45 protein-coding genes and 2 pseudogenes (2 of these 47 running past the window's edge) are annotated in these 57671 nt (G+C 72.9%); 29 read left to right on the top strand and 18 right to left on the bottom strand.

What is annotated here, in order from left to right; translation table 11 throughout:
- From ACH5A8_RS06735 to ACH5A8_RS06710, 6 genes are all read left to right on the top strand, one after another.
- A protein-coding gene (locus ACH5A8_RS06735) for a gamma-glutamyltransferase family protein (RefSeq protein ID WP_398999763.1) crosses the window boundary here: on the top strand, positions 1-812 show its 3' portion. 1015 nt of this gene lie to the left of the window's left edge; 812 of the gene's 1827 nt are visible here — the last part of the coding sequence; its start codon lies off the left edge, out of view; the stop codon is at positions 810-812.
- 122 nt (positions 813-934) lie between these two features.
- Positions 935-1807, top strand: a complete 873-nt coding sequence (locus ACH5A8_RS06730) for an inositol monophosphatase family protein (RefSeq protein WP_398998716.1) — start codon at positions 935-937, stop codon at positions 1805-1807.
- Between the two features lie 130 nt (positions 1808-1937).
- The gene (locus ACH5A8_RS06725) at positions 1938-3347 is read left to right on the top strand and encodes a phytoene desaturase family protein (RefSeq protein WP_398998715.1); all 1410 of its coding nucleotides are present in this window, start codon (positions 1938-1940) and stop codon (positions 3345-3347) included.
- The gene (locus ACH5A8_RS06720; protein ID WP_398998713.1) at positions 3344-3856 is read left to right on the top strand and encodes an O-acetyl-ADP-ribose deacetylase; all 513 of its coding nucleotides are present in this window, start codon (positions 3344-3346) and stop codon (positions 3854-3856) included. Before ACH5A8_RS06725 ends, ACH5A8_RS06720 begins: the two co-directional genes overlap by 4 nt.
- A gap of 214 nt (positions 3857-4070) precedes the next feature.
- A complete protein-coding gene (locus ACH5A8_RS06715) occupies positions 4071-5594 on the top strand; it encodes an AlkA N-terminal domain-containing protein (protein WP_398998711.1) in 1524 nt (507 codons plus the stop codon).
- 11 nt (positions 5595-5605) lie between these two features.
- Positions 5606-6091, top strand: coding sequence for a methylated-DNA--[protein]-cysteine S-methyltransferase (locus ACH5A8_RS06710; protein ID WP_398998709.1), 486 nt, complete (start codon positions 5606-5608; stop codon positions 6089-6091).
- A gap of 67 nt (positions 6092-6158) precedes the next feature.
- On the opposite strand, the gene ACH5A8_RS06705 is transcribed toward ACH5A8_RS06710, so the two are convergent.
- Positions 6159-6590, bottom strand: a complete 432-nt coding sequence (locus ACH5A8_RS06705) for a hypothetical protein (RefSeq protein WP_398998707.1) — start codon at positions 6588-6590, stop codon at positions 6159-6161.
- A 180-nt stretch (positions 6591-6770) separates the two neighbouring features.
- Between ACH5A8_RS06705 and ACH5A8_RS06700 the strand changes: the two genes are divergently transcribed.
- Positions 6771-6971: a DUF2191 domain-containing protein gene (locus tag ACH5A8_RS06700; RefSeq protein WP_398998705.1), complete on the top strand. Its 201-nt coding sequence runs from the start codon at positions 6771-6773 to the stop codon at positions 6969-6971.
- 15 nt (positions 6972-6986) lie between these two features.
- Here ACH5A8_RS06700 and ACH5A8_RS06695 read toward each other — a convergent pair whose 3' ends face one another.
- On the bottom strand, positions 6987-7487 hold the full coding sequence (locus ACH5A8_RS06695) for an NUDIX domain-containing protein (protein ID WP_398998703.1): 501 nt from the start codon (positions 7485-7487) through the stop codon (positions 6987-6989).
- Between the two features lie 187 nt (positions 7488-7674).
- Between ACH5A8_RS06695 and ACH5A8_RS06690 the strand changes: the two genes are divergently transcribed.
- Complete coding sequence (locus ACH5A8_RS06690; RefSeq protein ID WP_398999761.1) at positions 7675-8811, top strand: glycerate kinase; 1137 nt, start codon at positions 7675-7677, stop codon at positions 8809-8811.
- 267 nt (positions 8812-9078) lie between these two features.
- Here ACH5A8_RS06690 and pssA read toward each other — a convergent pair whose 3' ends face one another.
- The 9 genes from pssA to ACH5A8_RS06645 form a co-directional block, all read right to left on the bottom strand.
- Positions 9079-9897 (bottom strand): CDP-diacylglycerol--serine O-phosphatidyltransferase, encoded by an 819-nt coding sequence (gene pssA / locus ACH5A8_RS06685; RefSeq protein WP_398999759.1) that lies wholly within the window; start codon positions 9895-9897, stop codon positions 9079-9081.
- 22 nt (positions 9898-9919) lie between these two features.
- Positions 9920-10576, bottom strand: coding sequence for a phosphatidylserine decarboxylase (locus ACH5A8_RS06680; RefSeq protein WP_398998701.1), 657 nt, complete (start codon positions 10574-10576; stop codon positions 9920-9922).
- 170 nt (positions 10577-10746) lie between these two features.
- Positions 10747-11952 (bottom strand): acyl-CoA dehydrogenase family protein, encoded by a 1206-nt coding sequence (locus ACH5A8_RS06675; protein WP_398998699.1) that lies wholly within the window; start codon positions 11950-11952, stop codon positions 10747-10749.
- A complete protein-coding gene (locus ACH5A8_RS06670) occupies positions 11953-12465 on the bottom strand; it encodes a MaoC family dehydratase (protein WP_398998697.1) in 513 nt (170 codons plus the stop codon).
- A gap of 5 nt (positions 12466-12470) precedes the next feature.
- Complete coding sequence (locus tag ACH5A8_RS06665) at positions 12471-13436, bottom strand: HpcH/HpaI aldolase/citrate lyase family protein (RefSeq protein ID WP_398998695.1); 966 nt, start codon at positions 13434-13436, stop codon at positions 12471-12473.
- Positions 13433-15481: a protein meaA gene (locus tag ACH5A8_RS06660; protein WP_398998693.1), complete on the bottom strand. Its 2049-nt coding sequence runs from the start codon at positions 15479-15481 to the stop codon at positions 13433-13435. Before ACH5A8_RS06660 ends, ACH5A8_RS06665 begins: the two co-directional genes overlap by 4 nt.
- A gap of 16 nt (positions 15482-15497) precedes the next feature.
- Positions 15498-16835, bottom strand: coding sequence for a crotonyl-CoA carboxylase/reductase (ccrA, locus tag ACH5A8_RS06655; protein WP_398999756.1), 1338 nt, complete (start codon positions 16833-16835; stop codon positions 15498-15500).
- Between the two features lie 537 nt (positions 16836-17372).
- On the bottom strand, positions 17373-18191 hold the full coding sequence (locus tag ACH5A8_RS06650; protein ID WP_398998691.1) for a TetR family transcriptional regulator: 819 nt from the start codon (positions 18189-18191) through the stop codon (positions 17373-17375).
- A gap of 136 nt (positions 18192-18327) precedes the next feature.
- The gene (locus ACH5A8_RS06645; protein ID WP_398998689.1) at positions 18328-20133 is read right to left on the bottom strand and encodes a 3-hydroxyacyl-CoA dehydrogenase family protein; all 1806 of its coding nucleotides are present in this window, start codon (positions 20131-20133) and stop codon (positions 18328-18330) included.
- A gap of 406 nt (positions 20134-20539) precedes the next feature.
- Here ACH5A8_RS06645 and ACH5A8_RS06640 point away from each other — a divergent pair, with 406 nt between their 5' ends.
- Both ACH5A8_RS06640 and ACH5A8_RS06635 read left to right on the top strand, forming a co-directional pair.
- A complete protein-coding gene (locus ACH5A8_RS06640) occupies positions 20540-21115 on the top strand; it encodes an adenylosuccinate lyase (protein WP_398998688.1) in 576 nt (191 codons plus the stop codon).
- A 395-nt stretch (positions 21116-21510) separates the two neighbouring features.
- Positions 21511-22914, top strand: coding sequence for a DUF4157 domain-containing protein (locus ACH5A8_RS06635; RefSeq protein WP_398998687.1), 1404 nt, complete (start codon positions 21511-21513; stop codon positions 22912-22914).
- Between the two features lie 226 nt (positions 22915-23140).
- Here the strand turns inward: ACH5A8_RS06635 and ACH5A8_RS06630 are convergent, their stop codons facing one another.
- The 3 genes from ACH5A8_RS06630 to ACH5A8_RS06620 form a co-directional block, all read right to left on the bottom strand.
- Positions 23141-24757 (bottom strand): alpha/beta hydrolase, encoded by a 1617-nt coding sequence (locus ACH5A8_RS06630; protein WP_398998685.1) that lies wholly within the window; start codon positions 24755-24757, stop codon positions 23141-23143.
- 197 nt (positions 24758-24954) lie between these two features.
- Positions 24955-25470 (bottom strand): DUF3761 domain-containing protein, encoded by a 516-nt coding sequence (locus tag ACH5A8_RS06625; RefSeq protein ID WP_398998682.1) that lies wholly within the window; start codon positions 25468-25470, stop codon positions 24955-24957.
- Between the two features lie 224 nt (positions 25471-25694).
- Positions 25695-26849, bottom strand: coding sequence for an Rv2578c family radical SAM protein (locus tag ACH5A8_RS06620; RefSeq protein ID WP_398998680.1), 1155 nt, complete (start codon positions 26847-26849; stop codon positions 25695-25697).
- Positions 26850-27040: 191 nt separating this feature from the next.
- On the opposite strand from ACH5A8_RS06620, the gene ACH5A8_RS06615 reads away from it, so the two are divergent.
- The 8 genes from ACH5A8_RS06615 to ACH5A8_RS06580 all read left to right on the top strand — a co-directional run bounded on the left by ACH5A8_RS06615 (position 27041) and on the right by ACH5A8_RS06580 (position 40845).
- On the top strand, positions 27041-27484 hold the full coding sequence (locus ACH5A8_RS06615) for an SRPBCC family protein (protein ID WP_398998678.1): 444 nt from the start codon (positions 27041-27043) through the stop codon (positions 27482-27484).
- 162 nt (positions 27485-27646) lie between these two features.
- Positions 27647-30100, top strand: coding sequence for an MFS transporter (locus tag ACH5A8_RS06610; protein WP_398998676.1), 2454 nt, complete (start codon positions 27647-27649; stop codon positions 30098-30100).
- A gap of 367 nt (positions 30101-30467) precedes the next feature.
- Complete coding sequence (locus ACH5A8_RS06605) at positions 30468-33032, top strand: SpoIIE family protein phosphatase (RefSeq protein WP_398998674.1); 2565 nt, start codon at positions 30468-30470, stop codon at positions 33030-33032.
- A 459-nt stretch (positions 33033-33491) separates the two neighbouring features.
- Positions 33492-34217 carry a class I SAM-dependent methyltransferase gene (locus ACH5A8_RS06600; RefSeq protein ID WP_398998672.1) on the top strand — a complete coding sequence of 242 codons (726 nt, stop codon included), beginning with the start codon at positions 33492-33494 and terminating at the stop codon, positions 34215-34217.
- A gap of 158 nt (positions 34218-34375) precedes the next feature.
- Positions 34376-37249 (top strand): CDP-glycerol glycerophosphotransferase family protein, encoded by a 2874-nt coding sequence (locus ACH5A8_RS06595; RefSeq protein WP_398998670.1) that lies wholly within the window; start codon positions 34376-34378, stop codon positions 37247-37249.
- Entirely contained in the window at positions 37246-38379 is a 1134-nt protein-coding gene (locus ACH5A8_RS06590) for a glycosyltransferase (RefSeq protein WP_398998668.1), read from the top strand. Before ACH5A8_RS06595 ends, ACH5A8_RS06590 begins: the two co-directional genes overlap by 4 nt.
- A 150-nt stretch (positions 38380-38529) precedes the next feature.
- Entirely contained in the window at positions 38530-39960 is a 1431-nt protein-coding gene (locus ACH5A8_RS06585) for a glutamate decarboxylase (RefSeq protein WP_398998666.1), read from the top strand.
- Positions 39961-39975: 15 nt separating this feature from the next.
- The gene (locus ACH5A8_RS06580) at positions 39976-40845 is read left to right on the top strand and encodes a class II glutamine amidotransferase (protein WP_398998664.1); all 870 of its coding nucleotides are present in this window, start codon (positions 39976-39978) and stop codon (positions 40843-40845) included.
- Positions 40846-41062: 217 nt separating this feature from the next.
- Here ACH5A8_RS06580 and ACH5A8_RS06575 read toward each other — a convergent pair whose 3' ends face one another.
- Entirely contained in the window at positions 41063-42124 is a 1062-nt protein-coding gene (locus ACH5A8_RS06575; RefSeq protein ID WP_398998662.1) for an NlpC/P60 family protein, read from the bottom strand.
- A 246-nt stretch (positions 42125-42370) separates the two neighbouring features.
- Here ACH5A8_RS06575 and ACH5A8_RS06570 point away from each other — a divergent pair, with 246 nt between their 5' ends.
- The 5 genes from ACH5A8_RS06570 (at position 42371) to ACH5A8_RS06550 (ending at position 48281) form a co-directional block, all read left to right on the top strand.
- Entirely contained in the window at positions 42371-43204 is an 834-nt protein-coding gene (locus tag ACH5A8_RS06570; RefSeq protein WP_398998659.1) for a M55 family metallopeptidase, read from the top strand.
- The gene (locus ACH5A8_RS06565; protein WP_398998657.1) at positions 43197-44501 is read left to right on the top strand and encodes a M20/M25/M40 family metallo-hydrolase; all 1305 of its coding nucleotides are present in this window, start codon (positions 43197-43199) and stop codon (positions 44499-44501) included. The genes ACH5A8_RS06570 and ACH5A8_RS06565 overlap by 8 nt, the downstream gene beginning before the upstream one ends.
- A gap of 16 nt (positions 44502-44517) precedes the next feature.
- Positions 44518-46470: an LpqB family beta-propeller domain-containing protein gene (locus tag ACH5A8_RS06560; protein ID WP_398998655.1), complete on the top strand. Its 1953-nt coding sequence runs from the start codon at positions 44518-44520 to the stop codon at positions 46468-46470.
- Positions 46467-47390 carry an LD-carboxypeptidase gene (locus ACH5A8_RS06555; RefSeq protein ID WP_398998653.1) on the top strand — a complete coding sequence of 308 codons (924 nt, stop codon included), beginning with the start codon at positions 46467-46469 and terminating at the stop codon, positions 47388-47390. The genes ACH5A8_RS06560 and ACH5A8_RS06555 overlap by 4 nt, the downstream gene beginning before the upstream one ends.
- A gap of 339 nt (positions 47391-47729) precedes the next feature.
- Positions 47730-48281 carry a GNAT family N-acetyltransferase gene (locus ACH5A8_RS06550; protein WP_398998651.1) on the top strand — a complete coding sequence of 184 codons (552 nt, stop codon included), beginning with the start codon at positions 47730-47732 and terminating at the stop codon, positions 48279-48281.
- Here ACH5A8_RS06550 and ACH5A8_RS06545 read toward each other — a convergent pair.
- Positions 48253-48600 carry a DUF6204 family protein gene (locus ACH5A8_RS06545; protein ID WP_398998649.1) on the bottom strand — a complete coding sequence of 116 codons (348 nt, stop codon included), beginning with the start codon at positions 48598-48600 and terminating at the stop codon, positions 48253-48255. The genes ACH5A8_RS06550 and ACH5A8_RS06545 overlap by 29 nt on opposite strands.
- Before the next feature lie 171 nt (positions 48601-48771).
- Here ACH5A8_RS06545 and ACH5A8_RS06540 point away from each other — a divergent pair, with 171 nt between their 5' ends.
- Positions 48772-50736 carry a DUF5107 domain-containing protein gene (locus tag ACH5A8_RS06540; protein ID WP_398998647.1) on the top strand — a complete coding sequence of 655 codons (1965 nt, stop codon included), beginning with the start codon at positions 48772-48774 and terminating at the stop codon, positions 50734-50736.
- Between the two features lie 64 nt (positions 50737-50800).
- Here ACH5A8_RS06540 and ACH5A8_RS06535 read toward each other — a convergent pair.
- Positions 50801-50989 (bottom strand): annotated as a pseudogene (locus ACH5A8_RS06535) (VOC family protein); the annotation flags it as partial.
- Between the two features lie 83 nt (positions 50990-51072).
- Between ACH5A8_RS06535 and ACH5A8_RS06530 the strand changes: the two are divergent.
- The gene (locus ACH5A8_RS06530) at positions 51073-51531 is read left to right on the top strand and encodes a phage holin family protein (RefSeq protein WP_398998645.1); all 459 of its coding nucleotides are present in this window, start codon (positions 51073-51075) and stop codon (positions 51529-51531) included.
- A gap of 253 nt (positions 51532-51784) precedes the next feature.
- Here ACH5A8_RS06530 and ACH5A8_RS06525 read toward each other — a convergent pair whose 3' ends face one another.
- Positions 51785-52741 carry an LLM class F420-dependent oxidoreductase gene (locus ACH5A8_RS06525; protein WP_398998643.1) on the bottom strand — a complete coding sequence of 319 codons (957 nt, stop codon included), beginning with the start codon at positions 52739-52741 and terminating at the stop codon, positions 51785-51787.
- A 182-nt stretch (positions 52742-52923) separates the two neighbouring features.
- Here ACH5A8_RS06525 and ACH5A8_RS06520 point away from each other — a divergent pair.
- The 4 genes and pseudogenes from ACH5A8_RS06520 to ACH5A8_RS06505 all read left to right on the top strand — a co-directional run.
- Positions 52924-54735, top strand: a pseudogene (locus ACH5A8_RS06520) (FAD-dependent oxidoreductase); the annotation flags it as partial.
- A 428-nt stretch (positions 54736-55163) separates the two neighbouring features.
- On the top strand, positions 55164-57011 hold the full coding sequence (locus ACH5A8_RS06515; protein WP_398998641.1) for a transketolase: 1848 nt from the start codon (positions 55164-55166) through the stop codon (positions 57009-57011).
- Positions 57012-57163: 152 nt separating this feature from the next.
- Positions 57164-57550 (top strand): gas vesicle protein, encoded by a 387-nt coding sequence (locus tag ACH5A8_RS06510; protein WP_398998639.1) that lies wholly within the window; start codon positions 57164-57166, stop codon positions 57548-57550.
- A 64-nt stretch (positions 57551-57614) separates the two neighbouring features.
- A protein-coding gene (locus tag ACH5A8_RS06505) for a gas vesicle structural protein GvpA (protein WP_398998637.1) crosses the window boundary here: on the top strand, positions 57615-57671 show its 5' end (the start). It continues 369 nt past the right edge of the window; the window shows 57 of its 426 coding nt (coding positions 1-57); the start codon lies at positions 57615-57617; its stop codon lies off the right edge, out of view.

The following is a 57671-nucleotide window of genomic DNA, read 5'->3' as shown; positions in this document are numbered from 1 at the left end:
AGCGCCGTCGGCTCGTCGACGGCAAGGCCTCCCGCGAGCTGCGGCCCGGCAGCCCCGGCGGACGCGCCCCGCGGCTGAGCGCGCACGCCCGCCGGGCAGTCACCGAGGCGGCGCGGTACGGCGCCCCCGGCGCCGGCGAGCCCACGGTGGCCAAACCGCCGACCTCCCCGGTGCCCGGGGAACCGGCGGTCACCCAAGACGGCGGCACCCGGGGCGACACCTGCCACCTCGATGTCGTCGACCGCTGGGGCAACATGGTCTCCGCCACACCCAGCGGAGGTTGGCTCCAGTCCAACCCCGTCGTGCCCGAACTGGGCTTTCCGCTCGGCACCCGGCTGCAGATGACCTGGCTGGAGGAGGGACTGCCCAACTCGCTGACGCCCGGCCGCCGCCCGCGTACCACCCTCAGCCCGACGATCGCGCTGCGCGACGGCGTGCCCGTCCTGGCCTTCGGCACACCCGGAGGCGACCAGCAGGACCAGTGGCAGCTGCACTTCTTCCTGGCCGTCGCCCTGCGCGCCGCCGTCCGCGGCGGACTCGACCTCCAAGGCGCCGTCGACGCACCGAACTGGCACAACGACAGCTTCACCGGATCGTTCTTCCCGCGCGGCATGCGCCCGGGTTCCGTCACCGTCGAGAGCCGCACCGACCCCGCGACCCTCGCCGAACTGCGTCGCCGTGGCCACGACGTGACGGTCGGCGACCCGTGGTCGGAGGGCCGCCTCTGCGCGGTCGCCCGCGACCCCGCGACCGGCATCCTGTCGGCGGCGGCCAACCCGCGCGGCATGCAGGGGTACGCGGTCGGCCGCTGAGGCGTCCGGACGGGCCGGCGCCGTAGGCGCCCGCCTCCGGCGACGCCGGGAGTTCACGCCGATTCCATCCGGAATGCACCCAGGAGGCGGGCGTTGTCACAGGTCCGTGCTCTCATGGAGTCATGATCGAAGAGACGGAAACCATCGAAGAGTTTCTCGAGCACCGCTCGGCCGACGTGGAGGAGGCGGTCCGCAAGGCCGCCGCGGCCGAGATCATGCCCCGCTTCCGCCGGCTCGCGGCGCACGAGGTCGACCAGAAGTCCGGGCCGCACGACCTGGTGACGGACGCCGACCGACTGGCCGAGCGCTACCTCACCGACACGCTCGGCGCGCTGCTGCCCGGCTCGGTCGTGGTCGGCGAGGAGGCGGTGCACGCCGACCCGGCGGTCTACGACGCCCTGCGCGGCGACGCCCCGGTCTGGATCGTCGACCCCGTGGACGGCACCCGCCAGTTCGTGCACGGCGACCCGGGCTTCTGCACCCTGGTCTGCCTCGCCCGGCGCGGAGTCCTGCTGGCCTCTTGGACGTACGCTCCCGCCCTCGGCCGGATGGCCACCGCCGTACGGGGCCGGGGCGCCTTCCTCGACGGACGGCCGCTGCGCTGCGGCACTCCCGAACCGGGCCGCCCCTTGCGGGTGGCCCACTCGCACCCCGACTACACCACGGACGAGCAGAAGCGGACCCTGCTCGGCCTGCGGCGCGACGGGGTCGACCCGCGCGCCTGCGGCTCGGCCGGCCTCGAGTACCTCGCCCTCGCCCTCGGCGAGTCGGACGCCACCGCCTTCAGCTGGGAGGCGGCCTGGGACCACGCGGCGGGCCTGCTGCTGGTCGAGGAGGCGGGCGGGGCCCACGTGACCCTGAGCGGTGCGCCGTTCCGGATCACCGGGGGCAACTCCCTGCCGTTCACGGCGGCACGGGACGCGGCGACCGCGCGACGCGTGATCGGCTTCCTCGCGGAGCCGGCCGGAGAGGTTCAGGTCCCCGCCGCGGGATGAGCGCCGCGGCCTTCCGCAGCGGAGGCGGCCGGGGCCCTTCACCGGGGCCTGGGTGCCCCGCTGTCGGCCCGGCGGCATATCCTGAGCCCCAGTGGCCATCGGCTGACGAAGGGGTCCCATGGTGCCGTCGATGCTCGATGCGGTCGTGGTGGGTGCGGGGCCGAACGGACTGACCGCCGCCGTGGAACTGGCCCGGCGCGGCTTCTCCGTGGCCGTCTTCGAGGCCCGCGGCACCGTGGGCGGCGGTGCCCGCACCGAGGAACTCACCCTCCCCGGCTTCCGGCACGACCCCTGCTCCGCCGCCCACCCCCTCGGCGTCAACTCGCCCGCCTTCCGCGCCTTGCCGCTGGAGCGCCACGGCCTCGAGTGGCTCCAACCCGAGCTGCCCATGGCGCACCCCTTCCCGGACGGCACCGCGGCGGTCCTGGCCCGCTCCGTCACCGAGACGGCCGCCTCCTTCGGGCCGCGCGACGCGGGCGCGTACCGCAGACTGGTCGAGCCGTTCCTGCCCCGATGGGACACCCTGGTCCGCGACTTCATGTCGCTGCCGCTGACCGCGCTGCCGCGCGACCCGGTCACCCTCGCCCGCTTCGGCCTCGCCGGCCTGCCGCCCTCCACCTGGCTGATGCGCCGCTTCCGCGACGAACGGGCCAAGGCCCTGTTCGCCGGCCTGGTCGCCCACGTCATGGCCCCCCTGAACGGCTTCGCCACCGGCGCCGTCGGCCTGGTCTTCGCCCTGGCCGCGCACGCCCGCGGCTGGCCGCTGGCCCGCGGCGGCTCGCAGGCGATCTCCGACGCCCTCGCCGGGTACCTGAAGGAGCTCGGCGGCGCCGTGCACACCGATTACGAGGTCAAACGCCTGGACGACCTGCCGCCGGCGCGGGCGTACGTCTTCGACACCTCGCCCACCGCCCTCGCCCGCATCGCCGGTCTCGGCCGGTACTACGACGGCTTCCGGTACGGCCCCGGCGTCTTCAAGATCGACTACGCGCTGGACGGCCCCGTCCCGTGGACCGCCGAGGAACCCCGCACCGCCGGCACCGTGCAGATCGGCGCCGACAGCGCCGAGATCGGCGCCGCGCTGAACGCCGCCTCCCGCGAGGGCCGCGCACCCGAGAGACCCTTCCTCATCACGGTCCAGCCCAGCGTCGTCGACCCCACCCGCGCCCCGGCCGGCAAGCACGTCTTCTGGGCCTACGGCCATGTCCCCAACGGCTGGACCGGCGACCTCACCGACGCCGTCGAACGCCAGCTGGAGCGCTACGCCCCCGGATTCCGCGACCGGATCCTCGCCCGTGCCACCGCCGGCCCGCCCGAACTGGCCGCCCGCAACGCCAACTACGTCGGCGGCGACATCGCCACCGGCTCGGTCGCGGGACTCCGGATTCTGCTGCGGCCCAGACCGACCCTGTTCCCGTACCACACCCCGCACCCGGCCGTCTTCATCTGCTCCTCGGCCACCCCGCCCGGTCCCGGAGTGCACGGCATGTCGGGGCACAACGCGGCGAAGGCCGTCTGGCGAAGGCTGCGGCAGACATGAGCGCCGCGATCACCTTCGTCCAGGGCGACATCACCCGCGAGCGCGTCGACGCGATCGTCAACGCCGCCAACTCCTCGCTGCTCGGCGGGGGAGGGGTCGACGGCGCGATCCACCGCCGGGGCGGCCCCGCCGTCCTCGCCGAGTGCCGCGCCCTGCGCGCCTCCAGATACGGCAGGGGCCTGCCCACCGGCCGGGCCGTCGCGACCACGGCGGGCGAACTGGACGCCCGCTGGGTGATCCACACGGTCGGCCCGGTCTGGTCGGCGAGCGAGGACCGCTCGGAGCTGCTGGCCTCCTGCTACCGCGAGTCGCTGCGCGTCGCCGACGAACTGGGCGCCCGCACGGTCGCCTTCCCGGCGATCTCGACCGGCGTCTACCGCTGGCCGCTGGACGACGCGGCCCGTATCGCCCTGCGGGCCGTGCGGGAGACCGAGACGGCCGTCGAAGAGGCCCGCTTCGTCCTGTTCGACGCCCGCGCCTACACGGCCTTCAGCACCCAGCCCGCCTGACCCTCGCCCGGGCGTGCGCCCGCATCGGTCCGGGCGCCCGCACCGCCGCCAGCGGCTCGACCGCCCCGAGCATCCGCTCGTGTCGCGGCGAGCGTCCCGTCCCCCTGGCGCCGGGGGGGCCGGGCCCGCTGGGCGGGTCGACCCCCCAGGTCGGCCGACGTCCATGTCGGATTCCCGCCAGCCCCGGGGCCGGCCCGTGCCCGATGCTGGAGGCATGCAGAACGGGATGCACACCGACCGGGACCGCTGCGTGCGCGCCGTCCAGTCCAAGGACGCCCGCTTCGACGGCTGGTTCTTCACCGCCGTCCTGACCACCCGCATCTACTGCCGACCCAGCTGCCCCGTGGTGCCGCCCAAGCCCGAGAACATGGTCTTCCACCCCAGCGCCGCCGCCTGCCAGCAGGCCGGGTTCAGGGCCTGCAAACGCTGCCGGCCCGACACCAGCCCCGGCTCCCCGGAGTGGGACCGGCGCGCCGATGTCGTGGCCCGCGCCATGCGGCTGATCGCCGACGGCGTCGTGGACCGTGACGGCGTGCCCGGCCTCGCCGCCCGCCTCGGCTACAGCACCCGCCAGATCGAACGCCAGCTCCTCGCCGAACTCGGCGCCGGACCGCTCGCGCTCGCCCGCGCCCAGCGCGCCCAGACCGCCCGGTTGCTGATCGAGACCACCGCCCTGCCGATGGCGGAGATCGCCTTCGCCGCCGGCTTCTCCTCCATCCGCGCCTTCAACGACACCGTGCGCGAGGTCTTCGCGCTGTCGCCCGGCGAACTGCGCACCCGCGCCCCCAAGCAGCCCGTCCCCGCCGGCCCAGGGCGGCAGCCCACGGCATCCGGACCCCACCCCGGCGCCCCCGGCGCCATCTCCCTGCGCCTGCCCTTCCGCGCGCCCCTCAACCCGGACAACCTCTTCGGCCACCTCGCGGCCACCGCCGTCCCCGGCGTCGAGGAATGGCGTGACGGGGCGTACCGACGCACCCTGCGACTGCCCCACGGCCCCGGCATCGCCGCGCTGACCCCGAAGCCGGACCACGTGGCCTGCCGGCTCACCCTCGCCGACCTGCGCGACCTGCCCGTGGCCATCAGCCGCTGCCGCCGCCTGCTCGACCTGGACGCCGACCCGGTCGCCGTCGACGACCAGCTGCGCACCGACCCCGTCCTCGCACCCCTGGTCGACAAGGCCCCGGGCCGGCGCGTGCCGCGCACGGTGGACGAGGCCGAGTTCGCCGTACGGGCCGTACTCGGCCAGCAGGTCTCCACGGCCGCCGCCCGCACGCACGCGGCCCGCCTGGTCACCGCGTACGGCGAACCGGTCGACGATCCCGACGGCGGCCTCACCCACCTCTTCCCCACCCCCGAGGCGCTGGCCGCCGTCGACCCCGAGACCCTGGCGATGCCCCGCACCCGGCGCACCACCTTCACCACTCTGGTCCGCGAACTGGCCGATGGCGGCGTCCACTTGGGAGTGGAGAGCGACTGGCAGGAGGCGCGCTCCCGGCTGCTGTCCCTGCCCGGCTTCGGGCCCTGGACGGTCGACGTCATCGCCATGCGCGCCCTCGGCGACCCCGACGCCTTCCTCGCCACCGACCTAGGCATCAGACGCGCGGCGGCCGAACTGGGCCTGCCCGCCACTCCCGCGGCCCTCACCGCGCGTGCGGCGGCCTGGCGACCCTGGCGCGCCTACGCCGTGCAGTACCTGTGGGCCACCGACAGCCACCCGATCAACTTCCTGCCCGTCTGAGGACGTTCCCCATGAAGCAGCACACCGTCATCGACAGCCCCTACGGCCCGCTCACCCTCGTCGCCGACGAAGGCGTCCTGTGCGGCCTCTACATGAGCGGTCAGCGCCACCGGCCGCCCGAGGAGACGTTCGGCGAAGCCGCCCGCACGGCCGCCTTCGACGAGGCGGAGGAGCAGCTGGAGGCCTACTTCCGCGGCGGGTTGAAGGACTTCGCCGTCGAACTGCGCCTGAACGGCACCCCGTTCCAGCGCCGCGTGTGGGACCAGCTGCGCCGGATCCCCTACGGCGAGACCCGCTCGTACGGCGAACTGGCCGACGCCCTCGGTGCACCGGGCGCCTCCCGCGCCGTGGGCCTCGCCAACGGCCGCAACCCCGTCGGCATCATCGTCCCCTGCCACCGTGTGGTGGGCGCGAAGGGCGCCCTGACCGGCTACGGCGGCGGCCTGGACCGCAAGAAGCGCCTCCTGGACCTGGAGAGCGGAGCGGGCCTCTTCTGAGGTCTCGTCCGGAGCGGGCCGGGTCAGGGCAGGTCCCGCGAGCCCGGCCCGATCCAGAAGAGAGGTCCTAGCCCCGTACGTCCGCCGCGGGGTGGAACCTGCTCAGTGCCCACACGATGACGAGGTCGAGGGTCATCACGATGATCGACCACACCGGGTAGTACGGGACGAACATGAACTGGGTGATCAGGCTGATACCCGCCAGCACGATGCCGGCCGCCCGTCCCCAGCTCTTGCCGGCCAGGATGCCCGCGCCGGCGGCGACCAGCGCCACTCCGAGCACGAGGTGCAGCCAACCCCAGGCGGTCAGGTCGAACCGGTACACGTAGCCGGGCGGGGAGAACAGGGTGTCGTGCGCGATGCCGGTGATCCCCAGGAGGACGCTGAGCGGACCACTCAGCATCAGGATCGCCCCGGCGAACATGGACGCGCCGTCGATCCGTTCGGCGCCGCCGGGCCCCCGCTGCCCTGGCCGCACCTGGCCGGGTGTCGTTGCCATGGCCATGCCTTCCTGTCGGGCGAGGCCGCCGGGGCGCACGGACCGTGCGAGGCGCACCACGCTCCCTTGTCAGCCTGACCGCGATTCCCCGGCGCCGCGACCGGAGCCCGGCGGGGCGGGGACGCGGGCGGTGCGCGGATTCCAGGTCCGGGGCGGGCCCCCCGCTGCTACGGTCCCGCCATGGTCAAGGTCACAGTCTCGCTCGACGCCGAACTCGCCGTCGAGGTCATGGTGCTCGCGGGTGTGGGCAGCCCCCAGGACGCCGTCGAGCCGGCCGTCCGCGACCACATGGCGCGCGGCCACCGCACGGAGGCCAGGGCCGCCGCGCGTGACGACGCGCTGCGCGAGGTGGACGGCAAGCCCCGCGATGTCGAGGGCTGACGCCCGGTCCGCCGGTCAGCCGGCCCGGTGGCCGTTCTCCAGTTCCGCCGTGCCCGCGCCGTCGTCGAGCACGGCGAGGGCCGCCAGCACGCGGCGGCCGGAGGCGCCCGGCAGATGGGCGGCGAGCTCGTCGCGGCCGACCAGACGCCAGGACAGCAGCTCCTCCTCCTGGAGCCGGATCGCCTTCAGGTCCTCCTCGGCCAGGACGCCACCGTCGAAGAGGTACGCCACCAGCGGCGGCCGGCCGGCGCCCGGCACCCAGTCGACGGCGAGCAGCCGGCCCAGATCACGGTCGAGCCCGATCTCCTCCAGGGTCTCGCGACGCGCGCCCTCGCGCGGGCTCTCGCCCGTGTCGGACTCGATCGTGCCGCCCGGCAGCGTCCAGCCGTCCCGGTAGTTCGGCTCGACGAGCAGCACCCGCCCCCGCTCGTCGCGGAAGAGCGCGGCGGCGGCGGCGAGGACACGGGGCAGCCCCGCGATGTACGTGGCGTAGTCCGGGATGTCTGGAGTGCTCATCCTCGAAGGGTATCCAGCCACGCCCCCCGACCCACCTCTCCCGCCGGTCCGCGCGCTGCCCGCGCTTCTCAGGGGGCGGGCGGGGCATGACGGCGGGGGCGGTCGCCGGTTATGGTCGCAGCGGCGCGACTGGCCCCCGTGTGCGGGGCCCGGAGAGCAAGGGGAACGCAAGGTGGCGGACGCTGCAGTGCACGGCACCCGTGGGGTGCTGATTGCCGCGGACAAGTTCAAGGGCTCGCTGACGGCCGTGCAGGTCGCCGAGCGGGTGACGGCCGGGCTGCGCCGGGTCGTGCCGGACGTGGAGGTGGAGGCGCTGCCGGTCGCCGACGGCGGTGACGGCACCGTGGACGCGGCGGTCGCCGCGGGCTTCGAGCGCCGGGAGGTACGGGTCGCCGGTCCCCTCGGCGACGAGGTGACGGCCGCGTTCGCGCTGCGCGGCGACACGGCGGTCGTGGAGATGGCCGAGGCCAGCGGGTTGCAGCGGCTTCCGGAGGGTGTCTTCGCGCCGCTCACGGCGTCGACGTACGGCTCCGGCGAGCTGCTGCGGGCCGCGCTGGACGCGGGGGCGCGGACGATCGTGTTCGGCGTCGGCGGGAGCGCGTCCACCGACGGCGGCGCGGGCATGCTGGCCGCGCTGGGGGCCCGGTTCCGCACCGCGGCCGGGGAGCCGGTCACGCCCGGTGGCGGCGGGCTCGCGGAACTCGCGCACGCGGACCTGTCCGGACTGGACGCACGGCTCGCCTCGGTCGAGTTCGTGCTCGCCAGCGACGTCGACAATCCGCTGACCGGGCCGAAGGGCGCCCCGGCGGTCTACGGGCCGCAGAAGGGCGCCTCGCCGGACGACGTGGCGGCGCTGGACGCGGCGCTCGCGCACTACGCGAAGGTCCTGGAGGAGGCGATCGGGCCCCGGGCCGCGGAGTACGCGGCCTCGCCCGGGGCCGGCGCGGCGGGTGGCATCGGGTACGGGGCGCTGATCCTCGGGGCGCGGTTCCGGGCCGGGATCGAGGTCATGCTCGACGTGCTCGGATTCGCGCCGGCGCTGGAGCGGGCGTCGCTGGTGATCACGGGGGAGGGCTCGCTCGACGAGCAGACGCTGCACGGGAAGGCCCCGGCCGGGGTCGCGGCCGCCGCGCGGGCGGCGGGCAGGGAGGTCGTGGCGGTGTGCGGGCGGCTGGCGCTGCCGGCGGAGGAGCTGGGGCGGGCCGGGATCCGGCGGGCGTATCCGCTGACGTCCGTCGAGCCGGACGTCGCGCGGTGCATCGCGGACGCGGGCCCGATCCTGGAGCGGGTCGCGGAGCGGATCGCCCGCGACTTCCTGAGCTGAGCCGGGGCTGAGCGCCGGGGGTGTTCGCCCCCGCCGCTCCTTCCCTTCCCCGTCCCTGGAGGCTGCCGCCCCCCGACCCCCGCATCGGCCTCAATGACCTCGTCCTCAATCGCCGGACGGGCTGGTGGGGGCGCGGGTGGGGGAAGGGCGCTTTGCCCCCAGGGGACGGCCCCGGGGGCCCCGCACCGATCCCGTACGCCGCCCTCCGCGCCGTACATGCAGAAGGGCCCCGGACCGAACCGGTCCGGGGCCCCACTCGGCGGAGTGTCACGGCAGCTGGGCCGCGCGCGCCTCACGCCGGTTGTCGCGGAAGTTGTTCACCCGGCGGGCCGTGGCGAACAGCGGGATCACCGCGCCCATGACCAGCTGCAGCGCACAGCCGGTCTGCAGGAGCAGCTGGCCGCTGGGGGCGTCGAACGCCCACCCGGCCAGCAGCCCCATCGACAGCACGATCCAGGCGAGCATCGCGCCCGCGAGCCGGCCGCGCGGCTTGGGGTACTCCACGCGGCTCACCATCAGCCACGCCGTGCCCAGGATGGCCAGCAGCGTCGCCACGAAGGGCAGCTCCAGCAGCACGATGGACACCACGGTCAGCGCTCCGAAGGGCGAGGGCATGCCCTGGAACATGCCGTCCTTCAGCGTCACGCAGGAGAATCTCGCGAGCCGCAGCACCACCGCCAGCAGCACCACGATCGCGCCCAGCGCGGCCATCCTCTGGTGCGCGTCGTCGGCGACCATGCCGTAGACGAGCACGAAGTACGCCGGCGCCAGACCGAAGCTGATCAGGTCCGAGAGGTTGTCCAGCTCGGCGCCCATGGGGGAGGAGCGCAGCTTGCGGGCCACCAGACCGTCGAACAGGTCGAAGACCGCCGCGCACAGCATCAGGATGACCGCCGTGGCGGCGCTGTGCCGGGCCATGCCGTTCTCCTGGCTCCCGGTGAGGTGCGGGATCAGGATGCCGGTGGTGGTGAAGTACACGGCCATGAAGCCGCAGGTCGCGTTGCCCAGGGTGAGGGTGTCCGCTATCGACAGGCGGAGCGAGAGGGGCATCTCCTCCTCGTCGTCCAGCTCGTCGGCCTCGGGCACCCAGCCGGCCTGGGTGTCGGGATCAATCACGGTCAATGCGAGTCACCCCCGCCACGGTCTTCTGGCCGACCTCGACCGCGACCTCCACGCCCTCGGGCAGGTACAGGTCGACACGCGAGCCGAAGCGGATCAGACCGACCCGCTCGCCCTGCTCGACCTTGGTGCCCGACGGGATGTAGGGGACGATGCGGCGGGCGACGGCGCCGGCGATCTGGATCATCTCGATGTCACCGAGCTCGGTGTCGAAATGCCAGACGACCCGCTCGTTGTTCTCGCTCTCCTTGTTGAACGCCGGAACGAACCCACCGGGGATGTGCTCCACCGAGGTGACCGTGCCGGCGAGCGGGGCGCGGTTCACGTGCACGTTCAGCGGGCTCATGAAGATGGCGACGCGGGTCCGGCCGTCCTTCCACGGCATGATGCTCTGCACCACACCGTCGGCGGGCGAGATGACCCGGCCCTGGGTGATCTCGCGCTCGGGGTCGCGGAAGAACCACAGCATCCCCGCCGCGAGCGCGGTGGCGGGAACGGCTACGGCCTTGGCCACTCCCGAGCGGCGGGAGCGGACCAGGCTGACGGCTGCGGTGGCGACGGTCGGCAGAAGCCACGGCGATGCTCCGCGCGCGAGGCGTACGCCGGCGAGGCTGTCGCGAGGTGCAGAGGTTTGGCTGTGGGGCATGGATGACCTTCGTAGCGGATGATGCCGCGCTTTCGACGGGGGACGGCGGCTTTCCGCGATCGTAGCGGTTAAGGACCACAACTGGGTAAGCCGGGAAGCCGAGTCGGCAGCCGGGACCCGCTGACGGGGTGTGATCTTCTTCTCGGAGAAAACACCCCGTACGCGGACAATCAGCCCTGGAACCGATACTCTTCGAGCAGCCTGCGGCCGATGATCAATTTCTGGATCTCGGCGGTACCTTCACCGATGAGCAGCATCGGCGCCTCGCGGTAGAGACGCTCGATCTCGTACTCCTTGGAGAATCCGTAGCCGCCGTGGATACGGAAGGCGTCCTCGACGACCTCCTTGCAGTACTCCGAGGCCAGGTACTTCGCCATGCCCGCCTCGAGGTCGTTGCGCTGCCCGGAGTCCTTCTTGCGGGCCGCGTTCACCATCATCGCATGCGCGGCCTCGACCTTGGTGGCCATCTCCGCCAGTTTGAACTGGATGGCCTGGTGCTGGGCGATCGGCTTGCCGAAGGTGCTGCGCTGCTGGGCGTACCGCACACCCAGCTCGAAGGCGCGCTGCGCGACACCGCAGCCACGGGCCGCGACGTTCACCCGGCCGACCTCGACGCCGTCCATCATCTGGTAGAAACCGCGGCCGGTGACGCCGCCGAGCACCCGGTCGGCCGGGATCCGCAGGCCGTCCATGATCAGCTCGGTGGTGTCGACGCCCTTGTAGCCCATCTTGTCGATCTTGCCCGGGATGGTGAGACCGGGCCGGACCTCGCCGAAACCGGGTTCCTTCTCCACCAGGAAGGTCGTCATGGACCGGTGGGGCGCGGTGCCGTCGGGGTGACCCTCGTCACTGCGGACCAGGACCGCGACGAGCGAGGAGGTGCCGCCGTTGGTCAGCCACATCTTCTGGCCGGTCAGGACGTACTCGTCGCCGTCCTTCACCGCCTTGGAGGAGATGGCCGACACGTCCGAGCCGAGCGCCGGCTCCGACATCGAGAACGCCCCCCGGATGTCGCCGAGGGCCATCTTCGGCAGGTAGTGGTCCTTCTGCTCCTGCGTGCCGTGCTGCTTGAGCATGTACGCGACGATGAAGTGGGTGTTGATGATGCCGGACACCGACATCCAGCCCCGGGCGATCTCCTCCACGCACAGCGCGTACGTCAGCAGCGACTCGCCCAGGCCCCCGTACTCCTCGGGGATCATCAGACCGAACAGACCCAGCTCCTTGAGCCCGTCCACGATCTGCTGCGGGTACTCGTCGCGGTGCTCCAGCTCGGTGGCGACCGGGATGATCTCCTTGTCCACGAAGTCCCGGACGGTGGAGACGATCTCCCGCTGGACGTCCGTGAGACCGTGGGTCTGGGCGAGACGGCTCATCTACTTCCCCTGTTCCTTCAGCTCGGGCCGGCCGGGCTGCTCGCCGCCGCGCTCCTTGATGTACGTCTCGGTCGGCACCATCACCTTGCGGCGGAAGACGCACACGAGGGTGCCGTCCTGCTTGTAGCCCTTGGTCTCGACGTGGACGATGCCGCGGTCGTTCTTCGACTTCGACGGCCACTTGTCCAGCACGGTCGTCTCGCCGTAGATCGTGTCGCCGTGGAAGGTCGGCGCCACGTGCCTGAGCGACTCGATCTCCAGGTTGGCGATCGCCTTGCCGGAGACGTCCGGGACGGACATGCCGAGCAGCAGGGAGTAGACGTAGTTGCCCACGACGACGTTCTTGCCGAAGTCCGTCGTCGACTCCGCGTAGTTCGCGTCCATGTGGAGCGGGTGGTGGTTCATGGTGAGCAGACAGAAGAGGTGGTCGTCGTACTCCGTGACCGTCTTTCCGGGCCAGTGCCTGTAGACCGCGCCGACCTCGAACTCCTCGTAGGTGCGTCCGAACTGCATCGCGCTCAGGCCTCCGGGATCTCGAACTTCGACGTGCGCCGCATGCCGGCCGCGCGTCCCTTGCCCGCGATGACCAGGGCCATCTTGCGGCTGGCCTCGTCGATCATCTCGTCGCCGAGCATCGCCGAGCCCTTCTTGCCGCCCGCCTCGGACGTGCAGTACTCGTATGCGTCCAGGATCAGCTCGGCGTGGTCGTAGTCCTCCTGGGAGGGCGAGAAGACCTCGTTGGCGGCGTCGACCTGGCCGGGGTGCAGCACCCACTTGCCGTCGAAGCCGAGCGCGGCGGCGCGGCCGGCCACCTCGCGGAAGCCGTCGACGTTGCGGATCTGCAGGTAGGGGCCGTCGATCGCCTGGAGGTCGTTGGCGCGGGCGGCCATCAGGATCTTCATCAGGATGTAGTGGTAGGCGTCCGCCGGGTAGCCGGGCGGCTGCTCGCCCACGACCAGCGACTTCATGTTGATCGACGCCATGAAGTCGGCCGGGCCGAAGATGATCGTCTCGATGCGCGGGGAGGCCTGCGCGATCTCGTTGACGTTGTTGAGGCCCTGGGCGTTCTCGATCTGCGCCTCGATGCCGATGCGGCCGACCTCGAAGCCCATGGTCTTCTCGATCTGCGTCAGCAGCAGGTCGAGGGCGACCACCTGCTGGGCGCTCTGCACCTTCGGCAGCATGATGCAGTCGAGGTTCTGGCCGGCTCCCTCGACCACGGTCACGACGTCCCGGTACGTCCATTCGGTCGTCCAGTCGTTGACGCGCACGACCCTGGTCTTGCCCGTCCAGTCGCCCTCGTTGAGGAACTTGACGATGGTGTGCCGCGCCTCGGGCTTCGCCAGCGGCGCGCAGGCGTCCTCCAGGTCCAGGAAGACCTGGTCCGCCGGGAGGCCCTGCGCCTTCTCCAGGAACCGGGGGTTGGAACCCGGTACCGCCAGACACGAGCGTCGCGGGCGCAGACGGTTGACGGGCGTGGTCATGCGGGGACCTCCAGGGGGTCGAGCTTGTTCGCTTTCCGGATCTCGTCGACGATCGCGCCGATGATGCCGGTGATGTCGAAGTCCTTCGGGGTGAAGACCGCGGCCACGCCGGCGGCCCGCAGGTCTTCGGCGTCACCGTTCGGGATGATGCCACCGGCGATCACCGGAATATCTGTGGCACCGGCCACACGGAGCCGGTCCAGCACGTCCGGCACCAGCTGCGCGTGCGAGCCGGACAGGACGGACAGGCCCACCGCGTGCACGTCCTCGGCCAGGGCGGCGTCCACGATCTGCTCCGGGGTGAGCCGGATGCCCTGGTAGACCACCTCGAAGCCGGCGTCCCGGGCCCGCACGGCGATCTGCTCGGCGCCGTTGGAGTGACCGTCCAGGCCGGGCTTGCCGACCAGGAAGCGCAGCTTGCCCACACCCAGGTCCCGGGCCGTCAGCTCCACCTTGCGGCGCACCTCGGACATGGCCGAACCCGCCTCGGCGGTGACCGCCACCGGCGCGGACGACACGCCGGTCGGCGCCCGGAACTCGCCGAACACCTCGCGCAGGGCCCCGGCCCACTCGCCGGTCGTGACGCCCGCGCGGGCGCACTCCAGGGTGGCCTCCATCAGGTTGTCGGTGCCCTTGGCGGCCTCCTTCAGCCGCTCCAGCGCCTTGCAGGGGCGCGGGTGGTTGAACGGCGGCTGGTAGCGCGTGTCGCGCCAGTTCCGCAGCGAGTCGATCACACGTGCCTCGACCGCCGGGTCGACCGTCTGGATCGCGGTGTCCAGGTCGGCCGTGAGCGGGTTCGGCTCCGTGCCCTCGAAGACGTTGACTCCGACGATCTTCTCCTGGCCCGACTCGATCCGGGCCCGGCGCTCGGCGTGCGAGGCGACCAGCTGGGACTTCAGGTAGCCGGACTCCACGGCGGCCATCGCGCCGCCCAGCTGCTGGATGTGGTCGATCTCGGCGAGCACCTCCTCGACCAGGCCGGACACCTTCGCCTCGATCACCTTCGAGCCGTCGAAGATGTCGTCGTACTCCAGCAGGTCGCTCTCGTAGGCGAGCACCTGCTGGATGCGCAGGGACCACTGCTGGTCCCAGGGCCGGGGCAGGCCCAGGGCCTCGTTCCAGGCCGGCAGCTGCACGGCACGCGCGCGGGCGTCCTTGGAGAGGGTGACGGCCAGCATCTCCAGCACGATGCGCTGGACGTTGTTCTCCGGCTGCGCCTCGGTCAGGCCGAGGGAGTTCACCTGGACGCCGTAGCGGAAGCGGCGGTGCTTGGGGTTCTCGATGCCGTACCGCTCACGGGTGATCTTGTCCCAGATGCGGCCGAACGCCCGCATCTTGCACATCTCCTCGACGAAGCGGACGCCCGCGTTGACGAAGAAGGAGATGCGGCCCACGACGTCGCCCATGCGCTCCTGCGGCACCTGGCCGCTGTCGCGCACCGCGTCCAGGACGGCGATCGCGGTGGACATCGCGTACGCGATCTCCTGGACCGGCGTGGCCCCGGCCTCCTGCAGGTGGTAGCTGCAGATGTTGATCGGGTTCCACTTCGGGATGTGGGAGACCGTGTACGCGATCATGTCCGTCGTCAGCCGGAGCGAGGGTCCGGGCGGGAACACGTGTGTCCCGCGGGACAGGTACTCCTTGACGATGTCGTTCTGGGTCGTGCCCTGGAGCCGGGTGATGTCCGCGCCCTGCTCCTCGGCGACGACCTGGTAGAGCGCCAGCAGCCACATGGCGGTCGCGTTGATCGTCATCGAGGTGTTCATCTGCTCCAGGGGGATGTCCTGGAACAGCCGGCGCATGTCACCGAGGTGTGCGATCGGCACGCCGACCCGGCCGACCTCGCCGCGGGCGAGGATGTGGTCGGAGTCGTAGCCGGTCTGGGTCGGCAGGTCGAACGCCACCGACAGACCCGTCTGGCCCTTGGCGAGGTTGCGCCGGTACAGCTCGTTGGACGCCTCGGCCGTGGAGTGACCGGCATAGGTGCGCATGAGCCACGGCCGGTCCTTCTCCCGCACTGCCTCGGCAGGCTGACGCTCAGTCATCTATGACCTCGGGTGCTCAGATGTTCCGGAAGCGGTTGATGGCGTCGAGGTGCTTGGCGCGCATCTCCTCGTCGCGCACGCCCAGGCCCTCCTCGGGGGCCAGGCACAGCACGCCGACCTTGCCCTGGTGGACGTTGCGGTGCACGTCGTGGGCGGCCTGGCCGGTGTCCTCCAGGGAGTACACCTTGGACAGGGTCGGGTGGATCTTGCCCTTGGCGATGAGGCGGTTGGCCTCCCACGCCTCGCGGTAGTTGGCGAAGTGCGAGCCGATGATCCGCTTCAGCGACATCCACAGGTAGCGGTTGTCGTACTCGTGCATGTAGCCCGAGGTGGACGCGCAGGTGGTGATGGTGCCGCCCTTGCGGGTGACGAAGACGGAGGCGCCGAAGGTCTCGCGGCCGGGGTGCTCGAAGACGATGTCGATGTCCTCGCCGCCGGTCAGCTCGCGGATGCGCTTGCCGAAGCGCTTCCACTCCTTGGGGTCCTGGGTCTGCTCGTCCTTCCAGAACCTGTAGCCCTCGGCGTTGCGGTCGATGATCGCCTCGGCGCCCATGGACCGGCAGATCTCCGCCTTCTGCGGGCTGCTGACCACGCAGATCGGGTTGGCGCCGCCGGCCAGCGCGAACTGGGTGGCGTAGGAGCCGAGGCCGCCGCTCGCGCCCCAGATGAGCACGTTGTCGCCCTGCTTCATGCCGGCGCCGTTGCGGGAGACCAGCTGGCGGTAGGCGGTGGAGTTGACCAGGCCCGGGGCGGCGGCCTCCTCCCAGCTGAGGTGGTCCGGCTTGGGCATCAGCTGGTTGGACTTGACCAGGGCGATCTCGGCGAGGCCGCCGAAGTTGGTCTCGAAGCCCCAGATGCGCTGCTCGGGGTCGAGCATCGTGTCGTTGTGGCCGTCGCTGGACTCCATCTCGACGGACAGGCAGTGCGCCACGACCTCGTCGCCGGGCTTCCAGGCGTTGACGCCGGGGCCGGTGCGCAGGACGACGCCGGCGAGGTCGGAGCCGATGATGTGGTACGGCAGGTCGTGCCGCTTGGCCAGGTCGTTGGTGCGGCCGTAGCGCTCCAGGAACCCGAACGTGGACAGCGGCTCGAAGATCGAGGTCCACACGGAGTTGTAGTTGACCGAGGAGGCCATGACGGCCACCAGGGCCTCGCCCGGGCCGAGTTCGGGCAGCGGCACCTCGTCCAGGTGCAGCGACTTGCGCGGGTCCTTGTCGCGGGTCTCCAGGCCCGCGAACATCTCCGTCTCGTCCTTGTGCACGGTGATCGCGCGGTACGACTCGGGGAGCGGCATTGCGGCGAAGTCGGCGGACGTGGAGTCCGGCGACTGGATCGCGGCCAGGATGTCCTTCACGGTCACGGTGTTGCCTCCGGCGATGAGCGCCCTGAGGGAGGGGCGCTGAGGGGTACGTCGGTGCTGCTGAGGGTTTTTCGGGTGAGGGGTGCCGTCGGTTCGGCTCGGTGGTGCGTGGCAGCGCTTTGTGGCGCGGGAGGTTGCCTGTGACGCAGGCGTCCGGGCGGGCAGTCCATCGGGCTGCCGGGACAGCCGGGGTGCGTTCGGTTCGCCGCGCTCCAGCCGCTCGGACCTCTTCAACGTATGACACCGCGTGTCAGCTGGCAAGGCACTGAGTGCCAGGAATTCCGCTCAAGCGAAATCTTTACGTAACAAATGAGCGATGATCGATCGAACGGGCCCTCACGGCCCACCGAAAAGGGCCCCTGACATGCCAAAACGGCCACCCCGAAGGGTGGCCGTCATCACAACGCCATGGCGCGTGCGGAGGGGAGGGGGCGACGCCCTGGGCCCGCCTCGAGGGCTGCGGAACACCCGCGCCCGCCCATGGACCGAGACCCGCCGACCCCCCTGGGGCGGCTTGACGGGCAACGGCTCTCAGCGGCCCTTCAGGGCCTCCTCGATCGTGCGCATGACCTCGTCCAGCGGAGCGTCCGTACGGGCGACCGTGACCAGGACCTCGCCCTGGTGGGAGACCGTCGCGCCGGACGGCGCCGCGGCCGGCGGCGGGGTGCTGCGGCCGGCCCCGATCCCGGTGCCGAACGTCTTGCGGACGATCGCGAAGGCGTGGTCGAGCTGCGACTCCACGTCCCCCTGGCCGCCCGCCCGGAGCCAGCGCCGCAGCACGTGGTTGTGCGCGGTCACCACCGCCGAGGCGGCGACCTCGGCGAGCAGCGGGTCGTCGTTGGCGTCGTCGGCATGCGCGCGCTCGTCGAAGTGGCCCAGCAGATAGCGGGTGAACAGCCGCTCGTAGCGGGCCACCGAGGCGATCTCCGCCTCGCGCAGGGTCGGCACCTCGCGGGTCAGCTTGTAGCGGGCGACCGAGATCTCCGGCCGCGCCGCGTACATCTTCATGACCTCCTTGATCCCCCGGCACACCGTGTCGAGCGGGTGCTCGTGCGCGGGGGCCGCGTTGAGGACGGCCTCGGCGCGGACCAGCGTGTCGTCGTGGTCCGGGAAGATCGCCTCTTCCTTGGAACGGAAGTGGCGGAAGAAGGTGCGGCGGGCGACCCCGGCCGCCGCGGCGATCTCGTCGACCGTGGTCGCCTCGTACCCCTTCGTCGCGAACAGTTCCATCGCGGCGGCGGCCAGCTCCCGGCGCATCTTGAGCCGTTGGGCGGCCGCGCGGGAGCCCGCTGCGCTCTCCGGAGCGTCGGGCGTGGCGGGGGTGCGTGAGGACTTGGCGGGCTGGGGCATGACCCGAACGTACTGCATCCGCGCAGCCCGGCGCGCGGGTCCCCGGCCCGCTCCGTCGCCGGCGGCCGGGGGCGGGGCGGCCGGGTCCAGCAGACCGCCCCACTCCCTTCCGTCCCGGAACCGGTCGCCGGACCGGTCAGCGGCGGGCATATTCGCGGAAGCCGCGGCCCGTCTTGCGGCCGAGGCATCCCGCGGCGACCAGGTGCTCCAGGAGCGGCGCCGGGGCCAGGCCCGGGTCGCGGAACTCGCGGTGCAGGACCTTCTCGATGGCCAGCGAGACGTCCAGGCCGACGACGTCCAGCAGCTCGAAGGGCCCCATCGGGTAGCCGCCGCCGAGCTTCATCGCCGCGTCGATGTCGTCCAGCGTCGCGTAGTGCTCCTGGACCATCTTGATCGCGTTGTTGAGGTACGGGAACAGCAGCGCGTTCACGATGAAGCCGGCCCGGTCGCCGCAGTCGACCGCGTGCTTCTTGATCCGCCCGCAGACCTCGCGGACCGTGGCGTGCACGTCCTCGGCCGTCAGCACCGTGCGCACGACCTCGACCAGCTTCATGGCCGGCGCCGGGTTGAAGAAGTGCATGCCGATCACGTCCTGCGGACGCGAGGTGGCGCGGGCGCAGGCGACCACGGGGAGCGAGGAGGTGGTGGTGGCGAGCACCGCGCCCGGCTTGCAGACCTTGTCCAGCGTCGCGAACAGCTGCTGCTTGACGGCCAGGTCCTCGGCGACGGCCTCCACGGCCAGGTCCACGTCGGCGAAGTCGTCGTAGCTGCCCGTCGCCGTGATCAGGTCCAGGGTCCGCGCGGCGGCCTCGGCGGTCAGCCGCCCCTTGTCGACAGAGCGCGAAAGGGACGTGCCGATACGGGCCTTGGCGGCCTGCGCCTTCTCCGCGCTGCGCGCGGCGAGCACGACCTCGTATCCGGCCTTGGCGAAGACCTCGGCGATGCCGGAGGCCATGGTGCCCGAGCCGGCGACGCCGACGGAGCGGACCGGACGGCCGCCGGTGAGCGCGCCGCCCTTGGGCGGGGTCAGCGCGTCGGGCACGACGGTGGCGCTGCCCGCGGCCTCGTAGGTGTAGAAGCCGCGGCCCGCCTTGCGGCCGGTCAGACCCGCCTCGCTGAGCTGCTTGAGGATCGGCGCGGGGGCGTGCAACCGGTCGCGCGACTCGGCGTACATGGCCTCCAGGACCGTACGCGCGGTGTCCACGCCGATCAGGTCCAGCAGGGCGAGCGGGCCCATCGGCAGTCCGCAGCCCAGCCGCATCGCGGCGTCGATGTCCTCGCGGGAGGCGTACCTCGCCTCGTACATCGCGGCGGCCTGGTTGAGGTAGCCGAACAGCAGCCCGTCGGCGACGAACCCGGGACGGTCGCCGACCGCGACGGGCTCCTTGCCGAGCTCCAGGGCGAGGTCGGTGACGGCGGCGACGGCCTGCGGGGCGGTCAGCACCGAGGAGACCACCTCGATCAGCTTCATCGCCTGCGCCGGGTTGAAGAAGTGCAGGCCGAGCACGCGCTCGGGGTGGGCCGAGTCGGCGGCCAGGCGGGTCACGGACAGCGCGTTGGTGCCGGTGGCCAGGATCGCCGTCGGCCGCACGATGCCGTCCAGTTCGCGGAGGATCTGCTGCTTGATCTCGTAGGACTCCGGCACCACCTCGATGATCAGGTCGGCGTCGGCCGCGGCGGTCAGGTCGGTGGCGGTGCGCACCCGGGCCAGGACGTCCGCCCGCTCCTGCTCGGTCAGACGGTCGCGCGCCACGGCGCGGGCGGTGGAGGCCTCCAGGGCGGCGACGCACTGGGCGGCCGCGGCCTCGCTGATGTCGATGCCGACGACCTCGCGGCCGGCCCGGGCGAGGACTTCGGTGATGCCGGCGCCCATGGTGCCGAGACCGACCACGGCGATCGTCTTCAGCGGGGACAGAGGGCTGTCGGAGAGGGGAGTGGCCATCGCGGGACTCCAGAAATGAGGGGTGACGACTGGGAACGCGACCGGGTGCGCCGAGGAGCGCACCGGGTGCGTGAGGGAAAGGAGATGCGGGTGTCGCCGGGCTACGAGCGCACACGCCCGGTGCCGGTCGCCGCGGGCGCGCACACGCCCGGGCAGCGGCAGAAGAGCGACCGGCCCTGTCCCGGAGCCGGGTCCTACTGCGGTGCATGCGGTACGGGCCGAATCCAGCCCTGCCGGGCGCACCGAACCGACAACACTCGCGGCGGCTGCGTCACCAGGCCACTGCGAGTCGATGCGAGCGGGTAACTCGCTCGTCTGAGCTTAACCGGTGAGTAACGAGCGCGCCACCCCTTCGAGTTTGTGATCCGGGTCCCGCACCGCCCTCCCCGCCCCTACGCTGGCTGCCGTGGACGAAGAGTCGCGATCACTCACGGAACGCTTACGGCAGGAGTCCGGCGGGACGGCGGCGTACCGGCACCTGGAGGCCACCGAGGACCAGGACGAACTGGCCGAAGTCCTCACCGCCCCGGGACAGCCGCTGTGGGCGCGGGAACTGGCCGCGTTCCGGCTGGGCCTCGCGGGCGACCGGCGGGCCTTCGAGGCCCTCGTCCTGCTTCTGAACCACCGCGACCCGCAGCGCTGCGCCGCCGCCGCGTACGCCCTGGCCCGCCTCGGCGACCCGCGCACCGCCCGGGCGGCGGCGGCCCTGGCCACCAACGAACTCCGCGTCGCCTACGCCCTGCACCCCGTGCGCCTGCTCACACGGCTGCGGGCCCCCGAGGCCGTCCCCGCCCTGATCACCACCCTGCGGCGCCGCCTGACCCCGCACGACCCCTACCGCCGCGTGGCCCTCGCCTGTGTGGAGGGTCTGGGCGAACTCGCCGACGCCCGCGCCCGCCCCGTCCTCACCGAGGCCCTCGCCCACCCCACCCTCGCCGAGGCGGCGGTACGGGCGCTGGCCGGCATCCCGGAGCAGGGGTGACCCGGCCGTCGAAAGCGGCTTCGGGGGCGGCAAGGCGCCGGCGGAGATCCTCGACGACCTGACGGGCCCGAACTGCCGGATCGCGCTCCTGACGAGGCGTCGGCCCGCCGTGATCCGGCCGCTCGGCCGCGAGAGCCCGCCGGGACGTGCGGGGCCGCACGGCGTGGGGCCGGCCGCAGCGGCGGGGCCGCGGACCGCCTCGACGTGCCGGGCGAAGCCCCACGCGGGCCCACAGGACCTTAGGGGTAGGGAATGGTGTCCTTCCGTCTGCACGCGCTGCCCTTCCCGAAGCCGCCGGTGTTCCTATGTCGTGAGCGTGACCCCGTACGACTACAGGAAGACAGCCAGTGGTTCATGCGCATGAGTCGGAGCAGAGTCCCGACAAGAAGCCCGCGGTGTCCAGGGTCCCCGCCCCCGCTCAGCAGACCGGGATCCCGGCGCTGCAGCGCACCGCCGGCAACGCGGCGGTTCTGCGGATGCTCCAGCTGGCCGGTCATCCCCATGACCGGCACCAGCACGGCGCCGGCTGCGGCCATGGGACCACCGCTCCCGCGGTGACGCAGGTGCAGCGCTCGGCCGTCCACGACGTCCTCGCCACGTCCGGCAGGCCGCTCGCGGGCCCGGTGCGCGAGGAGATGGAAGCCCGTCTCGGGTCGGACTTCTCCGATGTCCGCATCCACGACGACGCGGCGGCGAAGGCGTCGGCGGCCGAGGTGGGCGCGCGTGCCTACACCTCCGGCCACCATGTCGTCCTCGGTGACCGCGGCGACGACAAGCACACCCTGGCCCACGAACTGACCCACGTCATCCAGCAGCGCCAGGGGCCTGTGGCCGGTACCGACCACGGCGACGGCGTCAGGGTGTCGGACCCTTCGGACCGGTTCGAGCGGGCGGCCGAGGCCAACGCGCACAGGGTGTTGGCGGCTCCGCTCCCGGCCCGGCCGGAAGTGCAGCGGTCCACGGACTCCCGTCGGACGCCGACGGACCGGGCCGTCCCTCACGGGGCCCGCTCCGGGGCTGTCGCGGGCGGCGCCGCGACGGCGCCGGCGGTGCAACGGGTGGAGCGCGACGAGGAAGTGCAGTCCGTCCTGGGGAGCGCGTACTGGGCTGACAAGGCGGTGAGTGCGGGGAAGCCGATCGTGCCTTCCCAGGCGGACAAGAAGAAAAAGCCCAAGAAGGGCACTCCGAGGCGCTTGGAGGACATCCTGACGGGTGTCGGCGCCAAACTCCTGAGTCAACTGGCGAACACGAGCGAGACCGGGCGCCTGAAGCTCTACAGGACGATGGACAGGGACGAGGCCGAAGCGATCATGGCCTGGAAGGGGAAGAAGCAGTCCACGGAGGACTGGCTGACCGACGCGGACAACACCGGCGACAGCGTCACGAAGAGCTTCCGCGCCGCGCAGAAGGACGGTCAGGTCGGCTTCCTGCCCACGAGGAACCACCTGGGCGACTACGAGCAGGCCGCGGAGTACTACAAGTCTCCCGACCGGCAGGTGATGGTGGAGTTCACCCTCAAGCCGGGCGCGCACCAGCTTCTTTTCGACCCCGAGTACATGGCGGTGTCCGGGGCGACGGGCACGCCGTATCACATGAGGAGCCACTTCGAGGCACAGAACCGCACTTTCCAGGAAGGGGCCGCCGGCGAAGGGATCCTCGCGGGGTACGTCGGCCTGAAGCAGGAGAAGAAGGGGCCCTTCAGTCTGTCCCTCGGCGACAGCGATGTGACGCGACTGCTGTTCCAGCTGTTCGTCGAGGACGTGACGGTGGTGGCGCCGGACGACTCCGGTCTCTCGTGACGGCGAGAGCGCCGCGGCCGCGGCGAACCCCCGCCCTCGCCGGGGCGGCGGTACGGTCCCTGCGCCACCTCCCCGAACGGCGCTGACCCCCCGGTTCTTCGCACGCCCCGAGGCACGCGCGGGCGGCGGCCGCACACCGCCCGCGCCGTCCTCTCCTTCGCCGACGTCCGTCCGGCACGTACCGAGGCTCCGTCAGGTGCCGGACCACGTCCGGCGGAAGGGCCGCTCAGCCGTGGAAGCGCACCAGGGTGTGCAGCGTCGCACCCGGGGAGGACTCGGCCGCTCCGGAGGACGGGTCGGCCGCCACCTTGGTGGCCGTGGTCTTCGCGCTCTGCGGCTTCGGGTCGGGGACCTTCCGGCAGACCGCGTCGGCCGCGCCACCGTGTCCGCGCGGCACCGTGCCGTCGGTGAGGTACGCCGCCAGGTACTTGTCCAGGCAGGTGTTGCCGCTCAGCGTGATGCCGTGGTTGCCGCCGCCCTGCTCGACGACCAGGCTGGAGCGGGCCAGCAGGCGATGCACCGTCACTCCGCCCTCGTAGGGGGTGGCCGCGTCGTCGGTCGCCTGGAAGAGCAGCACCGGCGGCAGCTTCGAGTTGGCGATGTTCACCGGGCGCTTCGCGGCGGTCGGCCAGTAGGCGCACGGCGCGTTGTACCAGGCGTTGCTCCAGGCCATGAACGGCGCCTTGTCGTACACCGCCCAGTTGTCCTCGCGCCACTGCCGCCAGTCCCGCGGCCAGGAGACGTCGCGGCACTGCACCGAGGCGTAGACGCCGTACCCGTTGTCGCCGGAGGCGTCCACCGCGCCGAAGGTCTCGTACGCCTCGACGAGCGGGCCGGTCTCCTTGTCGTTCGCGTACGCCGCGAACGCCTTGGCGAGGTCGGGCCAGTAGCCGTTGTAGTAGCCGCCCGGGATGAAGGTGTCCTCCAGCTCCGAGGCGCCGACCTTGCCGCCCGCGGGCTTCTTGGCGAGCGCCGCCCGCATGGCGTACCACTTGGCCTCGACCCGGGCCGGGTCGGTGCCGAGGCGGTAGGTCGAGTCGTACTTGGCGATCCACGCCATGAAGGCGCGGTGGCGGGCGTCGAAGGCGTAGTCCTGCTGGAGGTTGTCGTCGTACCAGACGCCGGTGGGGTCGACCACGGAGTCCAGGACCAGTCGGCGCACGCGCTCGGGGAAGAGCTTGGCGTACACCGAGCCGAGGTAGGTGCCGTAGGAGTAGCCGAAGTAGTTGATCTTCTGCGCGCCCAGCGCCCGCCGGATGGAGTCCATGTCGGTCGCCGCGTCGACGGTGTCGATGTGCGGCAGCAGGTCCGCGTACTTCTTGCCGCAGGCCGCGGCGTAGGACTTCACGCGGTCGAGGTTGGCCTTCTCGAGGGCGGGCGTGCTCGGCACCGAGTCCGGGCGCACCGCGTTGAAGTAACCGGGGGCGCAGTCCAGCGCGGGCTTGCTCGCACCCACCCCGCGCGGGTCGAAACCGATGACGTCGTACTGGGCCGCGACGGCCTTGGGCAGCGCGGACGCCACGAAGGCCGCGAGGGAGAGCCCGCTGCCGCCGGGGCCGCCGGGGTTGACCAGCAGGGGACCCTGGTACGTCTTCGCGGTGTGCGGCACACGGGACAGCGCGAGGGTGACCTTCCGCCCGGTCGGGTGCGCGTAGTCCAGCGGCACCTGGACGGAGCCGCACTCCAGGGTCGGGTGGTCGGCGGTGCCGCACTTCTTCCAGCCGACCTTGCCGACCGGGACGGCGGCCGCGACATGTGACGTGCGGGCCTCGGCGGGGACGGCCGTGACGGAACCGGCCAGGACGACGACGGCACCGTACAGCACGGCAGCGCGTTTTCTCATGGATGGATCCTCCGGGGACGGAGAGGCTGCGGACCGCGGGTCTCGCGATCCTCGCCGCATCGTCCCGGAAAGCTCCCCTGGAAGAACGTGTTCCGACAATTCTTGACCCAATTGGGCCGCGTGTTGCGCTCGAACGATCACGGCACGAGTGAGAGGCGAAGCGATGCGAACGAGCGGGCCGACTGGCGGAAGACGGCCTACTTGTAGAAGACGGCCACACCGCCGTGATGGGAGCAGGCGCCCTGGTGATGGGCGGCGTAGGAGTAGGTGCCGTCGTTGCACAGGGCGGTGGCCCCGTTCCCGTCGCCGGAACCGCCCGACGAGCCGGAGCCGCCGCCGGAACCGGAGCCCCCGGAGGACCCCGAGCCGCCGCTCCCCGAGCCCGCGGCCGCGTGCGCGGTGACGGTCACCTTCACCTTGACCGTCTTCGTCGCCGTCACCGTCGGAACGGCCGTCGGCGTGGCGGTCACCGTCTCCGTGGCGGTCACCGTGGGCGTGGCGGTGGCGGTGGCGGTGGCCGTGGTGGTGACCGTGACCGCCGGCCGCACCTTGGCGGCGGCCGGCTTGGCGTCGCTCCCGCTGTCCTGCCCGCCGGCGCCGATGCCCGCGCCGACGCAGAGGGCGAGCCCCAGCGCGGGCAACGCGTACCGCTTCCGCGCCCACTTGGGCGCGGGCCGGACCGGCTGCGGCGGCATGGCGTACGGATTGGTCATGTGTCCCCCCAGGGAGTGTGGCCGGCGCCGACGGCGGCGGGCCGCGCGGTGCGGTGCGCCGCGTCGGTGCGGCGGTTCACCCGTTCGTGACGTCCGGGCACCCGAGTGCCGCAAGGACGCCATCGTGCCTTCATGTTACCCGCACTATCTACACATCATCTACACAACAAACGCCTCGCGCAACGCTCCTGATCAAACGTCACACACGGCGAATTGGCGCGGTGTCAGATGAGGGAGAGCTGGACGGGCTCGGACGAAGGGGCGGGGGCCGGCCGCCGCGGCGGGATCCGGCGGTGGCCGGTCGGGCGGGTCGGGCCGATGCCGTACTCCTGGGCCAGGTCGTGGACCTGGCGGGTGACGCGGCGCTGGTACCACTTGGGGGCGTAGGCCCCGTCGGCGTACAGGCGCTCGTAGCGGCGCACCAGGTGCGGGTGGTGGTGGCCGAGCCAGGCCATGAACCACTCGCGGGCGCCGGGGCGCAGGTGCAGCGTCAGCGGTGTGACGGAGGTGGCCCCGGCCGCCGCGATCGCCCGTACCGTCGCCCGCAGCTGGTCGGGGTGGTCGCCCAGGAAGGGGATCACCGGCGCCATCAGCACCCCGCAGCCGATGCCGTGCTCGCCGAGGGTGCGGACGACGTCCAGGCGGCGTTCCGGGGCCGGGGTGCCCGGCTCCACGGTGCGCCACAGATCGGGGTCGGTGAAGCCGACGGAGACGGAGACGCCGACGTCGGTGACCTCGGCGGCCTGGGTGAGCAGGTCCAGGTCGCGCAGTATCAGGGTGCCCTTGGTCAGGATCGAGAAGGGGTTCGCGTGGTCGCGCAGCGCGGCCAGGATGCCCGGCATCAGACGGTAGCGGCCCTCGGCGCGCTGGTAGCAGTCGACGTTGGTGCCCATCGCGATGTGCTCGCCCCGCCAGCGCCGCGAGGCCAGCTGGCGGCGCAGCAGGTCGGGCGCGTTCACCTTCACCACGATCTGGCTGTCGAAGCCGAGGCCCGTGTCCAGGTCCAGGTAGCTGTGCGTCTTGCGGGCGAAACAGTAGACGCAGGCATGCGTGCAGCCGCGGTAGGGGTTGACCGTCCATTCGAACGGCATGCGGGAGGCGCCCGGGACCCGGTTGATGATCGAACGCGCCCGGATCTCGTGGAAGGTGATCCCGCGGAATTCGGGCGTGTCGAACGTGCGGGTGGTGACCGCGTCCGCGCCGAACAGCGCGGCGTCGGACCGCTCGCGTCCGGCCCCCGGCGGACCCGAGGGGCCGTCGGGGGAGCCAAGGCCTGCCGGGCCCTCGGGGGAGCCCGGGCCCGCGGGGTCGGCGGGGGAGCCCGGGCCGGTGGGGGGATCGGAGTCCGCGGGGTTCGCTGTGAGGTTGTCCCAGCGCATGACACCTCCTCGGTAGCACTGGGCACAGAATAGAACACACGTTCCCTTGATCGTGCGGACGATCGTCCGAGCGCCGTTCGCGACCGTCCCGCGGGCTCCCGCGATCACTTGCCGCACCCCGATTTGGGCGGCCGGGCAGGGGGGTGGTTGGCTTGCCCCAACCCTGACAACGGATGTCCTGGAGGAACCCCATGGCGCAGGTCGAGGCCACTACGGAGCGGGTCGTCGCGGCGGACGCGGAGAAGGTGTTCGACGCCCTCGCCGACTACAGCGGCACCCGCGAGAGGCTGCTGCCCGAGCACTTCAGCGAGTACGAGGTGCGCGAGGGCGGCGACGGCGAGGGCACCCTCGTCCACTGGAAGCTGCAGGCCACCAGCAAGCGCGTCCGCGACTGCCTCCTGGAGGTGACCGAGCCCACCGACGGCGAGCTGGTGGAGAAGGACCGCAACTCCTCCATGGTCACCACCTGGCGGGTCACCCCGGCCGGCGAGGGCAGGTCCCGCGTGGTCGTCACCACCACCTGGCAGGGCGCCGGCGGCATCGGCGGCTTCTTCGAGAAGACGTTCGCCCCCAAGGGCCTCGGTCGCATCTACGACACCCTGCTCGACAAGCTCGCCGCCGAGGTCGAGAAGTAGCCCCGCATCCTCAACTCCCCACGCGGAGGCTCCTGTTGGGGCGTCACCGGTTCGAGTGATCTCACCGTCCTGTCCGGCGATATGCCGTAACTCGTCGCACCTGCCCGTAGTTGTCGCTTCATGCGCGGAAATTGCGCGGCAGGCACGACGAGGGAGAGGTACGTGGGCGGGATCACTCTGGTGCAGGACGAACCGGTGGCGGCGCCCCCGGACACCCGCGCCGCGCCCCCTGAGACCCGCGCCGCCCCGCCGGACGCCGCACCGCCGGAGGCCGTCGCCGGGCTCGGCCCCCGCCGGGTGCGCCTGGTCTTCTTCGGGCTGATGCTCGCGCTGCTGCTCGCCGCGCTGGACCAGATGATCGTCGCCACCGCCCTGCCCAAGGTGGTCGGCGAGCTGCACGGCCTGGACAAGATGTCCTGGGCGATCACCGCCTATCTGCTCACCGCCACCGTCGGACTGCCCGTCTACGGCAAGCTCGGCGACCTGATCGGCCGCAAGGGCGTCTTCCAGTTCGCCATCCTGGTCTTCGTCGTCGGCTCCGCGCTCGCCGGCCGGGCGGGGACCATGGACCAGCTGATCGCCTTCCGCGCGGTGCAGGGCATCGGCGCGGGCGGGCTCATGATCGGCGTCCAGGCCATCATCGCGGACATCGTCCCGCCCCGGCGGCGCGGCCGGTTCATGGGCCTCATCGGCGCCGCCTTCGGTCTCGCCTCCGTCGCCGGCCCCTTGCTCGGCGGCTACTTCACCGACCACCTCTCCTGGCGCTGGTGCTTCTACGTCAACGTGCCCTTCGGGCTGGTCACCCTGGCCGTCGTCACCGCCGTGCTCAAGCTGCCCAGGCCGCGGGCCAGGGCACGCTTCGACGTCCTGGGCGCGCTGCTGCTCGCCGCCGCCTCCACCTGCCTGGTGCTGCTGACCAGCTGGGGCGGCACCGAGTACGCGTGGAACTCGCGCGTCATCTGGGGCCTGGGCGCGGGCGCCGCCGCTGCCGCCGTGCTCTTCGTCGTCACCGAGCGCTTCGCCGCCGAACCCCTCATCCCGCTCAGGCTGTTCAGGGACTCCGTCTTCAACGTCAGCGGCCTGGTCGGTCTCGTCATCGGCGTGGCCCTGTTCGGCGCGGCCAGCTACCTGCCCACGTTCCTGCAGATGGTCGACGGCGCCTCGGCCACCGAGTCCGGCCTGCTGATGCTGCCCATGATGGGCGGCATCGTCGGCGCGTCGATCGTCTCCGGCCAGCTCATCAGCCACACCGGCCGCTACCGGATCTACCCGCTCCTCGGCGCCGCCCTCGCCGCCGTCGGCATGTGGCTGCTGTCCCGGCTGGAGACCGACACGCCCCGGCTGCACTACAGCGTCTGGATGGCCGTCCTCGGCGCCGGCATCGGCCTGGTGATGCCCGTCCTGGTGCTCGCCGTGCAGAACTCCGTGCGCCCCGCCGACCTCGGCACCGCGACCAGCGCCAACAACTACTTCCGGCAGATCGGCGGCAGTGTCGGCGCCGCCGTCTTCGGCACCCTCTTCGCCGGCCGGCTCACCGACGCCCTCCGCGACCGCATCCCGGCGCGCGCGGGCGGCGCCCTCCCCGACCCAGAGTCGATCACCCCGCAGACGGTGCGCGCGCTCCCGCCGGCCCTGCGCGACGCCTACGTCCAGGCGTACGCCGACGCCATGCCGAGGATCTTCCTCTACCTGGTGCCGGTGCTCGTCCTCGGCCTGATCATCGCCTTCTTCCTCAAGGAGAAACCCCTGGTGTCCCACAACACCCCGACCCCGTCCGCCTTCGAGCCCGACACCGCGCCGCCGGCCGTCCCCGCGCCGCCGCCCGTCTCCGTGCCGCAGGCCCGTACGCCGTACCCGGCCGGCGTCCCCGTGTGCGGCACCGTGCAGCACGCGGACGGCACCGTCGTACCCCGTGCGGCGCTCACCCTCATCGACGTCGCGGGGCAGCAGATCGGCCGGGGCGCGAGCGGCGAGGACGGACGGTACGCGCTGTCCACGCCCGGCACCGGCTCGTACGTCCTGATCGCCGCGGCCGGCGGGCACCAGCCGCAGGCCGTCTCCGTGACCGTCGGCGAACGGCCCGTCGAGCTCGACGTCGTCCTCGGCGGCGCCGGACGCCTCGCGGGCGCCGTCTGCACGGCCGACGGGACCCCCGTACGGGACGCCACCGTCACCCTCACCAACGTGCACGGCGAGGTGGTCGCCAGCACCCGCAGCGGACGCGAGGGCGGCTACGTCATCACCGAACTGGTCGCCGGCGAGTACACCCTCGCCGCGAGTGCGCCCGCCTTCCGCCCGGCGGCGCTGCCCGTCAGCGTGCAGGCCTCCCGGGAGACCCGTCAGGACGTCGAGCTCGCGGGCGGCGCCGTGTTGCGCGGGACCGTCCGGGCGAGCGGCGGACGTCCGGTCGAGGAGGCGCGCGTGACGCTCCTCGACGCCGCCGGCAACGTCGTCGACACCCTCACCACGGGAGCTGACGGAACGTTCCGTTTCGTGGACCTGTCCTCCGGCGAGTACACCGTCATCGCGGCCGGCTATCCGCCGGTCGCCACGGTGCTGCAGGTGGCCGGCGGGGGACGCACCGAACGCGACCTCCAGCTCGGCCACGAGGACTGACCCGGCCGCCGGGGGGCCCACCGGACGGATCCGGCGGGCCCCGCCGCAACCGGCGCGACGGGGTCGCCGGATCAGGGTGACGCCGCACCGGCCCGTACGGGATCCGGCGGCGGAGCCCGGCAGGGACTCCGGACCCGAGTGCGGGGGAGTGACGTGATGGTGGGGCCGGTGGGGGGACGCGGCGGGACGCCGTACCGGATCAGGCGTCCGGATCCGGCCAGAGGGAACCCGAGGGAAGGCGTCCGGGTCCGGCCAGAGGGAACCCGAGGGAATTCGCGTATTCGCCGGGCGTCGCGCCCGGCCCGCGCCGTACCGTGGTGACCGGGGGAACAGATCTTGCGGAGCCGTGGGGAGAGGGGCCTGGGCCATGGACCGTGGCACCGAGAGCGACGTGCCTCCCGGCCAGGCGGAGGTGAGGGATGCCGTGACGGGGGACGCCGCGGCCGCCCGCGTCCCGCTGGCCGTGGTCGTCGTCGACCACGACGGCCTGGTGTCGCACTGGAGCAGGGGCGCGCGGCGGCTCTTCGGCACCGCCAAGGAAGAGGCGATCGGCCTCCCCGCCACCGACCTGCTGCCCGTCTCCGGCGCCCTGCCCGACCAGGACGACGACGTGGCGGACCGGGACCGGGCCCACGCCGCCTTCGACGGGCTCGGACCCGGGCTGGAGACGTCCCTCGGCGGACGACTGTCCTACCCGGCCGCGGGCCGCGCCCGGCTGACCGTCGCCGGCCGGGGCCGCGTCGACGTCCTGTGGTGGGCGTACCCGCTGGTGGGCCCCGGCCGGGAGAGGCTGCTGGTGCTCGCCGCCGACGCGGACGCCCTGCGCCGTGACGCGGCCGGCGGGACGGTGGCGGACGGCGGGAGCGGACCGGCCCTTCGCACCGGCACGGTTCCGGCCGTCCCGGCCGCCCGGAAGGCGCCGCCGGCCGCGGCCGTGACCCCCGGGACGTTCGAGCGGGTCGCGCCCGCCTTCGCGCTGCACACCGACTTCCCCGGCGCCGACGAGCTCGCCCGCAGGCTGCCGGAGATCCTGCCCAGCATGAGCGTCGGCGAGAGCGCCCGCATCGTCTCCCAGGTCCTCGAACTCGGCTATCCGGTAGTGGAGTTCAGCCACAGCGACCGGGTTCCCGTCACCCCCGACTGGGGCGTGCCGCGGCGGGCCGAGCGCAGGGCGCGCCGGGAGCGGGCGGCCCGCGCCGTCGCCCAGGGACTGCCCGTGCCGGCCGAACTCGCCGACGACGAGGGCGTGGACCTCGAGTACGCCGCCGTCCGCGAACACCTGGAGTTCCTCAACGAGGTCAGCGGCCGGATCGGCACCTCGCTCGACCTGGCGCGGACCATCGAGGAGGTCAGCCGGGCCGTCGTGCCCCGCTTCACCGACGTGGCCGGCACCTATCTGCGCGAACAGGTCGTCGCCGGCGAGGGGTTCCCCGACGGGGTGCCCGACACCACCACCATGTGGCACCGGGTGGCCCTGGAGCACACCGACGAGCCGGGCCGCTGGGACGACGTCGTGCCGGTCGGCGAGGCCATGCCGTTCCCCGCCCACACGCCGTTCTTCCAGTGCATGACGAGCGGCGAGCCGGTCCTCGTGCCGCGGATCGGCGAGGAGATGGGCCATGCCATCGCCTCGCAGTTCGACAAGCGCGACATCCGGCCGCTGATCACCCACCGCTCGATGCTCGTCGTCCCGCTGAAGGCCCGCAACGTCGTCCTCGGCTTCATGATCCTGCTGCGTCACCCCGAGCGCGCCGCGTTCGACGACATGGACCGGGTCACCGGCGCCGAACTCGCCGCCCGCGCGGGCCTGGTGCTCGACAACGCCCGGATGTACACGTTCCAGGAGAGCGTCGCCGAGACCCTCCAGGACAGCATGCTGCCGCACATCCCGGCCCGGATGGCCGGCTGCGACATCGCCACCCGCTATCTGCCGGGCACCCTGCTCGGCAGGGTCGGCGGCGACTGGTTCGACTCGGTCAAGCTGCCCGGCGCCCGCACCGCCCTGGTCGTCGGCGACGTCATGGGCCACGGCCTCAACTCGGCGGCGATGATGGGCCAGATGCGAACGGCCGTGCAGACCATGGCCGCGCTCGACCTGCCGCCCGCCCAGCTGCTGCGCAACCTCGACGACCTCGCCCAGCGGCTCGGCGACACCTATCTCGCGACCTGTCTGTACGCCGTCTACGATCCGATCGCGGGCGAGCTGCACCTGGCCAACGCCGGCCACATCCCGCCGGTGCTGGTGCGCGCCGACGGCCGCAGCGAGCTGCTCGGCCTGCCCACGGGCGCGCCCATCGGCGTGGGCGGGGTGCCCTTCGAGGCGGTGCGGGTGCGCGTGGCGCCCGGCGACCGGCTGGTGATGTGCACCGACGGGCTGGTCGAGGTGCGCGGCGAGGACATCGGTGTCGGGCTGGCCACGCTGTGCGAGTCCGCGGCCCATCCGGCCGCCTCCATGGACGACGCCTGCGACACCATCATCCGCGCCCTGAACCCGCGCGAGGGCCGCAAGGACGACGTGGCCCTGCTCATGGCGCGTCTCAACGGCATCGCACCGGACGACGTCGCCGAGTGGCGGCTCGCCCGCGAACCCGCCGAGGTGGGCCGCGCCCGCGCGGTGGTCCGTGAGCAGCTGCACGAGTGGGGGCTGCCCCGGCTCGCCGACGCGGCCGAGCTGATGGTCAGCGAGCTCGTCACCAACGCCGTACGGCACGGCCGCGGCCGGCCCGTCGAGCTGCGTCTGATCCGCGGTGACACCCTGCTGTGCGAGGTGGACGACGACGACCACGAGCTGCCCACGCTGCTGAACGCCGGCCCGTCCGCCGAGTTCGGGCGCGGTCTGCGCGTGGTCAGCACCCTGGCCCGCGAGTGGGGAGCCAGCCGGACCGGCGGCGGCAAGACGGTCTGGTTCGAACTGACCCTGCCCCGCCGCTGACGCCCCCGCCGCTGACGCCCCCTGCCGTTGACGTCGCTGCCGCAGACGTCCCCGGGCCTCCGAGGCCCCCTGCCGCTACGCCCCCTGCCGCTTCATGCCCCCCGTCCGGCTGACGCCCCGCCGCGACCTCTCCGCGGCCGCCCGACGAGCACCCATGCCCGACGAGTGCCCGAGCCCGCGCGTACCCGCGGCGGCGAGGACCCGAGCCCACGCGTACCCGCGCCGGCGAGCGCCCGAGCCCACGCGTACCCGCGCCGGCGAGCGCCTGAGCCCACAGCTGCCCGAGTTCGCGGGCGTCCGAGTTCGCGGGCGTCCGAGCCCGCAGGCGTGCGCCGGTGTGCGCGGGGAAGGAGGGCGCGTGCGGGTGAGCCCCGGCGCTTGTGAGGCCGCCCCCGGGGCGATAGACCGTACTGGCCCGTCACTCACGACGGATTTCCGCCAGACCCAAGGGAGTTGGGCATGAGCGTGACGAGTCGGTACCGGCAGTCCTGGGAGGGCTTCTGGAGCGAGGCGCCCGAAGGGCAGGGGGCGGTGTTCTGGGACGCCGAGCCCGAGGTGACCGCCGGGCGCCACCTCTGTCTCTTCGAGCCGTACCTCACCGACAGCGGGCTGCCCCTGGTCGACCTCGGCTGCGGCAACGGCACCCAGACCCGCTACCTGGCCACCCGTTTCCCCCGCGTCGTCGGCGCCGACATCGCCGCGGCGGCCGTCGAGCAGGCCCGGCGCGCCGACCCCGCCCACCGGGCCGCGTACCGGGTGATGGACGCCACGGACAAGACCGCGGCCGAGGCCCTGCACGCCGAGCTGGGCGACGCCCACGTCTATGTGAGGGGAGTCCTGCACCAGTGCGAGCCGGACGACCGGCAGCCCTTCGCCGACGTCCTGGCGACGCTCGTCGGCGAGCGCGGCCGGGCCTTCCTCGTCGAGCCGTCCCAGGCGGCCCGGGCGGTGCTGGGCCGGCTGGCGCGGGGCCCGGCGGGCCCGCCCCCCAAGGTCGAGCCGGTGCTGCGGCACGGCATAGCCCCCGGCGAGGTGCCCGACGACGCCGTGCCGCGGTATCTGCGCTCGGCGGGGCTCACCGTCCTGGCGAGCGGAGAGACACCCCTGGTGACCGCGGAGTCCGCGCCGGACGGCAGCCGGATCGAACTGCCGTCGCGCTGGTTCGTGGCCGAACACGTGCGGTGACGGGTCGGCGGCGGCCGCAGCGCCCTACGTGTCCGGCCGGTGGCGTATTGTCGCATTGACGTAGTTTGGAGGGGGTGGGGGAAGGTCGCTCCCCCTACAGCCTGTAGGGTTACGTCCACCCCGCCGCATCCCGAACGGAACAGAGACGAGAGGTGGCCGTGTCGACCGTCGCGCCCGATCCGGACGTCAGTGTTGTCGTCATCGTCTACAACGACGAAGAGAGACTTCCGACGGCCGTAGGTTCCGTCCTCGAGCAAACTCTGCGCAATGTCGAGGTGATCATCGCCGACGACTGCTCGACGGACGGTTCCTTCGAGGTCGCGCAGGCGCTCGCCGCGGCCCACCCCGGCAGGGTCCGCGCGATCCGGCTGCCGGAGAACAGCGGCGGCTGCGGAGAGCCCCGCAACCAGGGGATCAAGGTCGCCCGCGGCCGTTACGTGATGTTCCTCGACAGCGACGACACGCTGGAGAAGAACGCCTGCCGCAACATGGTCGAGGCCGCCGACCGTACCCGCGCCGACCTGGTCTCCGGCCTGTGTGTCCGGGTTCACACCGACAACCGGCACGGCAAGCGGACCCTCTGGTACCCGTGGCTGTACCGCCGCACCCGCACCCTCGACTCCGTCGCCGAGCTGCCCGACCTCTTCGTCTTCGACACCCTGTCGACGAACAAGTGCTACCGGCGCGGCTTCCTCCTCGACAACGACCTCGCCTTCCCCCGGGGCATCCACTACGAGGACCTGCTCTTCTCCGCCCAGGCCTATCTGGCCGCCGAGCGGATCACCCTCATCCCCAACACGGTCTACCACTGGAACGTCGTCCAGAAGACCGCCGTGAAGTCGATCAGCAACCGGCGCGGCGAGATCAGCAACTTCGCCGACCGGGTCGAGATCCACCGCCGCATCGACGCCCTCCTGGACCGCCAGGGCCAGGACGAGCTGAAGCTGCGCAAGGACATCAAGTTCCTCAAGCACGACCTCGTGCTGTACCTGCGGGAGCTGCCCTTCCTCGACGACGGCTACCGGCACCGCTTCGCCGAGCTGGCCCGCGGCTACGTCCAGCACTTCCCCGAGGCGGCCTACGCCGAACTCGACAAGATCCACGCCATCTGCGCCCAGCTGATGCTGCGCGAGGACTGGACCGACCTGATGCCGGCCATCGACGCGCTGCTCAACCGCGGCAAGATCGCCACGCCGCTGGTCGAGCACGACGGCCGGGTCTACTGGAGCGACCGCCACCTCGACGACCCCGAGATGCGCACCGTCCTGGACGTCACCCCGCTCGGCTACCACGCCAAGCGGCTGAACCAGATGTTCCTGCGCAACCGGCTCACCGAGTACACCGTCCACGGCGGCGACGTCACCCTCGCCGGCCGGATCGTCAACCCGCTGCACACCGTCGCGGCGGACGCGCGGCTCACCGCCGAGCTGGAGTTCAAGGCCCGCCGGCGCAGCCTGCAGACCTTCCGCTTCCCGGTGCCCGCCCCCCGCCACGAGGGCGACGCGATCACCTGGCGCGCCGAGGTCCCGCTGACCCGGCTGCTCAGGCCGCTCGGCGTCATCGACGACGTCTGGGACGTACGGCTGCACCTGACCGCCGACGGCAAGCGCACCACCAGCAGGCTCACCGTCGGCGCCGTCGACCTGGAGGACGCCGAGTCCGTGCCGGTCCGGCCGCGGCTGACCCGGCTCCTGGCCGACCGCCTCGAAGCCCAGGTGTCCGCCAAGGGCCACCTCGCCTTCCGGCTCACCCAGGAGAGCCGGCTGGCCCGCACCGGCCGCGCCGCCGTCGAACGCAACCTGCACGGCCGCCCCGCGCGCGTCGCCAAGAGCGCCTACCGCAAGGCGCGCGCCCTGCGCAAGGAGCTGAACTCCGGCACCCGCAAGCTCCAGGTCTACGAGCGCATGCTGACCAAGCTTCCCGTGCGCAAGGGCACCGTCGTCTTCGAGAGCCACCTCGGCAAGCAGTACAGCGACAGCCCCCGCGCCGTCTTCGAGGAGCTGCGCCGTCGCGGCACGCCCGTCACCCCCATCTGGTCCTACGCCGGCGACCGGCCCCGCGGCTTCCCCACGGACGTGGAACTGGTGCGCCGCTGGTCGTGGCGGTACCTGAAGGCGCTGGCCCAGGCCGAGTACTGGATCGACAACCAGGGCTACCCGCTGCGCCTGACCAAGCGCCCGGAGACCACGTACATCCAGACCTGGCACGGCTCCGCGCTGAAGCGGATGGGCTTCGACGAGCCCGGGCTGCGGATGCTGTCCGAGACGGAGCAGCGTGCCTACCAGCAGGCGCTGGACCGCTTCGACCACTTCGTGGTCCGCGGCGAGCACGACGTGCGCACCCTCGCCCGCGCCTACCGCATCCCCGAGCACAAGCTGCTGCGCACCGGCTACCCGCGCAACGACGCGCTGGTGCGGGCCCGGGAGAGCGAGACACACGGCCCGCAGGCGCGCGAACTCGCCGAACGCCTGGGCATCGAGCCGGGCCGGCGCGTGCTGCTGTACGCGCCGACCTTCCGCGCCCGCGACGGCCGCGTCCAGGACTTCCGGTTCCCCTTCGACGCCGAGGACTTCGCGGCCCGGTTCGGCGACGACTGCGTCCTCCTCGTCAGGGCGCACTACCTGAACCGCGTCACCCTGCCCCCGTCGGTGGCCGGACGTGTGATCGACGTCAGCGGCGAGCCGGACATCACCCCGCTGATGCTGCTGGCCGACGCGCTGATCACCGACTACTCCTCGGTGATGTTCGACTACGCGCTCCTGGGGCGCCCCATCGTCTTCTACGCCTACGACTGGGAGGAGTACGCCGAGGACACCCGCGGCACCTACTTCGACCTGCTCACCGAGGCGCCGGGACCCGTCCCGCGCACCCCGGAGGAACTCTTCGCCGTGCTCGACGACCTGACCGCCGTGCGCACCCGGTACGAGGCGCGGCTGAAGGAGTTCGTGGACAAGTACGGTGAGTACGACCGCGGGGACGCCGCGGCGCAGATCGTGGACCGTTTCTTCGGCCCCGCGGGAGAGACCCGATGACCCAGCGCGACATCTTCTTCGTGGCCAACGAGGTCAACGAACTCGGCGGCGTGGGCCGTTGGCAGACCCAGCTGGCCGGCCTGCTGGCCGAACGCGGCCACCGGGTCACCGTCATCGGCGTCTCCCCGGCCAACCACCCGATGGACCTCGGCGCGACTCCGCCCTTCCGGACGGTCACGCTGTACGCCCGCCGGCCGCCCGGCCGCCCCCGGGCGCGCCGCCCGCTGGGCTCCCTCGACCCGGCCGTGCGCCGCCACGAGACCCACATGCGTTCGGCCGCCGCCCGGCTCACGGCGCTGTTCCGCGCCGCCCGGCCGGGCGCCGTGATCATCGTGCCGCAGGTGTGGGCGATGGAGTGGGTGTCGCTCGCGGACACCGCCGGCCACCCCGTCATCGGCATGACCCACGAGTCGTTCGACACCTCCCGCAAGTCCTCCCGCTTCGACCGCGTGAAGAGGTACTTCAAGGATGTCGACCGGCTGCTCGCCCTCACCCAGGAGGACGCCGACCGCTGGGTGGGCGAGGGCCTGAACAACATGGGCTTCATGCCCAACCCGCTGCCGATCGTGCCCGCCGAGCCCTCGCCGCGCACCGCCAAGACGGTGGTCAGCGTCGGACGTCTCTCCCACGAGAAGGGCGTCGACCTGCTGCTGGACGCCTGGGCCGAGGCCGTGGCCAAGCAGCCCGGCTGGACCCTGCGCGTCTACGGCCGGGGCGAGGCCGAGGCCGAACTGCGGCAGCGGTGCGCCGAACTCGGCCTGGACGACTCGGTGGACTTCGCCGGGCAGACCGACGACGTGCCCGGGGCGCTGCGCGCCTCCTCCGTCTTCGTCCAGTCCTCCCGCGGCGAGGGCTTCCCCCTCGTCCTGCTGGAGGCGATGGCGACCGGAGTGCCGTGCGTGGCCTTCGACTGCGCGCCCGGCGTCCGCGAGATCGTCGCCCATGAGGAGGACGGGCTGCTGGCCCGCCCCGGCAACACCACCGAACTCGCCCGCCACCTCGTACGGCTGATGTCCGACGAGCGGCTGCGCGACGCGATGGGCGAGCAGGCCCTGCGCAGCGTGCGGCGCTTCGACCCGGACACCATCACCCGCCGCTGGGAAGAGCTCTTCGACTTCCTGGAGCGCTGACCCGGCACGCCCGCGGCCGGCGCTCTGCGCAGCGCCGGCCAGGGGCGCGCCGGCCGCGGGTTCCCGGTCCGGTGGCGGGGAACCCATGGCCACGCGACACACCACAAGGCCCGCCGGCGAGGCCGGCGACGTGTTCAGGACGGAGCGCGCATGACGGTGAGGCACCCTCGTGGCAGCCACGGCGAGAGCCGTGATCTGGCGGTCAACCCCGTCTTCAGCCGGGAGCCCCTCAGGGTGCCCCGGTACGCCATGCCGGACGGCGAGATGGAGCCGGCCACCGCCTACCAGGTGGTGCACGACGAGCTGATGCTCGACGGCAACGCCCGGCAGAACCTGGCGACGTTCGTCTCCACCTGGGCCGAACCCGAGGCCCGGCGGCTGATGGACGAGTGCGCCGAGAAGAACATGATCGACAAGGACGAGTACCCGCAGACCGCGGAACTCGAGACCCGCTGCGTCCACATGCTGGCCCGGCTCTGGCACGCCCCCGACCCGCACCGCGCCGTCGGGTGCTCCACGACCGGATCCAGCGAGGCGGCGATGCTCGGCGGCCTGGCGCTCAAGCGGCGCTGGCAGCAGCGCCGCCGGGCCGAGGGCAAGTCCACCGACCGGCCCAACCTGGTCATGGGCATCAACGTGCAGATCTGCTGGGAGAAGTTCGCCGACTACTTCGAGGTCGAGCCGCGCTACGTGCCGATGGAGGGGGACCGCTACCACCTCACCCCCGAGAAGGCGGTCGAGCTGTGCGACGAGAACACCATCGGCGTCGTCGCCGTCCTCGGCTCCACCTTCGACGGCAGCTACGAACCCGTCGCCGCCATCGCCGCCGCTCTGGACGACCTCCAGTCCCGCACCGGCCTGGACATCCCCGTCCACGTCGACGGCGCGTCCGGCGCGATGATCGCGCCCTTCCTCGACCCCGACCTGCGGTGGGACTTCCGGCTGCCCCGGGTCGCCTCCATCAACACCTCGGGCCACAAGTACGGCCTGGTCATGCCCGGTGTCGGTTGGGCGCTGTGGCGCGACCAGGAGGCCCTGCCCGACAGCCTGGTCTTCCACGTCAACTACCTCGGCGGCGACATGCCGACCTTCGCCCTGAACTTCTCCCGGCCCGGCGCCCAGGTCGTCGCGCAGTACTACAACTTCCTGCGCCTGGGCTTCGACGGCTACCGGAGGGTGCAGCGCACCTGCCGCGACGTCGCCACCCGGCTGGCCGCCGAGATCGCCCGGCTCGGCCCGTTCGAGCTGATCACCGACGGGAGCGAGATCCCGGTCTTCGCCTTCCGGGTGCGCCGGGACATCGACCGCTTCAGCGTCTACGACGTCTCCGCCGCGCTGCGCGAACGCGGCTGGCTGGTGCCCGCGTACACCTTCCCGAAGAACCGCACCGATCTCGCGGTCCTGCGCATCGTCGTCCGCAACGGCTTCAGCCACGACCTGGCCGATCTGCTGCTGGAGGACCTGCGCCGCTTGCTGCCCCGGCTGGACAAGCAGCACGAACCGCACCGCGACGCCGAGAACGCCGGAGGGTTCGCCCACGGCGCGGAGACCAAGAACCCGCTCCACCCCGGCCGCGACTGAACGACGGAGGACGCCATGTGCCGCCTGTTCGGCCTCAGCAGCGCGCCCCGGCGCACCCGCGCCACCTTCTGGCTGCTGGACGCGCCCGACAGCCTCAGCCGCCAGAGCCGCCAGGAGCCCGACGGCACCGGCCTCGGGTACTTCACGGCCGACGGCGTCCCGCGCGTGGACAAGGCCCCGATCGCGGCCTACGAGGACCGGGCCTTCGCCGAGGAGGCCCGGCAGACGGAGTCCGCGACCTTCCTCGCCCATGTGCGCTTCGCCTCCACCGGCGGCCTGGACGCCCGCAACACCCACCCCTTCGAGCAGGACGGGCGGCTGTTCGCGCACAACGGCGTCATCGAGGGCCTGGACCGGCTCGATGCCCACCTGGGCGAGGACCGCTCCCTGGTGCGGGGCGACACCGACTCCGAGCGGTTCTTCGCCCTGATCACCCGGGAGACCCGCGACCACGGCGGCGACGTCGGCGCCGGGATCGAGCACGCCGCCCGCTGGATCGCCGGGAACCTGCCCCTCTACGCCCTCAATCTGGTCCTCGTCACCCCCGACGAGCTGTGGGCGCTGCGCTATCCCGACACCCACGAGCTGTACGTCCTCGAGCGCCGGGCGGGCGGACAGCACGGCGACCGGCACCTGGACCACAGCGGCGGCCACGGCCGGATGCGCGTCCACTCCGAGGCACTGGCCGGGCAGCCGGCCGTCGTCGTCGCCAGCGAACGCATGGACGACAACCCCGAGTGGCGGCTCCTGGAACCGGGCGAACTCCTCCACGTCGGCCCCGGTCCGGCGGCCGCCGGCCGGGTCGTCCTGCCCGAGCCCCCGGCGCACCGGCTCACCCTGGAGGACCTGCGCCCCGGCGCCGCCGCCTCCCAGCGGGCCGTCTAGGGCGTGTTTCGAAAGTGGCGCTGTCCGCCCGAAGGGCGGGCCCCGCGGCGTCTGGTGCGTGTGATCGCAAGGCGGAGGGTCGTCCTCGTACTGGGCGTACGTGGACGATCCCGACAACGCGGCGAGCGCGCGTGCCAGGCGTCGCGGGGCAGGCGGGACTTTCGAAACACGTCCTAGGACAGGGCCCTGGGTCGCTGGGAGGGGGAAGGGGGCCGCGTCAGACGCGGACGCCGAACATGAACGGGCCGCCGATGGTGCTCATCGACTCGTAGCGGACGACCGTGCCGCTGCGCGGGGCGTGCAGCACCATGCCGTTGCCCGCGTAGAGGCCGACGTGGTGGATGTCGTTGAAGAAGAAGACGAGGTCGCCGACCTGGAGCTGGCTCTGCGAGTAGATCCGGGTGCCGATGTTGGCCTGCGCCTCGGAGGTGCGCGGAATCGAGACGTCGGCCTGCGCGTACGCCCAGGAGGTCAGCCCCGAGCAGTCGAAGGTGGACGGGCCGGCGTGTGACCACTGGTACGGGCTGCCCAGCTTGCTCTGTGCGGCGGCGAAGGCCGCGCCGGCCCGGCCGGAACCGGCGGAGATCTTGCCGGGGTCGCCGGTGTCGCTGTTCAGCCCAGGGCGCTCGCTACCGCGGGTGGCGCGGGTCTGGTCGGCGGCGGCGAGGGCGGCCTTCTCCTGCGCGGTGAGGGAGTTGAGCAGCTTCTGCGCCTGGGCGAGCTTGCCCTGGACTTCCTTCTTCTTCTCGCCCAGTTCGGTGCGGGTGGCGGCGAGGTCCTTGAGCTTGGCGGTGGCCTCGGCGCGCTGCTGGGCCAGTTCGCGCTGCTTGTCCTGGATCTTCTTCAGGGCGTCGGCCTGCTGGCCGCTGACCTGGTCGAGGGTGGACGCCTTGTCCAGGTAGTCGTCCGGCTCCGAGGACAGGAACAGCTGGAGGGAGGGGTCGATGCCCCCGGTGCGGTACTGTCCGGCCGCCATCGAACCGAGCCCGTCGCGCAGCTTGTTGAGGTCCTGCTGACCGCGGGCGACGTTGTCCTGGATGGTGGAGATCTCCCTCTGGAGCTTCTCCTGCTTCTCCTTGGCGCCGTTGTACTTCTCGGTGGCCTGCTCCGCCTGGTCGTAGAGCTCGTCGACCTTGGACTTGACCTCGTCCTTGCTCGGCTTCGCGCTGGGCGCGGCGTTGGCCGCCTGCGCGCTGATCGCGACGGCGGCCGCTGCCGCGGTGGTCAGCACGGTCACACGTGTGCGACTGGGCCTCTTGGGTCGACGGTGGGATGCCACGGAAGCGAGCTCCTTCTTCTGGGTGATCACCCGCTCGGAAGTTCGAACCCTGACCCTAGTGACCTCATCGTGATGAATTCAATTCCGCACGGCACAAAATCCCACCACGTCCTCCATTTCCCACGCGCAACCGGCAGAAAGTAAGGCCGTGTTGACAGGCAGTCATGCAGTGCACGGGGGTGTCTTCCCGGGATCTCCTGTCCGCCTCATAGGAAGATCCCTCGCCGACGCGTAACGTGAAGCAGCATGAAGATCCTCATCAGCGCCGACATGGAGGGCGCCACCGGTGTGACCTGGCCGGCGGACGTGCTGCCGGGGACGCCGCAGTGGGAGCGGTGCCGCTCGATGTTCACCTCCGACGTCAACGCGGCCGTGCTGGGCTTCCTGGACGGCGGCGCCGACGAGGTGCTGATCAACGAGGCGCACTGGTCGATGCGCAACCTGCTCCTGGAGGAACTGGACGAGCGCGCCCAGATGCTCACCGGACGGCACAAGTCGCTGTCCATGGTGGAGGGCGTGCAGCACGGCGACGTGGACGGCCTCGCCTTCGTCGGCTACCACGCGGGCGCCGGCATGGAGGGCGTCCTCGCGCACACCTACCTCGCCAACCAGATCACCGGTGTCTGGCTGAACGACGTACGGGCCAGCGAGGGGCTGCTCAACGCGCACGTGGCCGCCGAGTACGGCGTGCCCGTCGTCCTCGTCACCGGTGACGACGTGGCCTGCGAGGACGCGCTCGGATACGCGCCCGAGGCGCTGAAGGTCGCCGTCAAGGACCATGTGTCGCGGTACGCGGCCGTGTGCCGTACGCCGGCCCGTACCGCGGCCGACATCCGGGCGGCGGCCGAACGGGCGGCCGCGCTGGCGGTCCGCCACGAACCGGCCGACGGCGGCCCGTTCACCGTCGCGCTGGAGTTCGACGCCGAGCACCTCGCGATGGCCGCCACCGTCGTGCCCGGCGTGTCCCGTGTCGCGGAGCGCAAGGTGGCCTACACCAGCGCCACCATGTACGAGGGGATCCGCACCTTCAAAGCGGTCACCACGATCGTCTCGGCCGCCGTGGAGGAACAGTATGGCTGACGCTCTGGCACTGGACGAGGTCGTCCGGTTCACCTCCGACCTCATCCGCATCGACACCACCAACCGGGGCGGCGGCGACTGCCGGGAACGCCCGGCCGCCGAGTACGCCGCCGCGCAACTGGCCGGCGCCGGCCTGGACCCGCTGCTGCTGGAGCGCACCGCGGGCCGGACCAACGTCGTCGCCCGGGTCGAGGGCACCGACCCGTCGGCGCCCGCGCTGCTCGTCCACGGCCACCTCGACGTGGTGCCCGCCCTGGCCGAGGACTGGAGCGTGCACCCGTTCTCCGGCGAGGTCCGCGACGGCGTCGTGTGGGGCCGGGGCGCGGTGGACATGAAGAACATGGACGCGATGATCCTCGCCGTGGTCCGCGCCTGGGCCCGGCAGGGCGTGCGGCCGCGCCGGGACGTGGTGATCGCGTTCACCGCCGACGAGGAGGCCAGCGCCGAGGACGGCTCCGGCTTCCTCGCCGAACAGCACGCGGAGCTGTTCGAAGGCTGCACCGAGGGGATCAGCGAGTCCGGCGCGTTCACCTTCCACGACGGCGCCGGCCGCCGGATCTACCCGATCGCGGCCGGCGAGCGCGGCACCGGCTGGCTCAGGCTGAGCGCGCGGGGCCGGGCGGGCCACGGCTCCCGGGTCAACGCGGAGAACGCGGTGACCCGGCTCGCCGCCGCCGTCGCCCGGATCGGCGCCCACCAGTGGCCGCTCCGGCTCACCCCGACCGTCCGCGCCGCCCTCACCGAACTCGCCGCGCTCTACGGCGTGGAGCCCGACCTGCACAACGTGGACGCGCTGCTCGACAAGCTCGGCCCGGCCGCCGGACTCGTGGAGGCGACGGTGCGCAACAGCGCCAACCCCACTATGTTGCAGGCCGGTTACAAGGTGAACGTCATCCCGGGCGAGGCGGTCGCGTACGTCGACGGCCGGTTCCTGCCCGGCGGCGAGGAGGAGTTCCGCACCACCCTCGACCAGCTGACCGGACCCGACGTGGACTGGGAGTTCCACCACCGCGAGGTGGCGCTCCAGTCGCCGGTGGACTCGCCGACGTACCGGGCGATGCGCGCCGCCGTCGAGGAGTTCGCGCCCGAGGGCCACGTGGTGCCGTACTGCATGGCGGGCGGCACCGACGCCAAGCAGTTCTCGCGGCTCGGCATCACCGGCTACGGCTTCTCGCCGCTGAAGCTGCCCGAGGGCTTCGACTACCACCACATGTTCCACGGCGTCGACGAGCGCGTCCCCGTGGAGGCGCTGCACTTCGGCGTGCGTGTCCTCGACCGCTTCCTGCGGACCGTCTGAATCCTAGGGGGAGACAGTGCAGATACTGCCGTACGGTTCCTGGCCCTCGCCGATCGACGCGGCCCTCACCGCCGCGAACGACGGCAAGCCGGAGTTCGTGGGCTTCGTCGGGGACGAGGTCTGGTGGACCGCGCCCCGCCCGGCGGAGGGCGGGCGGCGGACGCTGGTGCGACGCGAGGCCGACGGAACGGAGTCGGTGCTGCCCGCCCCGTGGAACGTGCGCACCCGGGTCATCGAGTACGGCGGCCGGCCCTGGGACGGCGCACCGCGGGACGGCGAACCGCTGCTGGTGTTCGTGAACTTCGCCGACCAGCGGCTGTACCGCTACGAACCCGGCGGTGAGCCGCGCCCGCTCACCCCGGTCTCCGCGGTGGGCGGCGGACTGCGCTGGGCGGACCCGCGGGTGCTCGTCGAGCGCGGCGAGGTCTGGTGCGTGCTGGAGGAGTTCACGGGCGAGGGGCCCACCGACGTACGGCGCGTGCTCGCCGCCGTGCCGCTGGACGGCTCGGCGGCCGAGGACCGCGGCGCGGTGCGCGAACTGACCGACGACCGCCACCGGTTCGTGACCGGCGCGCGGCTGTCGCCGGACGGGCGGCGCGCGGCCTGGGTGGCCTGGGACCACCCCCGGATGCCCTGGGACGGCACGGAACTGCTGGTGGCCGAGGTCGACGCGGACGGCGGCTTCGGCGCGCCCCGGACCGTCGCCGGCGGCGCCGAGGAGTCGATCGTCCAGGCGGAGTGGGCCGCCGACGGCTCGCTGCTCCATGTGAGCGACCGCAGCGGCTGGTGGAACCTGTACCGCGACGGCCGCCCGCTGTGCCCGCGCGAGGAGGAGTTCGGCGGGGCGCTGTGGCGGGTCGGCCTGCGCTGGTTCGCGCCGCTGGAGTGCGGGCTGATCGCCGTCCTGCACGGGCGGGGCGGCGTGGTCCTCGGCATACTCGATCCGGAGACGGGCGAGATCGTCGACGTGCCGGGCCCCTGGAGCGAGTTCGACGCCACGCTCGCCGTGCACGGCGACCGGGTGGCCGCGGTCGCCGCCGGCCCGCACAGCTCCTACGAGGTCGTCGAGCTGGACACCCGCACCGGGCACGCCCGCGTGATCGGCGCCGCCCACCGGGACGCCGTCGACCCCGCCTACCACCCGCGGCCCGAGGCGCGCACCTTCACCGGCCCGGACGGCCGTGACGTCCACGCGCACGTCTACCCGCCCCGCAACCCCGAGTGCGCGGCGCCCGAGGGCGAGCTGCCGCCCTACGTCATCTGGGCGCACGGCGGGCCCACCGGCCGGACGCCCCTCGTCCTCGACCTGGAGATCGCCTACTTCACCTCGCGCGGCATCGGCGTGGCGGAGGTCGAGTACGGCGGCTCGACCGGCTACGGGCGGGAGTACCGCAACCGGCTGCGCGGGCAGTGGGGCGTCGTCGACGTCGAGGACTGCGCGACCGTCGCCCTCGCCCTCGCCGAGGAGGGCGCCGCCGACCGCGCCCGGCTCGCCGTCCGCGGCGGCAGCGCGGGCGGCTGGACGGCCGCCGCCTCCCTGGCCGGCACCGACGTCTACGCCTGCGCCACGATCATCTACCCGGTGCTGGACCTGACCGGCTGGGCCTCGGGGGAGACGCACGACTTCGAGTCGCGGTACCTGGAGACGCTGGTCGGGCCGCTCGCCGAGGTGCCCGACCGGTACGCCGAACGCTCGCCCGTCGAGCACGCCGACCGGATCACCGCGCCCTTCCTGCTGCTCCAGGGCCTGGACGACGTGATCTGTCCGCCGGTCCAGTGCGAACGCCTGCTGGCCCGCCTGGCCGGGCGGGACGTGCCGCACGCCTACCTCGCCTTCGAGGGCGAGGGGCACGGGTTCCGCCAGGCCGGGACGCTGGTGCGGGCGCTGGAGGCGGAGCTGTCGCTGTACGCTCAGGTGTTCGGCCTGAAACCGGCAGGCGCCCTCCCCACCCTGGAGCTCGGCACGTGAAGGAACTCCTGCGCCCGGCGCGGCTCGCCCCCGGGGCCCGGGTGGCCGTCGTGGCCCCCAGCGGCCCGGTGCCCGAGGAACGGCTCCAGGCCGGTCTGGACGTACTGCGCGACTGGGACCTGGACCCGGTCGTCGCGCCGCACGTGCTCGACCGGCACGGCGCCTTCCCCTATCTGGCGGGCGCCGACGCCGACCGGGCCGCCGACCTCCAGGGCGCCTGGTGCGACCCGGCGGTCGACGCCGTGCTGTGCGCCCGGGGCGGCTACGGGGCGCAGCGCATGGTGGACCTGCTCGACTGGGACGCGATGCGCGCGGTCGGCCCGAAGGTGTTCGTCGGCTTCAGCGACATCACCGCGCTGCACGAGGCCTTCGCCACCCGCCTCGGCCTGGTCACCCTGCACGGGCCGATGGCGGCCGGCGTCGACTTCGTCAAGAACGCCCGGGCGCAGGACCACCTCAAGGCCACCCTGTTCGCGCCCGAGACGGTCCGGACGATCGCCTCCGGGGGCACCGCCCTGGTCCCCGGGCGGGCCCGGGGCGTCACGCTCGGCGGCTGCCTGGCGCTGCTCGCCGCCGACCTCGGCACCCCGCACGCACGGCCCTCGGCGGCCGGGGGACTGCTGTGCCTGGAGGACGTGGGGGAGGAGACGTACCGCCTGGACCGCTACCTCACGCAGCTGCTGCGCGCGGGATGGCTCGACGGGGTGCGCGGGGTGCTGCTCGGCTCGTGGGAGAGCTGCGAAGGCCCCGACCGCGTACGGACGTTGCTCGCCGACCGGCTCGGCGATCTGGGAATTCCTGTCGCCGAGGAGTTCGGATTCGGCCACTGCGAGGGGGCGTCGACCATACCCTTCGGCGTCACGGCCGAACTCGACGCCGACGCGGGCACGTTGACACTGGACGCTCCCGCCCTGCGCTGAGCGGGAACCGTCCCGGCTCCCGCCCTGCGCTGAGCCGGGACCGTCCGCCGGGAGGGGCCCCGACAAGGCTCCGGACCGTCGGGCCCCGCCGTGCCGGCTCCGGCGCCTGACGTCTCGTCAGCGGCGACCGTGCCGGTGATCGACCGGGTCCCACGGGTGCCCCAGCATGTTCCCAGCCGGTATTCACCGGCCGGTGAGTGATCGCGGCGGGCGACGACGCGTACCGCGGCAACCGGGGGATCGAACCGGTCGCCGTCATCGGCTCGGCCCAGGACACCGGGACGCTGAGCCTGCCCGTCGCGGGCGGCTGAGCCCGGTGGGACGACGTAGGGTGGCGGGATGCCGCACACCGCCTCCCGCCCTCTCGCCGAAGGCCCTCGCGTGGGCATCCGCCACTTCACCCGGGACGACGGCGAGGAGTTCACCGCCCGCGTCCGCGAGAGCCGGGACCTGCACCGCCCCTGGCTCTTCCCGCCGGCCACCGCCGAGGCCTACGCCGCCTACGCCGCACGGCTGATCGAGGACGAGGACCGCGCCGGCTACCTCGTCTGCGACAGGGAGGACGGCGCCATCGCCGGCTACATCAACGTCAACAACATCGTCAGGGGTGCCTTCCAGTCCGGAGCGCTCGGCTACGGCGCCTTCGCGCACGCCGCCGGACGCGGACTGATGAAGGAGGGCCTGAACCTCGTCATCGGCCACGCCTTCGGACCGCTGGGACTGCACCGGCTGGAGATCAACGCCCAGCCGGGCAACACCGCCTCCCTCGCCCTCGCCCGCTCCTGCGGCTTCCGGCTGGAGGGCTACTCGCCCGGCATGCTCTACGTCGACGGCGCCTGGCGCGACCACGAACGATGGGCGCTCACCGCCGAGATGCGGACTTCCGGTTGACCTTCATCGTGTCGAGGTCCGTCACCGTCGAACGCAGGTCACGGAAGCCGTAACCGAGTTCCCGCAGGGCCGTCGCGGCACGGTCCTCGGCGATCGCCGCCGCCATTTCCTCGCCGTCCTGCGCCTCGGACACCACGACGTAGCGCATCGAGAAGTGCTTCAGCGGCGCCGCTTCGTACGACAGCGAGCCCTCCTCGGTGAACCGCATGCTCGTCATCCCGTGATCGGCCGCCTCGGCCAGCAGCCGCGTCCGCGCCCGCTCGGTCAGGTCGTCCCAGACGCCCCTGACGATGACCCGGTAGGTGTGCCGCTCGCTCATCGGTCCTCGTGCCCCTCATCGCGGACCGCACCCGTCGTCCGGCCCCGAAGGACCGAGCGTACGTCCCGCGGGCCGTGGCGCCACCGCATTTTCCGCCCGGCCCTCCGAGCGCCGCCTTTGCGCAATACTGACCGGCGGTGCCCCTGGTCAGCTCACCGGCGAACGGGTTCCATGGTGATCGTGACGACGATCCGACACGAGGTACTCACGCTGCCCGCCGCACCGATGGGGCCGGACAACCCCCTGCCGGCCCTGCGCCCGCTCGACGAGGTCCACCGCATCGAGGACCGCGACAAGGCGGGCCTGCCGCACGACATGGCCCGGCAGATCGGCTACGCCCCGCTGCACAGCCTGCTGCCGGCGCCGGTCCGCGACGGCTACGGCAGAGAGCGCCGGGCCCGCGCGATCGACGCCCTCATACTCGAGAACGACCGGCTGCGCGCCACGGTGCTGCCCGGCCTCGGCGGCCGGATCGCCTCCCTCGTCCACAAGCCCGCCGACCGCGAACTCCTGTACCGCAACCCGGTGTTCCAGCCCGCCAACTTCGCCCTCAACGGCGCCTGGTTCTCCGGCGGCATCGAATGGAACATCGGCGCCACCGGCCACACCACCCTGTCCTGCGCACCCCTGCACGCCGCCCGCGTCCCCGCCCCCGACGGCGGGCAGATGCTGCGTCTGTGGGAGTGGGAGCGGCTGCGCGACCTGCCCTTCCAGGTCGACCTGTGGCTGCCCGACGGCTCCGACTTCCTGCACGTCGGCGTCCGCGTCCGCAACCCGCACGACCGGCCCGTTCCCACCTACTGGTGGTCCAACATCGCCGTCCCCGAGGAACGCCGGGTCCTCGCCCCCGCCGAGGAGGCCTACCACTTCGGCTACGAACGCCGCCTGCGCCGGGTCCCCGTCCCCGCCCACGACGGCGTCGACCGCACCTACCCCCTCAACAGCGCCTACGCCGCCGACTACTTCTACGAGGTGCCCGACGGACGGCGCCGCTGGATCGCCGCGCTCGACGAGGACGGCGAGGGCCTGGCGCAGACCTCCACCGACGTGCTGCGCGGCCGCAAACTGTTCGTCTGGGGCACGGGACCCGGCGGACGGCGCTGGCAGGAGTGGCTCACCGAACCGGGCACCGGCGGCTACTGCGAGATCCAAGCCGGGCTGACCCGCACCCAGCTGGAGCACGTACGGCTGGAGGCGGAGAGCGAGGTGGCCTGGCTCGAGTCGTACGGCCCGCTCCACGCGCCGCCCCCGGCGGGGGAGTGGGGCGCGGCCGTACGACAGACCGAGGAGCGGCTGGAGGCCGTACTGCCGCGCACCGCCGTCGACGCCGCCTACGCGGCCTGGAAGCCGTACGCCGACGCCGAACCGGAGGAGATCCTGAGCGCGGGCTCCGGCTGGGGCGCGCTCGAAGTACTGCGCGGCGGATGGAAACTGCCGGGCACACCGTTCCCGGAATCGACCGTCGGCCCGGAGCAGGAGCCGTGGCGCCGGCTGCTGCGCACCGGTTCCTTCCCGGAGCCGGACCGGGGCGCGCCGCCCGCGCGGAGCCTGGTCGCCCCGCACTGGCGGGACCTGCTGGAGACGGCGCCCGCCACCCCGGTCGCCGAATACCACCTCGGCGTCGCCCAGTGGCACGCCGGCGACCGCGCGCAGGCGGTGCGCAGCTGGGAGCGGGCGCTGGAACTCGCGCCCTCGCAGTGGCCCTCACTGCGCTGCCTGGCCGTGGCCGACCGGGAGACCGGCCACCACGAACGCGCCGCCGACCGCTACGCCGAGGCCTTCGACACCCTGTGCCGGGAGCGGGCCGACGACGGTGAGGACGGGACGGCGGCCACCGCCGCGCTCGGCCGGGAGACCGTCGAGGCACTGCTGCGGGCGGGGCGCCCGGCGGACGCCCGCGCGGTGTGGGAGCGGATCGACGCGCCGACCCGGGAACGCGGCCGGTTCCGCCTGATCGAGGCCGAGCTGCTGCTCGCCGAGGGGCGGCGCGAACAGGCGCGCGCACTCTTCGACGAGGGCTTCGAGGTCGCCGATCTCAGGGAGGGCGACGAACGGATCGGCCGGACATGGGACCGGACCGGCGGTGGCGAGTTGCCGGGGCGCTACGACTTCCGGATGCGCCCGGAGCCGTCCTGACGGGCCGTGGGGGTCCGGCCGCGCGGGCCCGACCCACCTGGCGATCAACACACCTGGCGGCCTGTCATGCGGTGCGGCGGTCCACGTACTCGTACACCGCGCGGTCCGGGTGCACGGCGATGAGGTTGCGGCCCGCCGGGGTCGCCACCGGGCCGGCGACGACGCGCGCGCCGAGCTCGGTCAGGACCCGGTGGGCGTCGACGTCCTGGACGGCGATCGTCGCCGCCACCTTGCGCAGCACCTCCGGTTCCGCCGCGGTGCGGAGAACGTCCTCCGCGGCACCGGCACGGACGTGACGCCGCGTTACGCCCGCTCCCGCGCGGGTACCCGCCGAGGATGGAGCGCTTGGATCACCTGGAGCACTTGGACAAGCAACTGGTCGAGGAACTGGCGCAGGTGGCGCGCGAGACGGTGCGCGACGAACTGCGCGAGCAGACCCGCCGGCAGCGCCGCACGGCCATGCTGTACGCCGCGTCCGGCGCCGCCGCCCTGTACGCGGGCGCGGCCGTCGCACTCGCTGTGGGCCTGGCCCTGGCGATCGGCCTGCCCGGCTGGGCGGCGGCGCTGATCACCGCGGCGGCCCTCGGCGCGGTGGCGTACGCGCTGCGTCGCGCGGCCCGGCCCGCCGCGTCCCGGCCGCAGGCTCCCGCCGGGCCGGGACCGGAACGGGCGGGCGGTCTCGCGGCCGGCGCCGGGCACGAGCGCGGCGGCGCCGGGCACGCCCCGGTGCCGCCGATGCCGGCCACGCCTCCGTCCGTGCCGCGCCCGGCGCGTCCGGACGACCGCGCGTCCTGAACCGGCCCGCGGATCCCGTTCGGATCCGCGGGGCCCTGGATCGAGTCGGGAGGGGCGTCGGATCGAATCGGGAGGGGGGGGGGGGGGGGGCCCCCCGGGGGGGGGGGGGGCGGCCGCCCCCCCCCCCCCCCGGCCGCGGCGCCCCCCCGGGGGGGCGGCGCGGGGGGAAACGCCGGGGGGGGGGGGGGGGGGGCGGGGGGGGGGGGCGGGGCCCCCCCCCGCCGCCGGGGCCCCCCCCCCCCGCCCCTCCTCCTCACCGCGGCAGCTGCGGCAGCACCTTCGTGCGGTAGAAGTCGAAGAAACCGCGCTGGTCGGGACCGATCTGGTTGACGTAGACGCGGTCGAAACCCGCGTCGGCGAACTCCTTGAGCGTGGCCACGTGCTGGTCCGCGTCGTCGCCGCACACCACGTTGTCGCGGACCATGTCCTCGGTGACGAGGGGCTTCAGCTGCTCGAAGTGGCGGGGAGTGGGCAGTACTTGGCCCATCTCGCCGGGGAGCTGCTCGTTGTACCACAGCTCGTGCACGGTGCGGACGCACTCGTCGCGGTCGTGGCCGAAGCACACCTTCGTGCCGCCGCTGACGAGTTTGGCTCCGCCCCCGCCCTTGCGGTACTGCGTGACCATCTCCTCGTCCGGCATCATCGTGATGTAGCCGTCGCCCACGCGGGCCGCGAGCGCGGTCGCCTTCGGCCCGAAACCGGAGATGTCGATCGGCACGGGCTCTTCCGGGACGGTGTACAGACGGGCGTTCTCCACGGTGTAGTGCGTGCCGTGGTGGGTGACCTCCTCACCGGTCAGCAGCCGACGTATCACCTGGACCGCCTCCTCCAGCATGTCCATCCGGACGTCCGCCGGCGGCCACCGGTCGCCGAGGACATGCTCGTTGAGCGCCTCGCCGGTGCCGACGCCGAGCCGGAACCCGCCTTCCGTCATCACCGCGCTGGTCGCGACGGCCTGCGCCACCACCGCCGGATGGATCCGCACGGTCGGGCAGGTCACGGCGGTCTCGATGGGCAGCGACACCGCCTCGGACAGCGCCCCGATCACCGACCACACGAAGGGGCTCTGGCCCTGCGCGTCGTTCCACGGATGGTAGTGGTCCGAGATCCACAGGGCCTCGAAACCGGCCTGCTCGGCCATTCTGGCCTGTTCGACCAGCTCCGCCGGACCGTACTGCTCGCACGACAGGAAATAGCCGTACTCGGGCATGGGAGGACACCTCCGGGACGTCGGCGAGTGGGGAACGCGCTGCCGAGTACCCGGCGGCGACGGCGGAAACCGGAGGCCGCGGCCCGGCTCCGCCGTGGCCGCGCCGGCCCCGCGTTTGGCCGACCCGGTCAGGGGGACGCGGGGGTTCCGCACCAGGTACGCGACAGCGCCGGAGGCGAACCGTGAGTCGACCCCGCATCGTGATCGTCGGTGCCGGCTTCGCCGGCTACCGGACCGCGCAGACCCTGTCCCGGATGTCCCGGGGCAAGGCCGACATCACCCTGCTGAACCCGACCGACTACTTCCTGTACCTCCCGCTGCTGCCCCAGGTCGCGGCGGGCGTCCTGGAACCGCGCCGCGTCACCGTCTCCCTGCCCGGCACGCTGCCCCGTGTGCGCCTGGTCCTCGGCGAGGCCGACCGCGTCGACATGGACGCCCGCACCGTGCACTACACCGGGCCCGAGGGACACGACGGCACGCTGACGTACGACCGGCTGGTGCTGGCGGTCGGCAGCGTCAACAAGCTGCTGCCCGTCCCCGGCGTCGCCGAGCACGCGCACGGCTTCCGCGGGCTGCCCGAGGCGCTGTACCTGCGCGACCACGTGACCCGGCAGCTGGAACTCGCGGCGGCCGACGAGGACCACGACAGCCGCGCCGCCCGCCGCACGTTCGTCGTCGTCGGCGCCGGCTACACCGGCACCGAGGTCGCCGCGCACGGCAGGATGTACACCGACGCGCAGGTGCGCCGGCATCCGCCGCGGCAGGGCATGCGACCGCGCTGGATGCTGCTGGACATCGCGCCGCGGGTGCTGCCCGAGATGGACGAGCGGCTCTCGCGCACCGCGGACCGGGTGCTGCGCCGGCGCGGGGTGGACGTGCGCATGGGCACGTCCGTGAAGGAGGCGACGCACGACGGGGTGCTGCTGACGGACGGCGAGTTCGTGCCGACCCGCACGCTGGTGTGGTGCGTGGGCGTACGGCCCGATCCGCTGGTGGAGAGCACCGGGCAGCCGCTGGAGCGCGGACGGCTCGTCGTGGACCCCTTCCTCCAGGTGCCCGGGCGGCCGGAGGTGTTCGCGTGCGGGGACGCGGCGGCGGTGCCCGACGCGAACAATCCCGGCGGGTTCACGCCGATGACGGCGCAGCACGCCTGGCGGCAGGGCAGGACCGCCGCCGTCAACGTCGCCGCCTCGCTGGGCGTCGGGGCGCGGCGCCCCTACCGCCACCGCGACCTCGGTTTCGTGGTGGACCTCGGCGGAGCGCAGGCCGCCGCCGACCCGCTGGGCGTCCCGCTGTCCGGCCCCGCGGCCGGGGCGGTCACCCGCGGCTACCACCTCGCGGCGATGCCGGGCAACCGTGTCCGGGTGGCCGCGGACTGGCTGCTGAACTCCGTACTGCCGCGCCAGGCCGTGCAGTTGGGCCTCGTACGGTCCTGGTCGGTGCCCCTGGATTCGGCGTCCCCGGAACTGGCCCGGGTACCGGGCGGCCCGGCCCGCCGCCCGGAGCCGGAACCGGCCGGCGGCTCCGAGCGGACTGGGCGGTCGGGCGGGCACGCCGGCCCGGACGGACCCGCCGGCCCCGCCGAGCGCACCGAGCCCGGCGAGCCCGGGGACACCCCGATCGCCGAAATCATCGACAACACAGAGAAGGCCCAACTGGCGGGCGCGGAACCCGCTCCCCGTCCGGGCCGGGAGCCCGCGAGGAATCAGCCGGGCGGTGAGCCGGCGAAGAGTCGGCCGGGTCCGGAGCCGGACAAGGGTCAGCCGGGCGGTGAGCCGGCGAAGCCACGGCCGGGTCCCGGGCCCGGCACGCGGGCCCGGTCGGGCGCCAAGTCCGGACGCGGCCGCCCGGGCTCGGACGCCCAGCGGGACCGGCCGGGCGGCGGGTCCGGCCGGAACCGGTCGGGCGGACGGCACGCGAAGGCCGGGCCCGAACCCGCGCGGGGCGGGCCCCCCGGGCCACCGGCGCGGAACCTGCCGGGAGACACGGCCGAGGACCCGCCCGGTCCTGACCCGGCCGAGGGCTGGCCTCACGCCCCTCACGCCGGTCCGGCCGAGGGCCGATCCCGCCCCGGACCGTCCGGGGACCGGGCTGCCCCTGGCGCCACCCCGGCCGAGGGCCGGCCCCGTCCCGCACCGCCCGGGAACCAGCCCCGCCCCGGCCCCGCCGGCGGCCGAATCGGGCGCGGGCCCGTGCAGAACGCGTCTGGGCGGGGACCCGAGGAGGGTCGGCCGGGCCGGGAAGCGGCCGCACCACGTCCCGGCCCCGCGGGGGAGGGGCGGACGGGCCAGGGGCCCACCGCGCCGCATCCCGGTCCCGAACCCGGCCCCGCCGGGGAACGGCGTGCGGGACGGGAGGCCGCCGAGCCGCATCCCGCCCCCGGGCCGGTCAGGCGTGACGACATTCCTGCGGAAGGAGACTCATGAACAGCGACGAACTCGTCGAGCTCGGGCAGCAACTGCGTGTCGACAGTGTGCGGGCCGCCGCCGAGGCGGGGTCCGGGCACCCCACGTCCTCGATGTCGGCCGCCGACCTGATGGCCGTGCTGCTGGCCAACCACCTGCGTTACGACTTCGCGAGGCCCGAGCACCCCGGCAACGACCGCTTCGTGCTGTCCAAGGGGCACGCCTCCCCGCTGCTGTACTCCGCGTACAAGGCGGCCGGCGCGATCGACGACGAGGAACTGCTCACCTTCCGCGAGCTGGGCAGCCGCCTGGAGGGCCACCCCACGCCGCGGCGGCTGCCGTGGGTGGAGACGGCCACCGGATCCCTCGGACAGGGCCTGCCGATCGGCGTCGGCATCGCGCTGGCCGGCAAGCGCCTGGACCACGCCGACTACCGGGTGTGGGTGTTGTGCGGGGACAGCGAGATGGCCGAGGGGTCGATCTGGGAGGCCGCCGAGCACGCCGGGCACGAGCACCTGGACAACCTGACCGTGATCGTGGACGTCAACCGGCTCGGCCAGCGCGGCCCCACCCGGCACGGGCACGACCTCGACGCCTACGCCCGCCGCTTCCGCGCCTTCGACTGGCACACCGTGGAGATCGACGGCCATGACGTGGACGCCGTCGACCGCGCCTACGGCGAGGCCCTCTCCACCACCGGCCAGCCCACCGCGATCATCGCCCGCACCCTCAAGGGCAAGGGCGTCAAGGACACCGAGGACCGCGAGGGGCTGCACGGCAAGCCGCTCAAGGACGCCGACGAGGCGATCGAGGAGCTCGGCGGCGTACGCGACATCCGTGTCCACGTCCACGAGCCGCCGTCCGCCCACGGGCCGCGGACCGCCGGGAAGGGCGGCCTGGAGCTGCCCCGCTGGGACAAGGGCGAGCAGGTCGCCACCCGCGACGCCTACGGCAAGGCGCTCGCCGCGCTCGGCGCCGCCCGCGGCGACGTCGTGGCCCTCGACGGCGAGGTCGGCGACTCCACCCGCTCGGAGTTCTTCGCCAAGGAACACCCCGACCGCTACTTCGAGTGCTACATCGCCGAACAGCAGATGGTCGCCACGGCCGTCGGCATGGCCCGGCGCGGCTGGGTGCCCTACGCCTCCACGTTCGCCGCCTTCCTCACCCGGGCCTACGACTTCGTGCGGATGGCCTCCGTCAGCGGCTCCGGGATCAACCTCAACGGCTCCCACGCCGGCGTCTCGATCGGCCAGGACGGACCCAGCCAGATGGGCCTGGAGGACCTGGCGATGATGCGGACGATCCACGGGTCGACCGTCCTCTACCCGAGCGACGCCAACCAGGCCGCGAAGCTCGTCGCCGAGATGGCCGGCCTGGACGGCATCCGCTATCTGCGCACCTCGCGCGGGGAGAGCCCGGTGATCTACGGGCCCGACGAGGAGTTCCCCGTCGGCGGCAGCAAGGTGCTGCGCCGCTCCGACGGCGACCGGCTCACCATCGTCGCCGCCGGCGTCACCCTGCACGAGGCGCTGCGGGCGGCCGACGCCCTGCACGACGACGGCATCCCGGTCCGGGTGATCGACCTGTACTCCGTCAAGCCCGTCGACCGGGACACGCTGCGCCGGGCCGCCGAGGAGACCGGCTGCCTGCTCACCGTGGAGGACCACCGCGAGGAGGGCGGCCTCGGCGACGCGGTCTGCGACGCCTTCCTCGACGGCCGCCCCACCCCGCGCCTGGTCCGGCTGGCCGTGCGCACGATGCCCGGCTCGGCCTCGCCCGACGAGCAGCTGCACGCCGCCGGCATCGACGCCGAGTCCATCGCTGCCTCCGCCCGGCTGCTGGTGGAGGAGGCGGTGGTGCGGTGAGCGACGGTCCGTACACACACCGCAACACCCGTCGCTGAACGGGGACATGCGCGCACCGGCGGACCCCGCGAGGGCCGCCGGTGCCGGGGGATGCGTGCGCCTGTGAAGGTTTGGCCGAGGATCTGGCGGCCACCCGAAGAAGAGAGGTGGCCATGTCGAACACGAACCACACACCCGAGTCCGACGACTCGCAGCAGCCACGGAAGACCCAGGAGTCACGCACCGACAACGAAGACAGCGGGAACGGCAGCAGGACGGCCGACCACCGGATGAGCCCCGTCCAGGTGCTGCGCGAGGCGCGCGCCCAACTGGCGGAACTCGCCGGGGTGACCGCGGAGTCCGTCACCTCCTTCGAGCGGACGGACGCCGGCTGGTCGCTGGAGGTCGAGGTACTCGAACTCGAGCGGGTGCCGGACACGATGAGCCTGATGGCGAGCTACCTGGTCGAGCTGGACCCCGAGGGTCTGCTCACCGGATACCGCCGGCTGGGCCGCTACGAACGCGGCCGCGCCGACGCACACCGGTCCGGCGGCCGGTAGGCCGCCCGCACCCACCCGCGCACACGTTTCTCATACCACTCACAGAGAAGGAGGCACGGTCGGCATGACCGTTGTCCCGGCACAGACGTCCGGCGGCGGAGGCGGCAGCAGCGGCCTCTAC

It is taken from the genome of Streptomyces sp. NPDC018610 (assembly GCF_044391765.1).
Taxonomy (GTDB): domain Bacteria; phylum Actinomycetota; class Actinomycetes; order Streptomycetales; family Streptomycetaceae; genus Streptomyces.
The sequence above is the reverse complement of the archived record's forward strand: the minus strand, read 5'-3'. Positions and strand labels throughout refer to the sequence as shown.

Coding starts and splice junctions, on each gene's coding strand:
- ACH5A8_RS06725 (WP_398998715.1), top strand. CDS start 1,938: ATGCTCGATGCGGTCGTGGTGGGTGCGGGGCCGAACGGACTGACCGCC.
- ACH5A8_RS06705 (WP_398998707.1), bottom strand. CDS start 6,590: ATGGCAACGACACCCGGCCAGGTGCGGCCAGGGCAGCGGGGGCCCGGC.
- ACH5A8_RS06565 (WP_398998657.1), top strand. CDS start 43,197: ATGGCTGACGCTCTGGCACTGGACGAGGTCGTCCGGTTCACCTCCGAC.
- ACH5A8_RS06530 (WP_398998645.1), top strand. CDS start 51,073: ATGGAGCGCTTGGATCACCTGGAGCACTTGGACAAGCAACTGGTCGAG.
- ACH5A8_RS06695 (WP_398998703.1), bottom strand. CDS start 7,487: ATGAGCACTCCAGACATCCCGGACTACGCCACGTACATCGCGGGGCTG.
- ACH5A8_RS06510 (WP_398998639.1), top strand. CDS start 57,164: ATGTCGAACACGAACCACACACCCGAGTCCGACGACTCGCAGCAGCCA.
- ACH5A8_RS06605 (WP_398998674.1), top strand. CDS start 30,468: ATGGACCGTGGCACCGAGAGCGACGTGCCTCCCGGCCAGGCGGAGGTG.
- ACH5A8_RS06570 (WP_398998659.1), top strand. CDS start 42,371: ATGAAGATCCTCATCAGCGCCGACATGGAGGGCGCCACCGGTGTGACC.
- ACH5A8_RS06585 (WP_398998666.1), top strand. CDS start 38,530: ATGACGGTGAGGCACCCTCGTGGCAGCCACGGCGAGAGCCGTGATCTG.
- ACH5A8_RS06700 (WP_398998705.1), top strand. CDS start 6,771: ATGGTCAAGGTCACAGTCTCGCTCGACGCCGAACTCGCCGTCGAGGTC.
- ACH5A8_RS06720 (WP_398998713.1), top strand. CDS start 3,344: ATGAGCGCCGCGATCACCTTCGTCCAGGGCGACATCACCCGCGAGCGC.
- ACH5A8_RS06550 (WP_398998651.1), top strand. CDS start 47,730: ATGCCGCACACCGCCTCCCGCCCTCTCGCCGAAGGCCCTCGCGTGGGC.
- ACH5A8_RS06590 (WP_398998668.1), top strand. CDS start 37,246: ATGACCCAGCGCGACATCTTCTTCGTGGCCAACGAGGTCAACGAACTC.
- ACH5A8_RS06540 (WP_398998647.1), top strand. CDS start 48,772: ATGGTGATCGTGACGACGATCCGACACGAGGTACTCACGCTGCCCGCC.
- ACH5A8_RS06680 (WP_398998701.1), bottom strand. CDS start 10,576: ATGCCCCACAGCCAAACCTCTGCACCTCGCGACAGCCTCGCCGGCGTA.
- ACH5A8_RS06600 (WP_398998672.1), top strand. CDS start 33,492: ATGAGCGTGACGAGTCGGTACCGGCAGTCCTGGGAGGGCTTCTGGAGC.
- ACH5A8_RS06525 (WP_398998643.1), bottom strand. CDS start 52,741: ATGCCCGAGTACGGCTATTTCCTGTCGTGCGAGCAGTACGGTCCGGCG.
- ACH5A8_RS06730 (WP_398998716.1), top strand. CDS start 935: ATGATCGAAGAGACGGAAACCATCGAAGAGTTTCTCGAGCACCGCTCG.
- ACH5A8_RS06515 (WP_398998641.1), top strand. CDS start 55,164: ATGAACAGCGACGAACTCGTCGAGCTCGGGCAGCAACTGCGTGTCGAC.
- ACH5A8_RS06545 (WP_398998649.1), bottom strand. CDS start 48,600: ATGAGCGAGCGGCACACCTACCGGGTCATCGTCAGGGGCGTCTGGGAC.
- ACH5A8_RS06630 (WP_398998685.1), bottom strand. CDS start 24,757: ATGAGAAAACGCGCTGCCGTGCTGTACGGTGCCGTCGTCGTCCTGGCC.
- ACH5A8_RS06670 (WP_398998697.1), bottom strand. CDS start 12,465: ATGCAGTTCGGACGCACCTACGAGGAGTTCGAGGTCGGCGCGGTCTAC.
- ACH5A8_RS06615 (WP_398998678.1), top strand. CDS start 27,041: ATGGCGCAGGTCGAGGCCACTACGGAGCGGGTCGTCGCGGCGGACGCG.
- ACH5A8_RS06645 (WP_398998689.1), bottom strand. CDS start 20,133: ATGGCCACTCCCCTCTCCGACAGCCCTCTGTCCCCGCTGAAGACGATC.
- ACH5A8_RS06660 (WP_398998693.1), bottom strand. CDS start 15,481: ATGACTGAGCGTCAGCCTGCCGAGGCAGTGCGGGAGAAGGACCGGCCG.
- ACH5A8_RS06625 (WP_398998682.1), bottom strand. CDS start 25,470: ATGACCAATCCGTACGCCATGCCGCCGCAGCCGGTCCGGCCCGCGCCC.
- ACH5A8_RS06675 (WP_398998699.1), bottom strand. CDS start 11,952: ATGAGCCGTCTCGCCCAGACCCACGGTCTCACGGACGTCCAGCGGGAG.
- ACH5A8_RS06580 (WP_398998664.1), top strand. CDS start 39,976: ATGTGCCGCCTGTTCGGCCTCAGCAGCGCGCCCCGGCGCACCCGCGCC.
- ACH5A8_RS06620 (WP_398998680.1), bottom strand. CDS start 26,849: ATGCGCTGGGACAACCTCACAGCGAACCCCGCGGACTCCGATCCCCCC.
- ACH5A8_RS06715 (WP_398998711.1), top strand. CDS start 4,071: ATGCAGAACGGGATGCACACCGACCGGGACCGCTGCGTGCGCGCCGTC.
- ACH5A8_RS06710 (WP_398998709.1), top strand. CDS start 5,606: ATGAAGCAGCACACCGTCATCGACAGCCCCTACGGCCCGCTCACCCTC.
- ACH5A8_RS06650 (WP_398998691.1), bottom strand. CDS start 18,191: ATGCCCCAGCCCGCCAAGTCCTCACGCACCCCCGCCACGCCCGACGCT.
- ACH5A8_RS06665 (WP_398998695.1), bottom strand. CDS start 13,436: ATGACCACGCCCGTCAACCGTCTGCGCCCGCGACGCTCGTGTCTGGCG.